The 57671-nt window shown below is 38.2% G+C and carries 44 protein-coding genes, 2 tRNA genes, 2 pseudogenes and 1 CRISPR repeat array (2 of these 49 running past the window's edge); of the genes and pseudogenes, 20 read left to right on the top strand and 28 right to left on the bottom strand.

The genetic code is table 11. The annotated features are described in order from the left end of the window. Positions 1-944, bottom strand: the 5' portion of a protein-coding gene (gene ftsA / locus HMPREF9331_RS02875) for a cell division protein FtsA (protein WP_016419656.1). The gene continues 460 nt to the left of window position 1, outside the view; the window shows 944 of its 1404 coding nt (coding positions 1-944); its start codon is at positions 942-944; its stop codon lies off the left edge, out of view. A gap of 83 nt (positions 945-1027) precedes the next feature. Continuing rightward, a complete protein-coding gene (locus HMPREF9331_RS02870; RefSeq protein WP_040356891.1) occupies positions 1028-1786 on the bottom strand; it encodes a cell division protein FtsQ/DivIB in 759 nt (252 codons plus the stop codon). A gap of 173 nt (positions 1787-1959) precedes the next feature. Between HMPREF9331_RS02870 and HMPREF9331_RS02865 the strand changes: the two genes are divergently transcribed. Both HMPREF9331_RS02865 and HMPREF9331_RS02860 read left to right on the top strand, forming a co-directional pair. Next, a complete protein-coding gene (locus HMPREF9331_RS02865; RefSeq protein WP_016419654.1) occupies positions 1960-2877 on the top strand; it encodes a UDP-3-O-(3-hydroxymyristoyl)glucosamine N-acyltransferase in 918 nt (305 codons plus the stop codon). Positions 2878-2895: 18 nt separating this feature from the next. After that, positions 2896-4194 (top strand): glycosyltransferase, encoded by a 1299-nt coding sequence (locus HMPREF9331_RS02860; RefSeq protein WP_016419653.1) that lies wholly within the window; start codon positions 2896-2898, stop codon positions 4192-4194. On the opposite strand, the gene HMPREF9331_RS02855 is transcribed toward HMPREF9331_RS02860, so the two are convergent. The 3 genes and pseudogenes from HMPREF9331_RS02855 to cas9 all read right to left on the bottom strand — a co-directional run bounded on the left by HMPREF9331_RS02855 (position 4171) and on the right by cas9 (position 11491). After that, positions 4171-4806, bottom strand: coding sequence for a hypothetical protein (locus tag HMPREF9331_RS02855; protein ID WP_016419652.1), 636 nt, complete (start codon positions 4804-4806; stop codon positions 4171-4173). The genes HMPREF9331_RS02860 and HMPREF9331_RS02855 overlap by 24 nt on opposite strands. Positions 4807-5080: 274 nt before the next feature. Then, a CRISPR array of direct repeats spans positions 5081-6622; the repeat unit is 45 nt; unit sequence GTTGTGAGTTGCTTTCAAATTTGTAACTTTGTGACCTCAAACAAC. A 271-nt stretch (positions 6623-6893) separates the two neighbouring features. Beyond that, positions 6894-7139, bottom strand: a pseudogene (locus HMPREF9331_RS12690) (CRISPR-associated endonuclease Cas1); the annotation flags it as partial. A 40-nt stretch (positions 7140-7179) separates the two neighbouring features. Continuing rightward, a pseudogene (cas9, locus tag HMPREF9331_RS02845) lies at positions 7180-11491 on the bottom strand (type II CRISPR RNA-guided endonuclease Cas9). 220 nt (positions 11492-11711) lie between these two features. On the opposite strand from cas9, the gene HMPREF9331_RS02835 reads away from it, so the two are divergent. After that, positions 11712-12320 (top strand): IMPACT family protein, encoded by a 609-nt coding sequence (locus HMPREF9331_RS02835; RefSeq protein ID WP_016419647.1) that lies wholly within the window; start codon positions 11712-11714, stop codon positions 12318-12320. Between the two features lie 4 nt (positions 12321-12324). After that, a complete protein-coding gene (gene aroC, locus HMPREF9331_RS02830) occupies positions 12325-13398 on the top strand; it encodes a chorismate synthase (RefSeq protein WP_016419646.1) in 1074 nt (357 codons plus the stop codon). Here the strand turns inward: aroC and uvrB are convergent. From uvrB to HMPREF9331_RS02755, 15 genes are all read right to left on the bottom strand, one after another. Then, complete coding sequence (gene uvrB, locus HMPREF9331_RS02825) at positions 13380-15383, bottom strand: excinuclease ABC subunit UvrB (protein WP_016419645.1); 2004 nt, start codon at positions 15381-15383, stop codon at positions 13380-13382. The genes aroC and uvrB overlap by 19 nt on opposite strands. Before the next feature lie 107 nt (positions 15384-15490). Further along, positions 15491-16651 carry a metallophosphoesterase gene (locus HMPREF9331_RS02820; RefSeq protein WP_016419644.1) on the bottom strand — a complete coding sequence of 387 codons (1161 nt, stop codon included), beginning with the start codon at positions 16649-16651 and terminating at the stop codon, positions 15491-15493. Positions 16652-16664: 13 nt separating this feature from the next. Further along, positions 16665-17219, bottom strand: a complete 555-nt coding sequence (locus HMPREF9331_RS02815; RefSeq protein ID WP_016419643.1) for a hypothetical protein — start codon at positions 17217-17219, stop codon at positions 16665-16667. A 47-nt stretch (positions 17220-17266) separates the two neighbouring features. Further along, a complete protein-coding gene (locus HMPREF9331_RS02810) occupies positions 17267-18385 on the bottom strand; it encodes a glycosyltransferase (RefSeq protein ID WP_016419642.1) in 1119 nt (372 codons plus the stop codon). Next, entirely contained in the window at positions 18382-19116 is a 735-nt protein-coding gene (locus HMPREF9331_RS02805; protein ID WP_016419641.1) for a glycosyltransferase, read from the bottom strand. Before HMPREF9331_RS02805 ends, HMPREF9331_RS02810 begins: the two co-directional genes overlap by 4 nt. Before the next feature lie 2 nt (positions 19117-19118). Next, positions 19119-20258 carry a glycosyltransferase family protein gene (locus HMPREF9331_RS02800; RefSeq protein WP_016419640.1) on the bottom strand — a complete coding sequence of 380 codons (1140 nt, stop codon included), beginning with the start codon at positions 20256-20258 and terminating at the stop codon, positions 19119-19121. A 4-nt stretch (positions 20259-20262) separates the two neighbouring features. Beyond that, positions 20263-21456, bottom strand: coding sequence for an oligosaccharide repeat unit polymerase (gene wzy / locus HMPREF9331_RS02795; RefSeq protein WP_016419639.1), 1194 nt, complete (start codon positions 21454-21456; stop codon positions 20263-20265). 20 nt (positions 21457-21476) lie between these two features. Further along, entirely contained in the window at positions 21477-22364 is an 888-nt protein-coding gene (locus tag HMPREF9331_RS02790; RefSeq protein ID WP_009641085.1) for a glycosyltransferase family 2 protein, read from the bottom strand. A 3-nt stretch (positions 22365-22367) separates the two neighbouring features. Next, positions 22368-23204: a DUF4422 domain-containing protein gene (locus tag HMPREF9331_RS02785; RefSeq protein ID WP_016419638.1), complete on the bottom strand. Its 837-nt coding sequence runs from the start codon at positions 23202-23204 to the stop codon at positions 22368-22370. Beyond that, the gene (locus tag HMPREF9331_RS02780) at positions 23201-24427 is read right to left on the bottom strand and encodes an oligosaccharide flippase family protein (RefSeq protein WP_016419637.1); all 1227 of its coding nucleotides are present in this window, start codon (positions 24425-24427) and stop codon (positions 23201-23203) included. Before HMPREF9331_RS02780 ends, HMPREF9331_RS02785 begins: the two co-directional genes overlap by 4 nt. 4 nt (positions 24428-24431) lie before the next feature. Further along, positions 24432-25535 carry a UDP-galactopyranose mutase gene (gene glf, locus HMPREF9331_RS02775; protein ID WP_016419636.1) on the bottom strand — a complete coding sequence of 368 codons (1104 nt, stop codon included), beginning with the start codon at positions 25533-25535 and terminating at the stop codon, positions 24432-24434. Further along, entirely contained in the window at positions 25535-26395 is an 861-nt protein-coding gene (locus HMPREF9331_RS02770) for an NAD-dependent epimerase/dehydratase family protein (RefSeq protein ID WP_016419635.1), read from the bottom strand. Before HMPREF9331_RS02770 ends, glf begins: the two co-directional genes overlap by 1 nt. A gap of 11 nt (positions 26396-26406) precedes the next feature. Beyond that, positions 26407-27726, bottom strand: coding sequence for a UDP-glucose dehydrogenase family protein (locus HMPREF9331_RS02765; RefSeq protein ID WP_016419634.1), 1320 nt, complete (start codon positions 27724-27726; stop codon positions 26407-26409). An 87-nt stretch (positions 27727-27813) separates the two neighbouring features. Further along, positions 27814-28800, bottom strand: coding sequence for a 6-phosphofructokinase (gene pfkA, locus HMPREF9331_RS02760; RefSeq protein WP_009641071.1), 987 nt, complete (start codon positions 28798-28800; stop codon positions 27814-27816). A gap of 120 nt (positions 28801-28920) precedes the next feature. Continuing rightward, the gene (locus HMPREF9331_RS02755; RefSeq protein ID WP_172539816.1) at positions 28921-30678 is read right to left on the bottom strand and encodes an ABC transporter ATP-binding protein; all 1758 of its coding nucleotides are present in this window, start codon (positions 30676-30678) and stop codon (positions 28921-28923) included. A 202-nt stretch (positions 30679-30880) separates the two neighbouring features. Here HMPREF9331_RS02755 and HMPREF9331_RS02750 point away from each other — a divergent pair, with 202 nt between their 5' ends. Beyond that, entirely contained in the window at positions 30881-31330 is a 450-nt protein-coding gene (locus HMPREF9331_RS02750; protein ID WP_016419632.1) for a GatB/YqeY domain-containing protein, read from the top strand. Between the two features lie 20 nt (positions 31331-31350). Beyond that, positions 31351-31424: transfer RNA gene (locus tag HMPREF9331_RS02745), tRNA-Arg, on the top strand. Between the two features lie 969 nt (positions 31425-32393). On the opposite strand, the gene HMPREF9331_RS02740 is transcribed toward HMPREF9331_RS02745, so the two are convergent. The 6 genes from HMPREF9331_RS02740 to HMPREF9331_RS02715 are packed head-to-tail and all read right to left on the bottom strand — an operon-like array spanning position 32394 to position 37683. Next, the gene (locus HMPREF9331_RS02740; RefSeq protein ID WP_016419630.1) at positions 32394-32822 is read right to left on the bottom strand and encodes a bifunctional (p)ppGpp synthetase/guanosine-3',5'-bis(diphosphate) 3'-pyrophosphohydrolase; all 429 of its coding nucleotides are present in this window, start codon (positions 32820-32822) and stop codon (positions 32394-32396) included. Beyond that, positions 32816-33148, bottom strand: a complete 333-nt coding sequence (locus HMPREF9331_RS13170) for a hypothetical protein (RefSeq protein ID WP_016419629.1) — start codon at positions 33146-33148, stop codon at positions 32816-32818. Before HMPREF9331_RS13170 ends, HMPREF9331_RS02740 begins: the two co-directional genes overlap by 7 nt. A gap of 25 nt (positions 33149-33173) precedes the next feature. Then, the gene (locus tag HMPREF9331_RS02730) at positions 33174-34421 is read right to left on the bottom strand and encodes an aromatic amino acid transporter (RefSeq protein ID WP_016419628.1); all 1248 of its coding nucleotides are present in this window, start codon (positions 34419-34421) and stop codon (positions 33174-33176) included. 39 nt (positions 34422-34460) lie between these two features. After that, a complete protein-coding gene (locus HMPREF9331_RS02725; protein WP_016419627.1) occupies positions 34461-35684 on the bottom strand; it encodes an aromatic amino acid transporter in 1224 nt (407 codons plus the stop codon). A 35-nt stretch (positions 35685-35719) separates the two neighbouring features. Beyond that, positions 35720-36961, bottom strand: coding sequence for a tryptophan permease (gene mtr / locus HMPREF9331_RS02720; RefSeq protein WP_016419626.1), 1242 nt, complete (start codon positions 36959-36961; stop codon positions 35720-35722). 11 nt (positions 36962-36972) lie between these two features. Beyond that, positions 36973-37683, bottom strand: coding sequence for a hypothetical protein (locus tag HMPREF9331_RS02715; protein WP_016419625.1), 711 nt, complete (start codon positions 37681-37683; stop codon positions 36973-36975). 82 nt (positions 37684-37765) lie between these two features. On the opposite strand from HMPREF9331_RS02715, the gene lptE reads away from it, so the two are divergent. From lptE to ppk1, 14 genes are all read left to right on the top strand, one after another. Beyond that, positions 37766-38260 (top strand): LPS assembly lipoprotein LptE, encoded by a 495-nt coding sequence (gene lptE / locus HMPREF9331_RS02710; protein ID WP_172539817.1) that lies wholly within the window; start codon positions 37766-37768, stop codon positions 38258-38260. Then, positions 38260-39123, top strand: a complete 864-nt coding sequence (locus tag HMPREF9331_RS02705) for a hypothetical protein (RefSeq protein ID WP_016419623.1) — start codon at positions 38260-38262, stop codon at positions 39121-39123. The genes lptE and HMPREF9331_RS02705 overlap by 1 nt, the downstream gene beginning before the upstream one ends. A gap of 8 nt (positions 39124-39131) precedes the next feature. Beyond that, the gene (gene secG, locus HMPREF9331_RS02700) at positions 39132-39497 is read left to right on the top strand and encodes a preprotein translocase subunit SecG (RefSeq protein ID WP_016419622.1); all 366 of its coding nucleotides are present in this window, start codon (positions 39132-39134) and stop codon (positions 39495-39497) included. A 191-nt stretch (positions 39498-39688) separates the two neighbouring features. Further along, on the top strand, positions 39689-40558 hold the full coding sequence (locus tag HMPREF9331_RS02695) for a hypothetical protein (protein ID WP_016419621.1): 870 nt from the start codon (positions 39689-39691) through the stop codon (positions 40556-40558). A gap of 90 nt (positions 40559-40648) precedes the next feature. After that, positions 40649-41431, top strand: a complete 783-nt coding sequence (gene mazG / locus HMPREF9331_RS02690) for a nucleoside triphosphate pyrophosphohydrolase (protein WP_016419620.1) — start codon at positions 40649-40651, stop codon at positions 41429-41431. A 164-nt stretch (positions 41432-41595) separates the two neighbouring features. After that, positions 41596-43251 carry a ribonucleoside-diphosphate reductase subunit alpha gene (locus tag HMPREF9331_RS02685; RefSeq protein WP_016419619.1) on the top strand — a complete coding sequence of 552 codons (1656 nt, stop codon included), beginning with the start codon at positions 41596-41598 and terminating at the stop codon, positions 43249-43251. 119 nt (positions 43252-43370) lie between these two features. Continuing rightward, the gene (xerD, locus tag HMPREF9331_RS02680) at positions 43371-44264 is read left to right on the top strand and encodes a site-specific tyrosine recombinase XerD (protein ID WP_040356884.1); all 894 of its coding nucleotides are present in this window, start codon (positions 43371-43373) and stop codon (positions 44262-44264) included. A gap of 42 nt (positions 44265-44306) precedes the next feature. Further along, on the top strand, positions 44307-46772 hold the full coding sequence (locus HMPREF9331_RS02675) for a M1 family aminopeptidase (RefSeq protein ID WP_234945845.1): 2466 nt from the start codon (positions 44307-44309) through the stop codon (positions 46770-46772). A gap of 131 nt (positions 46773-46903) precedes the next feature. Then, the gene (locus tag HMPREF9331_RS02670) at positions 46904-47710 is read left to right on the top strand and encodes a M48 family metallopeptidase (protein ID WP_016419616.1); all 807 of its coding nucleotides are present in this window, start codon (positions 46904-46906) and stop codon (positions 47708-47710) included. A 121-nt stretch (positions 47711-47831) separates the two neighbouring features. Then, positions 47832-49955, top strand: a complete 2124-nt coding sequence (locus tag HMPREF9331_RS02665; protein WP_009641039.1) for a Tex family protein — start codon at positions 47832-47834, stop codon at positions 49953-49955. A gap of 32 nt (positions 49956-49987) precedes the next feature. Continuing rightward, complete coding sequence (locus tag HMPREF9331_RS02660) at positions 49988-52036, top strand: S9 family peptidase (protein ID WP_016419614.1); 2049 nt, start codon at positions 49988-49990, stop codon at positions 52034-52036. A gap of 184 nt (positions 52037-52220) precedes the next feature. Beyond that, on the top strand, positions 52221-53231 hold the full coding sequence (locus HMPREF9331_RS02655) for a tetratricopeptide repeat protein (protein WP_016419613.1): 1011 nt from the start codon (positions 52221-52223) through the stop codon (positions 53229-53231). A gap of 42 nt (positions 53232-53273) precedes the next feature. After that, a complete protein-coding gene (locus HMPREF9331_RS02650; protein WP_016419612.1) occupies positions 53274-55094 on the top strand; it encodes a BatD family protein in 1821 nt (606 codons plus the stop codon). 11 nt (positions 55095-55105) lie between these two features. Continuing rightward, positions 55106-57160, top strand: a complete 2055-nt coding sequence (gene ppk1, locus HMPREF9331_RS02645) for a polyphosphate kinase 1 (RefSeq protein WP_016419611.1) — start codon at positions 55106-55108, stop codon at positions 57158-57160. 136 nt (positions 57161-57296) lie between these two features. On the opposite strand, the gene rpsT is transcribed toward ppk1, so the two are convergent. Next, entirely contained in the window at positions 57297-57554 is a 258-nt protein-coding gene (rpsT, locus tag HMPREF9331_RS02640) for a 30S ribosomal protein S20 (protein ID WP_016419610.1), read from the bottom strand. 48 nt (positions 57555-57602) lie between these two features. Beyond that, positions 57603-57671, bottom strand: a tRNA-Glu gene (locus HMPREF9331_RS02635) (it continues 3 nt past the right edge of the window).

Below are 57671 nucleotides of genomic sequence, written 5' to 3'. Positions count from 1 at the left end.
TAGTTTTTGATTTCATTGAAGATAGCTTCAATGATCTCTTCCATACGGCAGCGTATGATACGCGCTAAGTTAGTAACTTGAATCTCTTGAGGCTCACGTCCTTTGAACATTTGGATATTGATTACCTCATTTTCTTTGGTATATTCAGGCCATGCAGAGCCAAAACGGATCTTGAGCTGCTCGGCTTGTTTGTCAAAAACATTACAACCTTCCCTGATGTCCTTATCTATAATATTGCCACCAAAAGGCACCACTGCTGTATAGCGGATATAACCTTCCTTGAAGATAGCCAAGTCGGTAGTACCCCCCCCTATATCCACCAAAGCTACCCCTGCTTCCTTCTCTTCCTCACTTAGTACAGAAGCCGAAGAGGCAATAGGTTCCAAGGTAAGTCCTTTTAGGGCAATTCCCGCTTTGGTTACACAGCGTTGTATGTTCTTGATAGGGGCTACTTGTCCTGTTACAATATGGAAAGTACCCTCCAAACGCGATCCTACCATTCCGATAGGGTCATGTATATCTTCCTGATTATCAACTTTGTATTCTTGTGGAAGTATATGAATCACTTCTTCACCAGGGTATCGGTTCTTGCTGCTCATCACACATTGGCAAAGCGCTTCCAAGTCCTTAACGGTGATAATCTCCTCAGCATTCTCGCGTGTGATATAGTCAGAGGCCTCATTGCTCTTGATATGTTGCCCTGCAATACCCACATAAGCCTCCGAGATGATCACTCCAGCTTTGGCTTGTGCCTGTGCTACCGCCTGTTCTATAGAATCAATCGTTTTTCCTATATTTCCTACCATTCCACGGAAAATACCTTGGCTCTTAGCTTTTCCATAACCTAAGATCTCCAACTTACCATATTGGTTCTCGCAACCAATGATTGCCACAATCTTAGTAGTTCCTATGTCAATTCCCGCAAAGTATTTTCTCTGATTCATTTTATTTTCTGTTTTCATTTCTAATAATATCTAATCTGTTATTTTGTGTGTTTTTTAATTCTTTTATGAATATTTTTAAATCCTTACTCATTTGCTTGTTCTATAGCTGTCTGAGCTCTGTGGCAGACCACTTGATTGTTATATTGCAGATCTATTCTTGTGTATTTATCTAAGAAATGATCCTTAGCAGCTTTTTTATAAAAGGCTTTTAAGTTGTTGAATTTCAAAGGTATATTATCAGCCTTTCCCAAGCAAACAGAGAAATCAGCTCCTCGGAGTCTTGCATAGAAAGCACCCTTGTTGGCGGTCAGTTCTATAATGTTTTCTTTTAGAAAATGATCTGTATAGATGTGTTTTAGAATCAGATGTGCGTCCTCCCACTGTTTTTCACCTACCCCACGTACAATAGGCACACGGGCAGAGGTGGCTTTGGAAAGCGGCATCTGCTTGCCCTGCATATCCATATAATAGAACTGATTATTGGAGATAATCCTCGCTATCGGTTCACGCTGCTTGACATCCACTTTGAGTATCCCGTCAATAGTGAGATAAATATCTGCACTTTCTACCATGGGATCAGCATCCAGTTTTTTTTCTAACAAATTTATTTTCAGCTCCTTAAGGGAGTATTCTTCGGCATTCTTAGTAGAAAACAATAGGCTCTCAATCGCATCGTTAGTAATATATTGTACTTTGTCAAGTGGTGCTTGGCGGTTGATGATTATTTTCTGTACTTTGCGAATATTATTTCGGTGGTTAGCAAAAGATTGGAATAGTATTGGTAAGAGAACAATACAGCTGATTTTGAGGATAATAAATAATTGCGTTTTTTTATTATTCATCAATGAAATAACATATAATCTATAGGGCAAAGATACTAATAAATGCACGCAAATAGTCATGGGAAAAGGGATTTTTTATTAACAAATAGGGGGCGGATTTTTTTTAGAAAAAATTCACTATTAGGGTATTCATATTTTTTTTATCTTTGCAACCATAATTATTTTATGACCCTATGAAGTTTCCACAACCTTATACATTAGAACAAATAGCCACTATTATCAATTGTCCCTTTGTGGGAGATAAAGCCTTTCCTGTACTGGGTATGAATGAGATACATGTGGTAGAGCAGGGCGATATTGTCTTTGTGGATCACCCAAAGTACTATGACAAAGCGTTGCAGTCTAAGGCAACTATAGTGTTGATTAACAAGGAAGTACCTTGTCCAGAGGGCAAAGCGCTGCTTATTTCCGATGATCCTTTTAGGGATTTCAATAAGCTCACTCAGTTTTTCAAACCTTTTGAAAAGGCCGATACACTGGTTGCTCCTACGGCTAAGATAGGCCAGCATACGATTATACAGCCTGGGTCTTTTGTAGGCAATCATGTGGAGATAGGAGATCACTGCCTGATTCATGCCAATGTAACCATATATGATGGTTGCAAGATAGGAGACCATGTAACTATACATGCAGGTACTATCCTCGGTGCCGATGCGTTCTATTATAAGAAACGGCCTGAAGGTTTTGACAAACTCATCTCAGGGGGGCGCGTGGTCATAGAGGATCATGTGGACTTAGGGGCGCTCTGTACCATAGACCGAGGTGTTACAGGCGATACCACTATCAAGCGAGGTACCAAGATAGATAACCATGTACATATAGGCCACGATACAGTAGTGGGGCAGGAGTGCCTAATCGCCTCCCAAGTGGGTATTGCAGGTTGTGTGGTAATAGAAGATAGGGTTACCCTATGGGGACAGGTAGGTATCACCAGTGGGGTTACTATAGGTGAAAAAGCAGTAATTCTCGCTCAAAGCGGCGTTACCAAATCACTCGAAGGAGGGCAAACCTATTTTGGTTCTCCTGCCGAGGAAGCCCGTAAGAAATACAAGGAATTGGCCTCTGTAAGAATCCTTGCCGAAAAGCGTTAGTACTAATCAGCATCAGGAATGAAGAAAGTACTTATCATCACCTACTATTGGCCGCCAGCAGGGGGACCAGGGGTACAACGCTGGGTCAAATTTGTCAAGTACCTACGCGATTTTGGTATAGAACCAGTGATCTATACCCCCCAGAATCCTACTTACCCTATACTTGACCCCCATATGGCAGATGATATCCCTGAAGACCTAACCGTCCTAAAAACTAAGATTTTTGAGCCCTACGCTTTGGCCTCTCTCTTCTCTAAGGAGAAGACCCAAAAGATAAGTGCAGGTATTATCCCTACTAAAAAGCCCTCCCCGCTTGACAAACTCCTGCTCTGGATACGGGGCAACCTCTTTATTCCCGATGCAAGGGTGCTATGGGTACGCCCTTCTGTAAAATATCTGTCAAAATACCTATCTGAGAATCATATAGATACCATTATTACTACAGCTCCTCCACATAGCCTACACCTTATAGGACTACGCCTCAAGGAGCAGTTTCCCGCCTTGCGCTGGATAGCCGATTTCAGAGACCCATGGACAACCATAGGTTACCATTCGCAGCTAAGACTCACTAAGCACTCCGCACAGAAACATTTGGCCATGGAGCAAGCTGTTTTGCAAACTGCCGATACCCTGATTGTAACCAGTCCCAGTACCCAAAGAGAGTTTCAAGCCAAGACCTCTCGCCCAATAGAGGTGATTACCAACGGCTATGACGATGAACTCCCTACAGAGACCCCCTCGGTTTCCCCTCTTTTTCTGCTCTCTCATATAGGCTCCTTACTCTCCGAGCGCAATCCCGAACCTCTTTGGCAGGTCTTGAGCGAGATGATAAGGGAACAAGCCGACTTCAGGCAAGACCTACGTATATGCTTGGCAGGAAAAGTAAGCGATGAGGTACTCGCCAGTCTTCAGAAGTGGCAGCTTACCGACTATTTAGACTTAAAGGGCTATATCTCTCACGCTGAGGCCATAGTTCTACAACGCCATTCACAACTTTTGCTCCTTTTGGAGATTAACCAACCCAAGACAGAGGGTATTATCCCAGGGAAACTCTTTGAATATATGGCCTCACAGCGACCTATACTCGCCTTGGGGTATAAGCAATGGGATGTCAAGGATATTATTGCACAAACCCAAACAGGCATCACCCTTTCCCTAACCGACACACAAGGTATTAAGCAAGCCCTCACTCATTACTATGCGCTCTATAAGACTCAGCAGCTTCATATGCACCCAACCTCCCTTGAGGCTTATCATAGAAAAAACCTTACTAAAAGGCTTAGTGAACTAATTTTAAGGTGGGAGCGCCTTAGCTAGTGTTAGGTTAGAGACGCAATTTAGAGAAGCGCTCCTTATAGGCGACTCAATCAAGGTGATTTCCTTGTACAAGCCTTCCTTAATAACTAAGCGCTGGAGGCAAACCTTACGGGGTTTGCTCGTATGTTTAGGACTTTTATCATCCTTGACATAGGGGCGCTGATGACAAACCTTACGGGGTTTGCTCGTATGATAGGAGGCTTTGGCAGTAGGATGGTTAGGCTCTTGCTGAGAAGTCCTAAACTTTTCTTCCCTAGGAGAGGAGGCTGCTAAACAGGTGCTGGCTGGAGTGTCTATATTGGTTTGGGCGAATTGCTCACCAGCTTCATTGTCATGGGCTTTGCCCTTATAGGCAGGCATTGGCAAATCAGACGTTAGACATTGAGCCGCTGGCAAATCACATGATGTGAGAGTTGGTGTTGCGTAAGCAGGCGCAGCTTGTTTTTCACTCTTCACTTTTTGTTTTTCATCTCTTTGCAGCCATCCTTCTAAACGCATAATAAGGCGAATAGCTGCGATGCTTTGGCTAATGGTGGCCACTATAGTCTTCCCATTGCTCTCTATCGGCTCACGACGAGCGTATGTCCAAAGTATATCTAAAGCCTCTTCCATAATGATTAATGATTAATGCCACTAATGGTTAATGGCTGACCACTGACTACTGAAAAACGAGGCAAAGTTACAACAATTCAGGTGTCGAAGTCAAGGGGAAGGCTTATGAGAAGTAAGAATTTATACAATAAAAAAATATGTTAAGTACTTAACAGAAGTTAGTGGTCAGAGGTCAGTCTATAGTGACTAACCTCTTATTCGTTATGCTGTTACATCTAAATATGTTAATTGTATATTAAAATCAACTTGTAAAACATGAATTAGTATAAGTATTGTTGTGAGTTATTTTTAAATTCGCAACTTTGTGGCCTCAAACAACTTTTGCACTGTCAAAATTAAACAAGAATATGTTGTGAGTTGCTTTCAAATTCGTAACTTTGTGACCTCAAACAACAAGGTTACTTTTCAAGATGAGTTTGGAAATGTTGTGAGTTGCTTTCAAATTCGTAACTTTGTGACCTTAAACAACCTATCTGAGATGAAGGATAAGTACTTAGCCGTTGTGAGTTGCTTTCAAATTCGTAACTTTGTGACCTCAAACAACAGATAGGGAGGAGGATATAAAAAAGTTATGTTGTGAGTTGCTTTCAAATTCGTAACTTTGTGACCTCAAACAACGAGATGAAAACAGCCATCATTACCAATCCTGTTGTGAGTTGCTTTCAAATTCGTAACTTTGTGACCTCAAACAACTTCATCGGAAAGAGGGTACAGCGGAGCGCGTTGTGAGTTGCTTTCAAATTCGTAACTTTGTGACCTCAAACAACCAACGTAAATATGAACTAAGAGCCTTTGCCGTTGTGAGTTGCTTTCAAATTCGTAACTTTGTGACCTCAAACAACCGATAGTCAAGGACATGAACGGGCAGATAAGTTGTGAGTTGCTTTCAAATTCGTAACTTTGTGACCTCAAACAACCAAGTTTCTGAGTAAATCGACGACCTGAGCGTTGTGAGTTGCTTTCAAATTTGTAACTTTGTGACCTCAAACAACCCAAGAAGCAAACAACACAACGTGGCGGCCGTTGTGAGTTGCTTTCAAATTCGTAACTTTGTGACCTCAAACAACCATGCTGATTTATCATTGACCAAGAACAACGTTGTGAGTTGCTTTCAAATTCGTAACTTTGTGACCTCAAACAACAGTGGATGGGGAGCGCCTGATCCTACACAGCGTTGTGAGTTGCTTTCAAATTCGTAACTTTGTGACCTCAAACAACTTTTCCTCATCCGAACCTTCCCAAACTGCGTTGTGAGTTGCTTTCAAATTTGTAACTTTGTGACCTCAAACAACGGAAAAGGAACTGAAGGAGAAAGAGGAGGGGTTGTGAGTTGCTTTCAAATTTGTAACTTTGTGACCTCAAACAACTGTATAAAAAACTCGCTTTCGAGAATCACCGTTGTGAGTTGCTTTCAAATTTGTAACTTTGTGACCTCAAACAACTCCACAGCCTGCCCTTTGTCGTTGAGTAGGGTTGTGAGTTGCTTTCAAATTTGTAACTTTGTGACCTCAAACAACCCAATTATGGCACTAACATCAATACATTTTGTTGTGAGTTGCTTTCAAATTTGTAACTTTGTGACCTCAAACACCCCCCCCACTTTCGGTGGCTATCTTGACAATGTTGTGAGTTGCTTTCAAATTTGTAACTTTGTGACCTCAAACAACGCCCGCTTGGTTGGCTTCGTTCTTAGCAAAGTTGTGAGTTGCTTTCAAATTTGTAACTTTGTGACCTCAAACAACTGATATAGATATTTATGTAGCACAAAACAGTTGTGAGTTGCTTTCAAATTTGTAACTTTGTGACCTCAAACAACCTCAATCTTTTTAAAGAGATTGATTGTCTGTAGGTTATTCAAAAGTTCAAAAAGAGAAAACCTTCTTTTCTATTCTATCTTAGGAATAAAAAGGAAGGTTTTTCGTTTTCTAAAATTTAAAAAAGAGTGAGCTGAATACAATCTTTAGGAGGATCTTTCTTTGATTGACAATAGAAGATCTCTATTCCTTCAAATTGCTTGTCGGTGATAGTAAATATGGCTACTTTTCCAAACTCAGGGAGCCATTGCTTGACACGGTTGATATGTACCTCGGCATTCTCCTTGCCAAGGGTAAGTGCCATTCATCACAGCTGATAAGGATCACATTGTTTTTCATCAGTTCCTGTATCAGCTGGTGAGAGAGGGTGATTTGGTAATGGTCAAGCATCAGTAGTCCTATATCTTCTATAGGGACACTGCCTTTTTCTTCTTTGGTTTCTGGGTCGGTAACCTTTAATTGTTTGTCTTTCAGCTTCAAATAAGCAGGGTTACCTATATAAATAGAACGGTATAACATAGCTTATATGATTCAATTGTTTTTGCTTAATGTTTAATATTTAGTATTCTCCAATACTTACTATATTTCCTAAATGATTAATACGAACTTTTATAATACCTTTTAAAAGAGATAATCCTCCTCGCTTCCAAGTGATATCTTTCAAAATATTATTAGTCTCCACATTAGTTTCCAAATGATGTCTGAAGAAATAATCCTTAATAGATATTTTTTGTACTCTAAACAAGTTTGGACTTATTAATTTCTTATTTTTTGGATCTAATAGGTCTATTTCAGAAGGGTTAAATCCAGTTATTTCGTTAGGGAATACAAACATCTCATTCTGTTTCATGGTGAATAAGAATTGCCAACCTTCTTCTTGTTTGTAAGTTTTATCTATGATAGGAAGTCCTTGCTGAGCACGCACAACAGCTTCAAAGAAGGAGACGATTTGTTCTTGCAAATTTCCTTTTTGATCACGATAAATGGCAACATGGTGGTTATTACCTGTACTTACAAAATCTACAGGGATCTCTTGCCCTTCTTTGTCTAAGATAGGTTTTCCTAGGTGATCTTTCTTACTATGTAAGGCTTGAGTATTCTTTACACCACTGATAGTAACTCGCTTGATTGAAATTCCTTTCTCTTTGTTGAGCCAAATAGGATTCTTATCTAAATCAGCAAAGGCTTTTTTAGGGTCATTGTTATAAGTTTCAAGTCTTTCTTTAAGGATACGCTTTATACCTTCATCTACTATTTTTTCAATAGATATTGAGTTAGGAACAAATTCTTTGGAGGTAGGATTTTCAGAGACTATTTTTTTTCTTATAGAAAAATCTTCCTCTAAATAAATAAGATTTACTTTCTCTGGTAAAATTTTAGTTTTAGCATCATCCAAATAGATAGGATTCTTAGAAAGGGCATTCTTTCCTGTAAATGCTTTTTTGGGATTATTTTCATTTGCTTCTAATCTTTTTTGTAACGCATATCGATAAATAGGATTAGATACTTTTGAAATAGTTTCTTTATCAAATTTTGTGCCTATCTTTTCTTCTTTATTACTATAATAATGATATTTGCCATATATAGTTTCTTTATGTAGTTGCCCTCGTGGTGTAAGTGTTTCTTGTTTTTTATTTGTACCAGCTATCTTATTTATACTTTTGGTAACTACTTTATTTTTTGTTTTATGAGAAATGAGTATTTCTTCTAAATATTTTTTAGCTATTTGTCTAAAACCTGGTATTGGTTCTATAAAAACCCTTTTTTCATTACCATTTTCATCGTGTATTTTAGTAGTTTCTTTTCTTTCTATACCTAAAATATCAGCATATAGTTTATTGTTTTCATCTTTTCGGGCATTCAGATGATTGAGATATTGTATATAAGAGGGTTTGGTAAAGGCAACAGTAAGCGCATCCATAGCATGATGACGATGGTCATTACGCTTTGTCCAGTCTTTTATCACTTCTACTTTTCTACCATCTCTACGCTCTATTATTTCAGTAAGTCCTAAATCCCTGTATTTAGGCATGTTTAGTTCTTTCATGATATCTATTAGTCCCCAATCTTCACGTAACCTATCGGTAATACTTCCTGATGTGCTAACAACACTTCTAGTTATTTGGAAAAGTAGATCCTTCGCCTTTTTGGCTATATATTGAGTTTCTCTCAAGTCTCTGTTGATAAAACCGTCGTTAATTTCGGTTGCTTTTTTTAGTAAATTTCTATACTTGGTAGCTGAAATGTTTTTAGTTTTAAAGGCATTTTCTACTCTTGCAATATATTGGTTAAGTTCTTCTTCACCTAAAGAAGAATCTATAAAATCAAAAGCTGTATTTTCTCCTTTTTTGAGATTGAAATCTCTGTAGGCTAATGTCTTATTTGAGAAACTATCATCAAACACTCTTGCTTTAGGAACGATATGTTCAATATCAATATTCTTACTAAACAATAGTTCTTTAGGAATATCGGTATTTGTATATAGATCCTTATAGTCATTATGAGCTAACTCTTGATATAATCGATAACGAGTGATATCATTTTTAGTAGGATTTTTGATTCCAAAATCTGAGATAAGTATACTCTTAATCTTTTCTTGTTCTATGGTAGCATTCTTTATATTTAGGGTCATTTCAGCTCGTTCTTGTGCATTTTTCTTTAGTTCACGGGCTAATTCTATACGAATTTCATCAAAATGGAAGTACTTAATGATGTTTCCTTCAGCATCCTTCTCACTATTTTTTTCTATTAATGCATTTACGACATTAATCATTTGGTTGAGACCTTTTTCTACAACAGGATTTCTTAAACTATTCTTCTTTAGTGGAGAAATTAGGTCTTTTAGTGGCCTATTATTCAGTTCTTCTTTTGTTAAAGAAAGTTTGGAGTGCCTATATCCTGCTAATTCACAAGCAGTACTATATTGGTTCTCCTTTATATAAGGATATATTTTACGAATGGCTTTCGCCGAGAGACTACCATAATCATCTTGAAATGATATGTTTGAAAGAAACACAGCATGTTCTCTTTTGAAACCGAATTTATCTTGTAATAATTTGTAAAGTGTTTCATTACCAGAAGGAGAATTATCACTTTCATAAGAATAAAGTAAATGCCAAAGTTGATAAGAAGCCTGTTTTTCAAAGTCTTTAATAGGTAGAGTAGCATCAAAATATAGTATTGCTGTACTGATACCTAATGTTTCAAAAATATGTTGTATATTTTCTCTTATTTCCTTTGCAGAAAGAGGAGATTCTTCTAAATCCCAATCCTCTTTATCTGATTTTATTCTCAAAAAGGTCTTTATATCATACCCCTCTATCTCAATAATCTTCAAATAAGCCTCATAAAGTGATTTTTGAGTTCTATTTCCTTCTAATTGGTTGTAATTGATTTCCCATTCTTGAGGAATATAACCTAATAAACGGATTACTTTATCTGCTTTTAGGTTACCTTTTAGGTTAAGTTCCTCAAAAAGAAGTTGCTTACACTCCATATCTAAGCTAAAGAATGTTTCAGAGGGTGTGCCGAATAATTCAAAAAGCAAAGGAGCAGGTGTAACAGCTTTCTTTTTTCGAGTTCCTTTCTTTTTACAAATAACATTATTGAGGATTTGCCAAATTTTGAATTCTTGAAATAGGGGAGATGATTTGGGAATGACACGAACTCCAATCTGCTTAGTGACAGTTTTTCCTTCTTTTTCAATAGTAATCTCTTTATTTTCAAATTCACAAAGAGAGATTAATCCCTTTTGTGATTTAAGTCTGCGTTGATAGAAAATTATGGTATCTCGGATCTGTTTTTTTAAATCTTCTGTAAGTTCTTTGTGAAAAATAGCTTGTGTCTCCCAAATACGCTCAAATTCGTCTAAATAATCTTGCCGGTAAAATACTTTATTTTTAAGACTATAGTGTCTATCCTCTTTCAGTTTTGTATATAAAAATTGTCCTATCGTTTGCTTATTGAAATAGAGTTCCTTACTTCTATCTGAAATATTTCCTAGATAGTTACTACTATTGTTTAGATTACTATTTATTTCGACCAAAACATAAGCAACTTCTTCTTTTGAGAGTTTTTTTGGAAAGAGCATCTACTCTCCAACGATATGCTTGCAATCGCATTTGTTCTTTAGTACCTCTGTTTTCAGCAGTATTGAAATGATAATAATTATAGAAAATACTTGAGGAATCAGTTTTGTTTTTTCCTTGCAAAGCCTTGTAAAGGTCATTTGTTAAGATTTCAGGATAAAATTCCTTTTGAAAATTCCAAATAAGGTCAAATTCCTTTTGCAAGTCTGAATGATAAAAATCAGGAAGTTGCTTTTTCTTTTCTTTTAATAGTTGCAATACTAATTGACCAGGAGTTAAATTCTCATCATATAGACGTTTGGCAATAGCCATTCCATCTATTATCTGTCCATCATCTTTATTTTTAACTTTTCTACTACTTTTATAACCTCGTTTTTTATTAATAGCAAGGAAAACTCTTACTAATTCATCTTTTTCGATCCGTTCAACAGCAGCTTTAGCTCTCAATTGCCAAGTAGAGTGGGTCGTGTTTTTCCCATCTTCAGCTAAGATTGTAGAAGAGGTAATAAGACCTGCTTGAATTGATAATTCGATGAGTTGTTTTCGTCTTAATTGATAGCGATCAAGGTTTGTTCTTGCCCCATGTTTAAGAGTTCTATCTGCATTAGTACTAATAGTTTTTCCTCTTTCAAAATTAGATAATTCATCTACACTTAGAGGAATAATACGAACTCCAATTTCTTCAATAGTTGATTTTTCTCGGTCTTCATCCTCTATAATATGCGAAAAACCGATAGAGGTGGTACCCAAATCTAATCCTAAAATATGTTTTCTCTTCTTCATATATTTAATAAGTTTAATTCGCTACAAATTTAATAAAAAAATCATATTTAAGTTTGTTATTTAGAAAAAAAGTTGTACTTTTGTCCCATATTTGAAAGCAACTCACAATAAGGATTATTCCGTTGTGAAAACATCTAAAGGAGCCCCTATAGTAATATAGGGGTTGTTTTTATATCTTTGTACTTTATTTTTTACCTTTCACTATTCATTCTTCACTCCTATGACAGATACCTATAAGACTATCAGCCAGCCTGTTACCGATATTATCTATAAGGATAAGAGCAGTAAGTTTATAGGTTATTTGTATCCTATTACCACGGAGGAGGAGGTGAAAAAGCACTTGGAGGCGATTAAGAAAGAACACTTTTCAGCACGGCACTGGTGCTATGCCTATCAGTTGGGCAAAGAGCACTTTACTTATAGAGCGAATGATGATGGCGAACCTAGTGGCACAGCAGGGCTACCTATCTACAGGCAGATACAGTCCTTTGAGCTGACCAATGTACTACTGATCGTAGTGCGCTATTTTGGTGGTATCAAGCTGGGGGTGAGTGGCCTTATTACCGCTTATAAAACTACCGCTCAGCTCACCCTACAAGAAGCCGAGATAGAGGAACGCACCATTGACCTTACCTACAAAATTGTCTTTGATTATAAGGATATGAATAAGGTGATGAAAATTATTAAGGACAGGAATCTCACCATTGTTTCGCAGACTATGGAGATGAACTGCACCCTTCTTATAGAGGTGCGCAAGGCAGAAGCCAGCTATGTAGAACAGCTTTTTGAGCAACTTTATGAGGTTACTATTGAAAAATTAGAAGATTAGGACTATGGCAGGAAATACATTTGGACATTTGTTTAGGCTCACTACCTTTGGCGAATCACATGGGGCAGCTATAGGAGGTGTGATTGATGGTTGCCCTGCGGGAATCGCATTGGACTTCGAAGAAATACAAAGAGAGCTTGACAGACGTCGGCCAGGGCAGTCGGCTATCGTAACCCAACGTAAGGAAGCTGATAAGGTGCAGTTTCTTTCGGGTATCTTTGAGGGAAAGACCACAGGGGTACCTATTGGCTTTATCATAGCCAATACCCAACAACATTCTCAGGACTATGACCATTTGAAGGATTTATATCGCCCCTCCCATGCAGACTATGTCTATGAGCAGAAATATGGCTTACGTGACCATCGTGGGGGCGGACGTAGTTCTGCTCGAGAAACAGCCGTTCGTGTAGTGGCGGGAGCTATTGCCAAGCAGTTCCTAAAAGGGATAAAAATTACTGCCTATGTATCAGCCGTGGGGGAGTTGGCATTGCCTGAAAAGGATTATCAATTGCTTGATTTTTCCCAAATAGAAAAAAATCCCGTACGCTGTCCAGATCCCGTACTGGCAGAACAAATGGAAGCCTATATCAGGGAGGTACGCAAGGACGGAGATACCGTAGGAGGGATCGTTTCTTGTGTAATACAAGGCGTGCCTGTAGGATTGGGTGAACCCGTTTTCGACCGCTTACATGCTGAACTAGGTAAGGCCATGCTTTCTATCAATGCCGTAAAAGGTTTTGAGTATGGAGGGGGATTCGCTTCTACTAGAAAAAGAGGAAGCCAGAACAACGATATATTCCTACCTGATGGCACGACTCATACCAACTACTCAGGAGGCATACAAGGGGGCATTTCCAATGGAATGGATATCTATTTCCGTGTAGCCTTCAAGCCGGTGGCAACGCTTATGCAGGAGCAAGAGACGATCAATAGGGCAGGGGAGGTGGTGCAGTTCCAAGGAAAAGGCAGACATGACCCCTGTGTAGTACCTCGTGCGGTACCCATCGTAGAGGCGATGTCTGCCTTAGTGCTTGCTGATTATCTTTTGATACACAATGCCTATAAGGAGCTTGTTTGAAGCTTTTCCTGAAGTTCCTTGAGTAGGTCGCGGTAGTGTGCCGCCTGAATGAAGTCCAATTCTTTGGAAGCGGCTTCCATCAGCTTGCGAGTTTGTTGTATCTCTTTCTCAAGTTCTCCTCTGCTCATCGGCTTGGTAGGGGAGTGTTCTTTCTTTTTCGGAGCATTTTCATAATGAAATTCCGTAATAGGGCTTTTGCTAAGAGGATTCTCGATTTTCTTATGCAATGGTTGTGGGATAATGCCGTGGGTGAGGTTGTAGTTCATCTGTTTTTCCCTTCGGTAGGCGGTTTCCTCAATGGTAATGCGCATACTATCAGTCATTTTGTCGGCATACATAATAGCGCGGCCATCTATATTACGAGCGGCACGTCCTACAGTTTGGGTCATGGAACGAGCGGAACGCAAAAAGCCTTCTTTATCAGCGTCCAAGATAGCAACCAAGGATACTTCAGGCAAGTCCAATCCCTCCCTGAGCAGATTGACCCCTATAAGTACATCAAAAAGTCCTTTTCTAAGGTCTTGCATAATCTCGATACGCTCCAGTGTATCCACATCACTATGTACATAGCGGCAACGTACCTCCATCTTTGTTAGGTACTTAGTCAGCTCCTCTGCCATACGTTTGGTAAGAGTGGTTACCAGTACACGTTGGTCTTCCTCTACACACTTCTGTATCTCTTCCAAGAGATCATCTATCTGATTTTTGCTGGGGCGTACTTCTATCTTAGGGTCGAGCAAACCAGTAGGGCGAATGACTTGTTCTACATATACGCCTCCGCACTTCTGCAATTCGTAGTCCGCTGGGGTAGCACTGACATAGATTACCTGATTTTGTAGCGCTTCGAACTCTTCAAACTTAAGTGGACGGTTGTCCATCGCTGCCGGAAGGCGGAATCCGTATTCTACGAGGTTCTCTTTCCTGCTCCTATCGCCCCCATACATAGCGCGTACTTGGGGAACAGTAGCGTGGCTCTCGTCTATCACCATAAGGAAGTCCTTAGGGAAATAGTCTATCAGGCAGAAGGGGCGACTCCCTGGAGGGCGTCTGTCCAAGTAGCGGGAATAGTTCTCGATTCCAGAGCAATAGCCCAACTCACGTATCATCTCTAGGTCAAAATTGGTACGCTCCTCCAAGCGTTTTGCTTCCAAGTTTTTCCCTACCGATTGAAAGAACGCTATTTGCTTGACCAAATCGTCCTGAATTTCCCTGATAGCTGCTTGTAGTATTTCAGGAGAGGTAACAAACATATTGGCGGGATATATATTGAGCTTTTCCAACCGTTCTATGGTCTTATTCGTCTCGCGGTCAAAGGTTTCTATCAGTTCGATTTCATTGCCGAAGAAATGTACTCGAATAGGCGTTTCGCTATAGCTAGGAAAGACATCAATGACATCGCCCTTTACCCTGAAATTCCCATGTAGAAAGTCGGCTGTGGTACGTGCGTAGAGACTCTGTACAAGTTGGTGCATAAACTTGGTACGTGTGAGTGTTTGTTCTTCCTCTATAGAAATGACGTTCTTCTGGAACTCCAAAGGGTTTCCGATACCATATAAGCATGAGACAGACGCTACCACGAGCACATCACGGCGGCCAGAGAGTAGAGAAGAGGTAGTACTGAGGCGCATTCGCTCAATATCCTCATTGATAGACAAATCCTTCTCTATATACACCCCAGTTGTAGGGATATAAGCCTCAGGCTGGTAGTAGTCATAATAAGATACAAAGTACTCCACTGCATTATTCGGAAAGAAGGCCTTGAACTCACTATAGAGCTGAGCGGCAAGGGTCTTATTATGCGCTAAGACCAAAGTAGGCACCTGTACCTGTTCCACTACATTGGCTATAGTAAAGGTCTTTCCAGAGCCTGTAACACCCAAGAGCGTTTGGTATTTCTCTTGGTCATTGATACCATTGACCAAAGAGGCAATAGCAGCAGGCTGGTCGCCCATAGGCTTGAAATCGGATACTAATTGGAATTTCATTTGAGGTAATGTTCATAAAGGGGAAAAATCAACTCAGAATAAACAAAGAGTATTCCAAATTGATTTTTCATGTTCATGAGTAAATAAAAACAATTTAAATATAATAATTAATCATCAACTTCTTTGGCTTGATCCTTGAGAGCTGACTTTTGTCCCTGAATATCTACCATATATTCTTGTCCATTTTCTATCAGTAATCCCTGAGTAATTCCTTTGGCATGGAGCACATCAAGGTCAATGACTTGCTTATCCATAAGATAAGTTACTGATTCGTGCAGGGTATGCCCAATGACAAATTTCTTAGTATCCATATTTTTGGCAATGGCTGCAAATTCTGCTTTATCAATGGTCTGTTTTCCATAACCACGATACCACATCGGACTTTTACCAAACATATAGATGGTTTTTCCTATAGGATCAGTTCCTAATGTTGCTTCTCTATTATGGAAATAGTAGCCTCGTGCATACTTATTGATCCCCTCAACCCCCATATTCAGATCACTTACCTCTTTGGAAATGCCTGCATGAACAAAGATATAGTCTCCTATTTTCTCCAGAATATTTTTAGTAGCTAACCAACGCCCCAATTCTGTATTAGGTTTGTAGAAATCATAATATTCTTGTCCCATGAGTTTGGCATTTTCGAGATATTTCTTACGAACATAGCGAAAATCATTGTTCATATTCATAAGATCATGGTTGCCAAGGATAAAGTGAACCTTGCCTCCAGCTTTCTCTGCTTGTTCTTCCAAGGAATAAATAAGCCAAAGTGTTTGGGTGACTAACAAACCTCGATCAAAGAAATCACCTACAGTAACCAGATGCCCTTTACCAAAAGTCCATTTGTAGTGCTTATCCATCACCTTATTGGCAATGAGAAAGTTCTTGAACTCCTCAAAACGTCCCTCTATATCTGAAATAGCAATGAGCTTTTCAGGCATGGTATACACAGAAGGCTGGTTTTGTAGTAATTCCTGTACCTTGAAAGAGAAATGCTCTTTGTCATTTACATAACATTTAAGCTTCTTACCAGCAATGGGATATGCCAGTTCTTCACTTACACTTGTAGGTTGCCCTTTTTTCTCAATAATCTGCTTTATGATGGCTTTTTCTTTATTATAAAAGATATAAGGCCCATCATAACCTGCTATTGAAGTGTCTGTTTGCAACCTTTTATCGGAAAAATGCCCTTTTGTCTGTGCATTTGTAGCTAAGCTACCGCAAAAAAAGAGCCAACTTAAACAAAAGACCTGGGCAAATGTTCTCATGTGTAATAAAGTGTTATATTTCATTTTCTGGATTTGTATATTTCTCCTGAATTTCCTCTGAACTGATAGGCTCTAAGGTGTTCAGATCTGTCTTATAGAAAGCATTGAGTTTAGAAAAATAGGCATCAATAGTAACATTAAGCTGTTCGGTAACATTTTTCCAACGAGCTATAAACCAGTTGGTGAAGATAGCTAGTTTTTCCTGTCGGTATTCAATAAGCAAATCCTCAATTTCGTTCTCCTCTAGCTCTGTTTCATACAATAAGTCCTCCAAGTCCTCTTCTTCTACAACAAACTTATCTGAGGGGAAGTGTTTTTCGTCCCTTTCGGTAGGAAGTTCGAGTATTTCAGAGATAATTTCATTATTTTCTCCCAATGCCCAAAAAGAAATGGTAAGATCCTCATAGTCATACTCAAAACAAAAGGCCACCACATGCGCTACCTCCTTACCATTGAGATAAGGGATAGAGACATTCATAAGCAATTTCTTCAGGTCTCGCTCCATAAAAGGGGAGTATTTTTCTAAATCACTTATAAAGATTTGTTTGAGCTTTTGTGTGAGTTGCATAAGTATAGATTTTGAGGCAAAGGTACGAAAATAATATGAATTATAGATTAAGATTCTAATATTTCTAAATAGAGACTTTTAAAACTATCTACCATTTTATCTTTTGTAAATACTTCTTCATATCTTTTTTTAGCACCTATTGATAACAGTTGATATTTCTTTTCATCAGTAAGTAATTCCATAATAGCTTCTGTCAATCTGTTAGTATCTTTAGGAGGCACTATAATACCTGATACATTATTGAGGTTTACCCAATCAACCCCTGAACCTTTGATACTTGTAGAAATAACAGGTTTTCCAAAAGCCATAGCTTCGATTTGTACTACTCCAAAAGCTTCTGATCGTTCGGTAGAAGGGAGACAAAATATATCACAAAGCTGGTAATAAGCTCCTAACTCTTCAAAAGGTATTTTTCCTAAGAGTTTTACTCTATCTTGTAAATTATGTTTAGAAATGTGTTCTTGTAATTTTTCTTTTAATTCGCCAATACCTGCTATTAGAATGATAATATCATTGGGTAAAGATTTTACTGTTTCTATTAAATATTCAAAACCTTTATAATAAACAAGTCTTCCTAAGCTAAAAATTATTTTATATCCTTTATATTTGTTTTTTAGGCTATTTAAAGTATTTTGGTCTATGAATAATTCGTTGTTATCAATACCAATAGGAATACATACTATTTTATTTTTATATTTTTTTAAAGTATTGGAACCTTCTAAGTAAGTAGGAGTAGTAGTAACTATTTTATCAGCTCTCTTTAATAACCAAGTTTGTAAAGGACTATATAGTTTTAATAATTTTTTTTGTTTTATGATATCACTATGCCAATGCAAAATAATTTTACTCTTGGGACGTGTAAGAAAGATAGCTAAGTTAGCCATAGGATTAGGTAAATGGACATGGATAATATCATAATTGTCTTGAATCTTCTTTAGAGTTGTTATAAGACTATAACTTAATGGGGTAGAAGCTATAACTTTTAAAGTGTGAGTTCTATATATTTTATAGGGAATTTCTGAAAAAGAGTTTCCCTTGGTATAATTAGAACACAATACATCCGTTTGAATACCTTTTGTATTCAAACCCTCTACAATATCATAATTAACCTTTTCAATCCCCCCAAAATAAGGAGGATAGAATTTTCCTATATGTAAGATTTTCATATAAATAGTTTTTTGATTAAATTTTTCAAAATAAAAAATCTATATTTTAATTTAAAATAAATAGAATTGTTGCTTTTTGATGACGATGAAGACAAATTATTTTCATGTCTTCTATATTGGATTAATTTTTCATTACAAAAGAAAACATTCTCTTTAAGTTCAGCAATCAATCCTATCCAAATATCATGTGGAATAGGAGATGTAGGGAAAGGAATAGATTTTTTTAAAATACTTTTCCTAAAAGCCATACAGCATCCTAAATAGGAATTTTTTATAAGGTTATTGACAACACCTGTTCTTGATTTATTTAATTTAAAATATGATTCATGTAATACCTTTTTGGAATCATTTATTATAGTACAATCATGTAGTATTAAACTATATTTTTCAAAGAAAGGTATTATTTTTTCAACCTTGTTTTTTATCCAAATATCATCTTGATCTGCTAAAAAAATAAAATCCCCTTGTGCTTTAGAAAGAGCATTTTCTATATTTCGAGTAGTTAAATCAAATTTATATTTTGTTTTCCTATTGGGAGAATGATTAAAAATTTTAATTCTAGTATCTTTAAAGTTTTCTATTATTTGGATAGTTTTATCATTTGATCCATCATCAGATATAATGATTTCATCATCTTCATCTAATTGATGTATAATAGATTCTAATTGCTCTTTTATGTATTTTTCACCATTGTAGGTAGCTATACAAACAGAAATCTTTGGAGTTGACATAATCACATTCTTTCTATAATATTTAAAAAATTTTTTGTAAAAGAATCTATAGATAGTTGGTTGATATAATTATCAAAATTAAAAATAGTTTTCTTTTCTTTTTTTATATTGTTGATTACCTCTGCCATTTCGTCTATATTTTTACAAAGATATCCAATTGTCCCATATTTTTTGAAAAGGTATCTGAAATAATCATTCTCTAATGCTATAATGGGTTTTCTAGCGTTGATAGCATCAAAAATAGCTCCACTTGCAGTTAGTTTATATTTGTTGGATGAATAGAAATATAGAGCATAATCTATTTTTGAAATTAGGTTTTCAAAATCTTTTCGATCTAAATAATTATCCTTTCCCCTTAAAATAATATTTTTCTTTTTGAGTTCTTCTACATGATCACTTGTGTTACCTATTATAGAAAAAGATTTATCTTTCATATTGACTTTTTCTAAAAGATTTATATAAGAATATAGTCCTTTAAAAATATTTAATTCACCAATTGTAGCAAAAGACACTACATTATTTTTATTATTAATGTTTTCATCAATATTTTTATTAAAAAAATAGGGATGATCAATACTGTAAAAATATTTAATATTTTCTCCTATTATATTTTTTAGATTTTCTATCACACAATCACCTAAGACACAGAATGAAATATAAATATTTCTTTTTCTTAGAAAAAAATTTCTAAGATTCCATTTTAGAAGTTTTGCAAGCCCTCCTCCTTCATTGTTAATTAATAATTCCATCTCTCCATGGCAGAAGATAAGTATTTTTCTCTTTAAGAGAGAATTTAGTTTATTCAAAAAATACAAGGATAGAGAATTGTTGAAATTATATATAAGGATATCATTTTTATTAGAAGATAACAATATATATATATTATATAAAGTGCCTAAAATATATTTAAAAAAATTAGTCCATCTAGAATTTCCTTCTAATATAAATAGGTTAGTACTTTTTATATTATTGAAATTCAGTTTAAATCCGTTTTCTTTAGATAGAAATATCATATTATTTTTAGATCTTTTACCAGAGTATAATTTGATATTAAAATTATTTAATGCAATTAGTACAGCAGTATTAAATAATTCGTGATGTTTTTTATTGGCATAAGAATTTATATATATAACTTGTTTCATAAAATTAGTTTAATTGTAATTTTTTAAAAGCTCTAAAAAAAAGTAAAGTTATAAACAATATGATAGCGTTTAATAAACAGGCGAAATATTCTAGACCAACACCACTTAGAATAGGACCCAATAATATAAAAAAAGCATATTCGTTATTCATAGAAAAATTAATGGTCTTTAATATTTTGAATACTAGAATACATATAATAATGATAGAAAATAAATTAATAAAGAAAGAAGTTGTAGATTTATAAAGTGAAAAAATTAAAATCCCAGAGGTTCCTAACATAAAGGAAGCATTCTCAGGTCCATTTTCAATAAGTACTTTTTCTGGCACATCCTTTTTACTGAAGACACTCCCATTAATCATTATAAGCATATTTTTTTGATAAAAAAAAGTATCAAAATCTTGTGCAATTATATAATAATAAATACCTTTATCTATAAGTATAGCAGTATTAGAAAAACTAGATAATCTTCCGACTAACTTTCCAGCCAAAAGAGTGTTTTTATCATATTTTATATTTCCATCTCCTGCTTTTCTAAGAATATCTCTCTGATTATACGCAAATTCTACAAAAAAAGGGAATGTGGGAATTATTATACATATTATAAAAAAATATTTTTTCAAAAAATGTAAAAGTTCTTTATTGTATTTTATAATAGTTATCCAAAAGGTAAAAAAGAGAAATCCCATTGACGCCCTCGTTATTCCTAAAATGCTCAATAGTAGAATTGTCCATAAGAGAGTTGTATAATCTCTTTTAGAGCATATAAATATCAAGAAAACGCCCCACATAGTAGAATCAAAGCGCAGTAATATTTGTATAAAAAATTTAATAAAAGAAGGGGCTTGGTATACAGAAAAACCAGCCTTTCCAACGCCAAAAACTAATGTGACAAAAATATGAGATATTAATAATATAAAGACAAACATTTTCACAAATCCTATACTTATATAAACTTTTTTGTAAGGAATGTGTTTTTTTTTATATTTTTTATATAATAACCATAGTCCTAAGAAAGGAATTATAGAGATTATCCATACAAAAGATAAAAAAAAGGGATTCAAATTAACAGGAATATCTAAGAAATCTCCGTTATATTCTCTTCTTATTAGGGCATATAAATATGATATAGTAATATAAAAAATATTTATGAAAAGGATTAATTTACACCCTTTATAAGCATCTATTTCTTCTTTCATCTTACTATCTATGTATATCTTTAAAAGATATTTTTAAAATTACTTTTCACAAAATCTAAATTCTCTTCAAAAGAATATTTGAATTGTAAGAATCTAAGAGGAGTCATCAATAGTTCAAATATTCCATATATCCAAAAGAGATTAGAGTGATTTAATTTGAAATAAAGAGTCTGACTATTTTGTATTATTTTTCGTTTCCAATTGGAATAGCTCATACTTCCTCCCTCCAAATGAATAATTTTTGTGGTATTTATGATATAGTGAGTATATCCTAACTTTGTAAGCTTATATTCCATATCTGTTTCTTCATAATAAAGGAAAAAACGCTCATCAAAGCCTCCTACTTTATTAAATATTTCTTTGGATAGAAGAATATCAGCTCCTGTTACCATATCTATTTTAGTTATAGGATTATTATAAGAATATTTTTTGAATGTACTCTTATTTGTTTTAAATATTTTATTTATAACACGAAAAGGATGATCAAAGATATATCTACTGATTGTGGGGAAATCACCTCCAGAATGTATGAGATTTAAATCTTTATCTACTAAAGTGCATCCCAAGACCCCAATATGAAGTTTTTCTTGATTCTCTGTATAAAAGTCATATAGTTTTTTAATACTATTTTCTATAAGTAAGGTATCACTATTGAGTAAAAATAAGTATTCACCTTGAGCATATTTAGCTCCAAGATTATTAGCTCTACCAAAACCCAAATTTTCTTTAGGCTCTATTACATTTACTATAGGGAAAGATTCTCTAATAGCCTCAACAGAATTATCTGAAGAGGCATTATCTACTACAATCACCTCAAAATCAATATCTTTTGTATATTTATATATAGATCTGATACAATCCAAAGTGAGCTGTTTGGTGTTGTAATTTACTATAATAATAGAGATCATTTTTTAAATTTTATGGAATAAAGCAGTTAAATTATTGACTTGAGTCCTAGCAATTCGTTTTATAAGATTTGTATTGTTTATTTCATCACTAATTTTAAGTATAGGTAATTCTTTTACCTTTAGTTGATTAGCATAGATATAAATATTAAAAAGTCTCTCTGCCATATATCCAAAAATACGTTTTTGAACAGAATTGTAATTGGTTATGTTAATCTCTTTCTCTGCAATCACTAAAACAGAAAAAAGCCATTGACAATATTTATCAAACTCTTTCCATGACATCAAAAACATATTATAATGGCTTAGTTTGTTATTATGATGAATAACTTTACTAAAAGCTTCTTTATATTTATCTTCACAATGGGTGTTAATTATTTCTTCTAATTTACGAATATCTTCACTTAAGTGATGAATACTATAATCAATGTATAGTGGATATTTGTAAGTTATTTTCTTAGGAATAAATATGTAGCCTTTCTCCAATTCTTTTAAAACATTCTTAGGTACTGACAAATTTAATTTCTCAAAATCTTTAGAAGGAATAATCGTGCTGTGTGCTATCATATTTCCCTGCTTATGAAAATCAAAATATCTCCTATAATGACAAAGTCCAATATAATCTATATCTTTCAAATTTTTCCAAGCCCAATAGATACCTGTAAGTTCACAATAGCTTTGGTTTTTTTCACTTATATTATCTCCAGTATTATCAGCTTGTATTCCTAAATCTGTAGTAGATATAGACTTACCTACTTGTATAGGTAAATAAGGGGATTGGGTAGCCATCACATCCCTCTTGTGGCAACAAACTAATATCTTAATAATTTTATCTTCACTCATAAATCTATTATTTTTTTTTGTCTAACATAAATATATGCTATTATAGAAACTAACGATTCCACAACTACATTGGTGGCTGTAAGAGTATATAACGATATAGAATTTAGTCCATAAAGTATCAAAACAATGAATAAATAAAAGAAAGCTGATAAAAAGACAATTCTTGTAAAAGATTTATTATACCCAAAGGGTAGTAAAGTTAATATCATTAATACATTGCTTATTCCTATAATAGGTACTGTTAAAAATAGAATTCTTAAAACAGTTTCGTTTCCTCCAAAATAGGTTACTATCTGATGAGAAAACAGAAAAACTATCAAGTACAAAACAACATTCATAAGAATTGTTCCTTTGAGAACTTTCTTTAAAAGGGCTTTATTTTTTTCTAAGGCTATCTTAGGGTATAAGACCTGATTAATCATGCCTTGAGGAACTTTTCCCATATTAGTTATTTTCTCTGCTAAGTCGTAATAAGTAACCTCTCGCATGCCTAAAAAATGACCAATAATAATCTTATTGGCATTTACATATATCTGAATAGATACATTAGATATAAATAAATGATATGATGATTTTATATATTCAATTAGTGTTTTTAAAGGAACTCTTATTAATTGTAATTTGTATTTTTTATATAATAAAGAAAAACTAACAACTCCTGCCAAAAAAGACCCTATACCATTCAGTAAAGGGAAAAATAAATAGTCATTGGGAGATTTTATAAATATAAAAATCATTCCTATAAACAAAACACGTATCCCTAAATTAATGAAAGTAATATATTTCATCTCTTCTATTCCTTGAAAAAACCAAGTAGGGAATAGAATCTCATTGAGACATATCCAAAAGGATAAATAGTATAAGATATAATCCATTTTGGGAGTATAAAACATATAACATGATATTAATAATAATGAAATTATTAAAAATAATGTCTTGATAATAGTTACCGCACTAACAATTTCAGTTAATTTCTTAGGGTTATCTCTATGCAAGCTAACATCTCTTGCTGCTGTGAAATTAAAACCAAAAACAACTAGGATATTAAAATAGGCTACTACGGCCTGAGCGAATACAACTGTCCCATACATTATCTCTCCTAAAGTTCTTACTAAATAAGGATAAGTAATTAAAGGAGTAATTAATGAGAGTATTTGCAAAACAGACAAATAAGAGAAATTTTCAATAATCTTTTTATGTTGCTTTAGTTTGTCAAATATCATCTTATCAGCTATTTATAGTTTTAACTTTTTGTAAGGCTGAAGCTATTACTTGGTGCATATCATAATATCTATATTCAGCCAAGCGCCCTCCAAAGATGACATTGGTTAGAGTAGAAGCCTTTTCTTTATACTTATTATACAACTCTTGATTAGTAGTATTATTTATAGGGTAATAAGCTTCTTTCTCTCTGTTCCAAGTTTGAGAATATTCTTTGGTGATAACAGTATGTTTCTGTTTTCCAAACTCAAAGTGCTTATGTTCTACTACGCGAGTATAAGGTATCTTGGCATCTGTATAATTCATTCCCGCACATCCTTGGAAGTTTTCTATTTCTAAAGATTCTGTTTCAAATCGTAAAGAACGATATTCTAATTCTCCAAAACAATATCCAAAATACTCATCTATCTTACCTGTATATACTACAGTATGAGCCAAACTATCATAATGGCTCTTATTTTCAAGATAATCAACTCCTGTCCTTGTTTCAATACCCCTGAGCATATTTTCTATAATAATATTATAACCTCCTATAGGAATTCCTTGGTAACGATCATTAAAGTAATTATTGTCAAAAATATATCTGACAGGAAGCCGTTTGATAATAAAAGCTGGTAGCTCTGTCGCAGGACGTCCCCATTGTTTTTCTGTATATCCCTTGATAAGTGTTTCATACACATCACGTCCCACCAATGACAGTGCTTGCTCCTCTAAGTTTTGAGCGGAGGTTATACCACTTTCTTTAATCTGTTTTTCTATGATTTGTTGTGCTTCATTGGGCGTAGTAACCCCCCATAATTGATAAAAGGTATTCATATTGAATGGTAGGTTATACAATTTACCTTTATAGTTTGCTACAGGGCTATATATAAAATGATTAAACTCTGCAAACTGATTTACATAATTCCAAATATCTTTATCATTAGTATGGAAAATATGAGGGCCATATTGGTGAACTTGTATTCCTTCTATCTCTCTGCAATATATATTTCCTCCTAAATGCTCCCTTTTATCTATAACTAAGCACTTTTTTCCTTTCTTAGTCATTTCACAAGCAAATATGGAACCAAAAAGCCCAGCTCCTACAACTAAATAATCATATTCTTTCATTACCAGTTATTATTATTTCTCAATTCTTCTATAAACTCTTTAATATGTCTTTTGGCTTTCCAACCCAGTGCTTCTGTCTTTTGAGTAACCACCTCAGCTGTCATGCGATTTCCCTTACGCTCAGGAAGCATTCGGATCTCTCCCCCAAATAATTTAGCTATCTCTAAGACAGTATAAGTTTCGGGGCTTCCTATACCAAAACCATCACCATTACCTTTTTCTCCTACGATAAGTAATCCAGATACTATATCCTCAATATGAGTAAAGTTGCGTTGTTGTGTGCCAGGGCTTACTACAGTGAGAGGTTCTCTTTTTTTCATTTTCTCAGTAAAGAGCGCTATAAGAGTAGCATACTTACCAGTACGGATCTCACGCTTACCATAAACATTGTAAAAATAAACAATAGCATACTCTAAACCATACCAACTACCATAGTTTTTTACTAATTCTGTGTTGGACGATTTACTCCAAGCATAAGGACTTTGATCTTTACCTATACCTCCATCACCAAACTTAGTACTACTGCCCGCATATACCAATTTGCAGCGGTGTTTACGGCAAAACTCTAACACTTTTAGAGTACCTATCTTATTGAATAAAAGTACTTTATCTATATCTTCAAAACTCTGTTCTACTCGTGAGTATTCACCTAAGTGATATACAAGGTCAGGGACAAAGTCAATGAGTTCAAAAATATGTTCTGTACTTCCCTCTATATAGGTAACTCCTTCTACATGATTTTCTCGACTTCCTGTGAAATAGTTATCTAATGAGTAAACATGATTTTTAGGGTCTTTGGCTAAGGCTTCACAAAGGTTGGAACCCACAAAGCCTGCTCCTCCAGTTACTAATATTTTCATTTCTCTCTATCTTAAACTCCTATTTGTATGTATTCAAAACCTTTATTGGGTAAATCAAAAGCATTGTATTGATTACGTCCATCAAAGATTACTTTTTCTTTTAATTGTTTGCTAATTTCTTCAAAGTCAGGTACACGGAATTCTTTCCATTCAGTAAGCAGCAGGAGAGCATCAGCCCCTTTTAGTGCATCATATTTACTTTCTACATAGGTTACATCAATTCCTTTCAAGTAGCATACTTTAGCCTCATGCACAGCTTTGGGATCATAGGCTTGTATTTTAGCACCTCGTTTAACTAATTCTTTAATAATATAGATGGCTGGAGCCTCTCGCATATCATCTGTTTCAGGTTTGAAAGAGAGACCCCATACAGCAAAGGTTTTTCCTGTAAGATCTTCTCCATATTTTTTTATTACCTTTTGAGCAATGACATATTTTTGACGGTTATTGACATTATCTACAGATTCTATAAGTTCTGCTTTGTAATTGACTTCTTCTGCCAATTTCTTTAGAGCTAAGACATCTTTAGGAAAGCAGGAACCTCCATACCCACAACCTGGGTAGATGAAACTATAACCAATGCGACTGTCAGAGCCAATACCTATACGCACTTTATTTACATCAGCTCCTACACGCTCACAGATATTGGCTATTTCATTCATGAAAGATATCTTAGTAGCCAACATGGAATTAGCAGCATATTTAGTCATTTCAGCAGAACGAATATCCATAGAAATAAAGCCATCATGCTGCATAAAGAAAGGGGCATAGAGTGCCTTCATCTGGCTTAATGCATAGTCATTATCAGCTCCCACTACTACTCGGTCAGGTTTCATAAAGTCTTGAATGGCTTTTCCTTCTTTGAGAAACTCAGGGTTCGATACTACATAAAATTCATAGGAAACACCTCGCTTATCCAAGGCTTTTTGCACAGTAGTGTGTACCTTATCTGCAGTACCTACAGGAACAGTGGATTTGTCCACAATGATGAGCTTCCCCTGCATAGTTTCTCCAATGGATTGTGCTACGGAGAGTACATATTGCAAGTCCGCAGAACCATCATCTCCCATAGGAGTACCTACTGCAATAAAGGCTATCTCAGCATCTTTGATGGCTTCACTTATTTCTGTAGTAAAGAACAAATTCTTATTAGCTACATTACTAAGTACCATGGTCTCTAAACCAGGCTCATATATAGGAATAATCCCCTTTTTAAGGTTTTCAATTTTTTCTTTATTCACGTCTACACAAGTAACCTTATTTCCCATTTCGGCAAAACAAGTACCTGATACTAAACCAACATAACCGGTTCCAATAACTGCTATTTTCATTGTCTAAAAAAATGATTTTTATTTTGGCGTCGCAAAGTTATGAAAAATAATTTAATAAAAAAACTTTTTATTAGAAAGTTTTTAGGGTTACACACTCATAATCTTTGCAATACGGATAAGGTCTGGATCGAGCTTGCTTTCACCGCCTTTGATGGCTTTCTCCAGTGGGGTGAGGTCTATTTTGTCGTTGTTAATTCCTACCATATAGTTGGACTTGCCTTCGAGAAGGGACTCTACAGCTTTCACACCCATACGGCTGGCCAATACACGGTCAAAGCAGGTAGGCGCACCGCCTCGCTGTATGTGTCCCAATACAGTTACACGAATATCATAGTCAGGATTTTGTGCCTCTACGTATTTTTTGAGTTCATATACATTTTGTCCTGTCGTATATCCTTCGGCTACCACTATTATGTTGGACATTTTCCCTTTGTTGTGATTGATGGCAATCTCATTTACCAAGTCCTCTAAGGTACTATGTTGTTCAGGGATAAGGATTTTTTCAGCGCCCCCTCCTATACCTGAGTTGAGAGCGAGAAAACCAGCATCACGCCCCATCACTTCTATAAAAAACATACGGTTGTGGGAGCTAGCAGTATCACGTATTTTGTCAATGGCTTCTACTACTGTATTGAGAGCTGTATCATACCCTAGGGTATAGGTAGTACCATATATATCATTGTCTATAGTACCTGGGATACCCATTACAGGGAATCCAAATTCTTGGTTGAAAAGCAAAGCACCTGTGAAAGAACCGTCTCCTCCGATAACTACCAATGCATCTGCTTCGGCAGCTACAAGGTTATCATAGGCTTTCTTACGTCCTTCAGGCGTACGAAATTCCTTAGAACGAGCAGACTTGAGGAAGGTACCTCCACGATTGACAAGGTTACGGACACTACGGGCATCCAAAGGGGCAAAGTCATTTTCTATCATGCCTTGGTAGCCTCGGTATACACCTAATACAGCTACATCATGGTAAGCGCAAGTACGTACTACAGAGCGTATGGCGGCATTCATTCCTGGAGCATCACCTCCTGAGGTGAGAACGGCTATTTTCTTAATGTTTGTCATAATTGTTATTAATTGGTGATTGTTAGTTGGGGGCAAATTTACGTAAAAAAATGATAGTACCCCAGAAAATAAATATTTTTTCTACAAATTATTTTTAGTCTTTATTTTGAGATCTTTCCTCTAAGAGGCAAACTGCATGTCATATAGATTCTTATAATAGCCCTTATCAATCTTTAGGAGCTCATCATGGGTGCCTTCTTCTACTATATTTCCTTTGTTCATTACGATGATCTTATCTGCCTTGCGTATAGTGGAGAGCCTATGAGCGATGACAATGGAGGTGCGCCCTTGGGTGATTTTTTCGGTAGCTTGCTGTAAGAGCTTCTCTGAATGGGAGTCTACTGAAGCGGTAGCCTCATCAAGGATGAGAATTTTGGGCTTGTGTACATAGGCACGAAGGAAAGAGATCAGTTGGCGTTGGCCTGCTGAAAGGACAGCCCCTCGCTCCTTTACATCAAAGAAATAACCATTGGGGAGTTGCTCTATAAAGTCATGGATACCTATTTCCTTAGCGGCTTCTTTAACTTGTTCTAGAGTAATGCGTTCATCTCCCAAGGTGATATTGTAATAGATACTGTTGGCAAAAAGGAATACGTCTTGAAGTACAACGCCTATTTGCTGGCGATAGCTCTCTAAGTTATAATCATAACAGCTGACTCCATCAATGAGTATTTCTCCAGAGGTGATGTGGTAAAAGCGTGTAAGTAGTTGTATTACAGTTGATTTGCCTGCTCCTGTGGCGCCAACAAAGGCTATTGTTTGTCCTTTTTTAGCTTCAAAACTGATGCCATGAAGGATTTCTTCGTCCTTTTTGTAACCGAAAGTAACATTTTGAAAGCGAATGTCTCCTTGGATTTCTTGGTGACGTCCCAGTTGGAAGTCTTCTTGGTTTTCTTTCTCTTCTTCCATGATGTCAAAGACACGGCCAGAGGCGACCATACCCATTTGTAATACGGTGAATTTGTCGGCAATATGGCGAAGTGGACGATAGAGTTCTTGTACCAATTGAACAAACATGAAGATGACCCCTAAACTGGCCATTTCATGCTGGGTAACTTGCAGACCTCCATACCAAATGACCAAGGCAATAGCCAAGGAACTAAGCACCTCTGCTATAGGAAAGTAGATAGAGTTTTGCAGGATATTTCTTAGCCATGCTTTCTTGTGTTTTTCGTTAATCTCTTGGAAGGCTTTGTACTCTTCTTTCTCTCGATTGAATAGCTGTACGACCTTAATTCCACTGATACGCTCTTGGACGAAGGAGTTTAGGTTCGCGACCTCCCTACGAATATCGGTAAAGGCGGCTTTACTGGCTCTTTGAAAGAGGTGAGTTGCATAGATAATAATAGGTAGGGTAAGAAAGGTGAGCAGCGACAGCTTCCAGTCAGTCAGGAGCATCAGGGACATGATAATGGTCATCTTCAGTATATCTGAGATGATTTCAAATAGGCCAGCACTGAATATTTCCCCAATACGTTCTAGGTCATTTACCGCACGGGTGATGAGCACTCCTACTGATGATTGGTTGTGGTACTTCATATTGAAGCGTAGCATAAGCGAGAATAGCTTCTTACGAATATCATAAATGACAGCTTGTCCTATCCAACCAGAATAATAAGCGAATGAAATTTGAGAGATAATTTCCAGCAGTAATATAGCCACTAGTAGCAAACTAGCATATAATAAGCCCTGATAGTCCTTGGGTACTATGTAGTTATTGATGATTTCTTTAGAGATATAAGCTCTTAAGGAGCTGGCTCCTGAGATGAATATTGCCAAAAAGGCTACCAATGTGAAAGTCCATTTGTAGGGTTTGGCATAGGCAAAGAGTTTCTGCAGAATAGAAATATCAGTATTTTCAGTTTTCTTTTGGGTCATTTTAAGTACATCAAAATAAGGCAACCTTCCAGCACTTTATGCTTGATGTTGCGCGGCAAAGATACAAAAAATATTAGAACTGAAAAACTATTACCTATTTGTTTTTATGGGAAACAAAAATAAAAAATATTTTCTTAGTTAGAAAAAAAGATGTAACTTTGCACCTGCAATAACACCAAGTTATTGGTTAAGATTTTTTACCATGAGTTTAGAAGCAAAAATAATGGAAGCCCTCAAAGAGGCCATGAAAGCTAAAGATACTATTGCTTTGGAATCCTTGCGTGCTATAAAGTCAGCTATATTATTGGCTAAAACAGAGGCCAAGGCAGGAGAAACCCTTTTAGAGGAAGAAGAAATAAAGCTCTTACAACGCCTTGTAAAACAGCGTAAAGAGAGTGCTGATCTCTATCAGAAACAAGGCAGAGAGGACTTGGCTACTCCAGAGTTACAACAAGCTGAGATTATAGCTAAGTTCCTTCCCGAACAACTTTCCGAGGAGAAAGTAGAGGCTATTATCAGGGAAATTGTAGCCCATGTAGGAGCAACTAGCATGAAGGATATGGGAAAAGTCATGGGCGAGGCTAACAAAGAGCTTGCAGGCAAGGCCGATGGCAAACTCATAGCTGCTGTAGTAAAGAAAGTATTATCATAGATATTTATTGTTTAACCAAAGGCCGCGTAGTTCAACTGGATAGAATATCAGATTTCGGCTCTGAGGGTTAGGGGTTCGAAGCCTCTCGCGGTCACTAAGTGTAACACTCTTCCAATCAATGTGTTACAACTGTTTTAAGGCTAAAATTTCGTTTGTAATTTCACCAAAACGGCAAGGTAAACGGCATGTATGCCTTTAATGTTAATTTTTTGTTTTTTATAGGTATTTAGAAAACATTTTGTACCTTTGCATTGCAATTCTGCGGATTTGCAATACCTTGGGGGCAGTCATTTTATGATGATTGCCCCTTAGTGTTTTAAAATATTTCCAGAAATAACTTGTCAATAAAAAAAAATAGTTATACCTTTGTAGTGTCGATTCTGCGGATTCGGCGATACCAACGCCTATGATAGATTTATCTTTTCATAGGCGTTCGGGTTTAGAACGCTATCTTGGCTGATTCTCTTCCTCTTTCAATATCTATATTTTTTTGTTTTTCTCTCTTTAATACAAACTTAATGAGCTTTTTAAGAGGTTTTGTTCTGTCATTTCTTTTCTCTTTTGATGATTTCCTCATTTTATTTTTTTAAAATATCTGTGGCTAGAAAATTATTTTGTACTTTTGCAGTGCGTAACAAGTTTGTTGTTGCGCCGGGTAGCGAGAAGTTAAGACTGTCAATACCCACCTCTTGTAAAGGCTTTATATCTCTTGTAGGGATGAAGCCTTTACTTGTTAATTAGGGTAAGAGACAAAATTAATACTAAAGACTGAAGCTCCTATTTATCTAATAAGTTGATTTTTCCATTTAAAGTCTCTTAATGGGAGCTTTTGTTAAAATCTTTGCTGTTTAGAAATAAAGTTGTACTTTTGTTGTATAGATAATAGTTTTAAAGTTTTTGGGGTATCCCACCAGAGAGCGGGAATGCAATACTATATGCATGTGATAGTTGTTAAGCCGAGCTTTCACCTTTAAAAGTGTTATTTTTATAGGGCATTGCCCACCAGAGCGTAATAGCGGTATAGTATCCCGAAGCTCACTAACTACCTTGAAAGTTAAAATATTCAAGGTAGTTTTTTATTGTCCAAAAGATAATGATAAACCTTTAGATATTTATTCAATCGTTGTGTGTCTTCTTCGGTGATAAAGGTCAGCCTTGTAATATCCATATTATCTTTTAAGTCATTGATTTTGACTTTAGTAGCTAAGGGGTTTTTCTTGATACGTGCTATAAAATGTTGGTATGGCTCATCGGGTTGTTTGGTTACACACACTAAAGCTCTGATCACTTCTTCTGAAAACCCCTCTCTTCTAAGGTCTTCAAAAGTCCAAGGCGTATCTTCTACTAAATCGTGTAAGATACCGCAAATTTTTTCATCTTCAGTTTGGCCTGCATTCATTACACGGGTAAGGTGCAATAGATAGGGTGCTCCTGCTTTATCGGTTTGCCCTTTATGTGCTTCAAGGGCTATTTGTATGGCTTTTTCTAACATGGTTTAAAATTTTTAAAACTAACTTCCTGATAATCAAAAAAAATAGCAATAAGCACTAAGATGTGCTGTAAAGGGAAAATATTTATATAAACGAATCCTTGTATAAAATACTCTAATCGAGCACTATAGTCCCATGGATTTTCAATCCATACCTCCCAATAGAAATCGTCCCAAGCAATACGAGAGAATGTAACACATAAAACCCAGTTAAGCACAGCAAAGCAAATGAATCGGTATTTCCTAATGAATAGATGGGTTAGGAAAAGGCTTGCAAAAAAGGTAAAGACCAAGCCCGAATAGCCATATATAGAATAATCTTCTTCCATGATGCTCAGTAATAAAGGTTGCTCATTATTCTCCTTTAAAGGTAGGAATCCGGCCCATTTGTCCTGCTACATAACAGAAGATATTGAGCAGTCCAAAGGCTATAACCAAGTAAATCAGTGTGTTTCCTCCAAAGACTTTATAACTACTCTTGGAGTATTTCTTCCTGCTGGCATGGGCTAAAAGGGCAGGAATGATAACCATCCAAATACTTACCGCAAGTCCCGCATAGCCGATAGCGGTTACAAACCCATAAGGATAAAGCAAGCTCATCAGTAGTGGGGGAACGAAGGTTATCAAGGCTGTTTTTACTCTTCCCCATAGGTCGTTGCCCAACTTGAACAAATCGGCTATGTAGTCAAAGAGTCCTAAGGTTACTCCTAAGAAAGAGCTGGCAATAGCCATATAAGCAAAGAAATCAAGTAGTACTCCTATAGATTGAATAGGAATATAGCGGTTTAGTGCTCCCAAAAGGGTAGCTACATCACCGCCTTTGGCTATGATAGGGGCAAATTCTGCTCTTGGTAGGTTCCCTTGTACGGCCATTTGCCAAGAAATATAGATTAGCAGTGCCAAAAGTGAACCTATAAGCACGGCATACATGACTTTTTTACCATTTTTGTTATAGTAATTCACCAAAGTAGGCACACAGATATGATAGCCAAAAGAAACCAAACAGGTAGGAATGGCTGAAAGCAGGTAGGGGAGGTATGAGTTTTCTCCTTGTGATACCTCATTGAGTAAGATATCGCTCTTGGCGGAGGTAAGCAGTCCTGTAGTGGAGAGGAAAAAGGCAATGACCATTCCTCCAATGAGAATGGTACTTATCCGATCCACAGCCTTGGTAGAGATACTGACAAAGAGCGCTAAGGCTAAGCAGAAAAGCAAGGCAGCAGAGGTGTGGTTGATAGGTATTTCAGGGGCAAACCGTTGGAACAGACTCTCGGTAATACTCCCTCCCGAAGTGATATAGGCATAGGTGAGTATGTATAGGGTGAAAGCCACTGAGATACCATTGAGGATATTCCAACCTCTCCCCAATAGTTGGGTAGTGATGGTATCAAAATTGGCGCCTTTCTCAAAGTGTAGATTAGCCTCTAAGAGCATCAAGGCCGATAGGGTAGTTACTCCCCAAATAAAGAGAAATAGGAGTACTGAACCCGTAAACCATATCCCAGACATAGCGGTAGGATTGGCGAGCATTCCTGCTCCTATGGCAGTACCCGCTATAATCATAGAACCTCCCAAGAGGGAAGGTGATTTTTGTTTGTTCATTTTTTAGAAATCTTAAATTCAGTTGTCAGTAACTAACCACTAATCACTAACCACTAATTGTACCACTATGTTCACTATGCCTATAATGATCATAAAGTAGATCAGAGCATTGCCGCCAAAGGTGCGGTACGTGGTAGCCTCAGGGAATTTCTTTCTACTGGAGCGTACCATAAGAGCGGAAATCATAATAGAAGAGAAGCTTACCGCTACCCCTGCATAGGCAATTGCCTTTACAAAACCATAAGGATAAAGTAGGCTCATCACCAGCGGAGGGACAAAGGTGATCAGAGTGGTTTTGGCTCTTCCCCATAAGCTGTTATCAAAGTGGAACAAATCGGCTATATAATCAAAAAGGCCTAAGGTAACCCCTAAGAAGGAACTAGCAATAGCCATATAGGCAAAAAAGTCAAGCACTACACTGATGGTCTGGGTTGGGATATAGGCGCTTAGTGCACTCAAGAGGGCGGCTACATCGCCTCCCTTAGCAATTACTGGGGCAAAGGCTTCACGAGGCAGATTGCCTTGTACGGCCATTTGCCATAGAACATAGATCAAAAAGGCAATACCTGTCCCTATGAGTATGGATTTGATAACGAGCCTACTATCCTTGTGATAATAGCTGACCAAACTGGGCAAGCATACATGGTAACCGAAAGAAACCAAGCACATAGGCAGTGCTGAAAGTAGGTAAAGCATAAAGGAAGGATCTTGCTGTGCTGTGGTGTCTAGCAGTACTGAGGCTTTGACAGAACTCAATAGTCCCATGGTAGAGAGGAAAAAGGCAATGATCATGCCTCCTATCAGTATGGTACTCAATCGGCTGACAGCCTTAGTGGAAATACTGACAAAGAGAGCTAAAGCAAAGCAAAAGAGTATAGAACCTTCGCTATGTCCTAGCCCTAACTGAGGGGTAAGGCGCTGTAAAAGGTTTTCAGTAATCCCCCCACCTGAAGTGATATAGGCATAGGTGAGTATGTATAGGGTGAAGGTTACCGCAAGCCCATTGGCTATATTCCAGCCTTTACCTAAGAGCTGGGTAACCATGGTGTTGAAGTTGGCTCCTTCAGGAAAGTGGAGGTTAGCCTCCAAGAGCATAAGTCCTGCCACCACAGTATAGAACCAGGTAAAGAGTAACATGACCACCGAACCTACAAACCAGATATTTGACATAGAGGTTGGGTTGGCCAGCATCCCCGCTCCAATAGCGGTACCTGCGATAATCATAGCCCCTCCCAAAAGGGAAGGAAGTTTTTGTTTATTCATTTTTAATTAAGGGTTAAAAGGCTAACAACTAATCACTAACCATTGAAACTTGGAATCCATCCTAATTGCATTCCTAGTTGGGTGAAAATATTAAGCAGACCAAAAAGTATAATAAAATAAATCATTCCCTTACCTCCGTACACTTTATAAGTAGCATGAGGAAATTTCTTTCGGCTGGCACGTACAAGTAGGGCGGGGACAATGGCCGCCCAAAGAGTGGCGGCTAGGCCTGCATAGCCAATAGCAGTTACAAAACCATAGGGAAAGGGAATACTTAGCAATAGGGGAGGGGAAAAGGTCAGCAAAGCGGTCTTCGCGCGTCCCCAAGGAGTATCCGAAAGTTTGAAAAGATCGGCAATATAATCAAAAAGTCCTAGGGTTACACCCAAGAAAGAGCTGGCAATAGCCATATAGGCAAAAAAGCTTAACGCACTTTCTATATATTGGGTACTAATGTACTTACTTAGGGCTTCTAAGAGAGCGGCTACATCACCTCCTTTAGCGATAACTGGAGCAAACTCTCGGCGGGGGAGGTTGCCCTGTACGGCCATTTGCCATAGGATATAGATAAAAAGGGCTAAAAAAGTGCCTATAAAGATGGATTGCATTACTCGTCGTCCATCGCGATTATAGTATTTGACCAAGCTGGGGACATTACCATGAAAGCCAAAAGAGACTAGGCACACAGGAAGTGCTGTAAGCAAGTAGGGGAGGTGTGCAGGAGCATTGGTATCTTGACTATCCAATAGGGTCGCACTGCTAACGGAGGTGAGTAGTCCTGTAGTGGAGAGAAAAAAAGCGATAATCATACCTCCTATAAGGATTGTACTAAGGCGATCCACAGCCTTGGTAGAGAACCATACAAAAAAGGCAAGAGCCAAGCAGAAGAGCAAGGAACCTGTTCCTCTGGAGATGCTTATCCATCCTAAACTATTGATAGCATTCTCTGTGATACTTCCCCCAGAGGTGATATAGGCATAGGTTAGTATATAGAGTACAAAGGCGACCGAAAGCCCATTGACTATGTTCCAGCGCTTGCCGAGCAGGTCGGTGACGATGGTATCAAAACTAGCACCTGTGGGGTAGTGCAGATTGGCCTCCAAGAGCATAAGCCCAGAGGTAGTCATACAAAACCAGGTATAGAGAAGTACTCCTACCGAACCTACAAACCATATACCTGCCGTAGAGGTAGGGTTGGCTAGCATCCCCGCTCCAATAGCAGTACCTGCAATAATCATAGCCCCTCCCAGTAGGGAGGGGAGTTTCTTGTCTGTCATGTTAGTTGTTTTTAGCGTAACCAATAGAGTAAAACCCCTTGTAAAAGGCCATTTATAAGTAGTGCCCAAATAAGCCAATAACCGTTGCGCTCTTCCTTTACACTATTCTCTAAATAGAGTTTTACTTTTTCATAGAGGGCATCGCTTTGCTTCTCATGAGAATTGAGATTGTCGGTAGCATATATATCGGCGACAAAACCTACCATAGGGGTAAAAGAGAGAACAAAAAGTAATGGTTTTTGGAAAGCCTTCGGGATTTTGGGGATAAAACGATGGAAAACTTCATTGAGCTGCTTCTTGCTAACTACTTTTTCAGCTGTATCTGTCGTTTTTTTGAAAATAGCTTCAAAAATCTTATGGATATAGGACTTAAACTGATTGAAGAGATAAAATGAGTATTCTAACTTGAGTAAGTCAAATACTTTTTTGATAGCAATAAAGACAAAAAGTATACCTACTGCTATGATAAGTAGTAGGAAAAATAGTTTTTTATAAGCGAAGCTATCACTGAAAAGTAGGTAGATACCTCCCAAAAGGAAGACAAAATTTACAATGACAAGTAGCAATATATTCCTTACAGATTTCACCCCAGAGCTAACGCCCAAAAGGCTCATTTCTTTGACTATTTTCAAGGAATTGTTAGCCTTTTCTAATCGTTTAAGTTCAGGGGTAAGTTCCACTGTAGCATCCGGGGAAGAGACATTTTTTTCGATAGGAGACATAAGAGGTAAATTTTTTCGGCAAAGATATGAAAAAAATTTTTTTTATTTAAAATATAGTTGTACTTTTGCCAAAAATTTTTTGTTGAAAAGGATAGTCATATTTCTCTGTGTTTGCTGCTGCTTCTCCTCTTGTGGAATTTACAACTTTACAGGAGGAAGTACGGGAGATGCAAAGACCTTTCAGGTAAATTTTTTCCAAAACAGGGCACCCCTTATTGAGCCTGGTATGGATAGGGACTTTACATTCTATTTGCAGGATTTGATCAATAACCAGACGAATCTTTCCCTGACCACTACCAATGGAGACTTGGTATATGAGGGGGAAATTACCAGTTTTACTATTGCCCCTATGGCGGCTAATGCCCAGCAACAAGCTGCACAGAACCGTCTTTCGGTAACCATTAATGTACGCTTTACCAATACCAAGGACTCGGAAAAGGATTTTGAAAGGCAGTTCTCTCATTATTATGATTTTCCAGCCAATACACAGCTAAGCTCAGTTAAGAGTAGTGCCTTTGAAGCTATATTCGAACGCATAGGACAGGATATTTTCAACGCTTCCTTAGCTAATTGGTAATGACAGCGACTGATTTATCTCTTATTTTGAAACAACCTAATCATATCACGCTTTCGCAAGTATATGAATTAGAGAATATTATACACGAATATCCTTACTTTCAGGTAGTAAAGGCTATTTATCTGAAGATATTGTATGCCCAGGAGAGTTATCGTTATAACAAGGAATTGAAGATTACGGCCGCTCATATAGGTAACCGAACCTTGTTGTTTGACTTTATCACCTCTACTGCCTTTAAGGATAAGAAAAGTGTGCTTAAGAGGGAAGAAATGCCCAAGGCTTATGCTGATGAGGCAATTCCTTCAGAATTTACCACCTATGTTACAGGAGATGTCTTTGAGAAAAAGGAGTTCTATCCTGTAACACCAACCCCTGAGCAAGAACAAGCGCCCCCTTCCCCACAAGAGCCGAAGGAGGCACTGAATATGGGTAAGCCTATTGATTTTAAGCCTACGGACAAGCAGTCCTTTGCCACTTGGCTACAGGTTACACGTTACAAACCTATTGATAGGCGAACAACTCAGGCCGCACCTACCGTTGAGTTGCCTTTTGTGGATAAGAATATTTTTGAGGAAGGCGATGAGAGGGCTAAAAAGTTTGATCTTATTGATAAGTTCCTACAAGCCAATCCTAAGATTGAGGTGAATAAAGATGATGACACCCCAAGCAATATAGAGATTGTAGAGAAGAAGGATATAGGCAGACAGTTCATGACAGAGACCTTGGCCAAGGTGTATCTCGAACAAGGAAAATATGCAGAGGCCATTCAGGCTTACCAGATATTGATGCTCAAGAATCCAGCCAAAAGCGCTTATTTCGCTGAGCAAATCGCGATGATTAGAAAATTACAACAAAATAAATAAATTATATTATGTTAGCATTCAACATTGTTTTAGGAATTATCTTATTAGTATCCTTTTTATTGATCTTAGTGATCATGGTACAACAGCCCAAAAGTGGCGGACTTTCTTCTGCTTTCGGGGGAAATGCACAAGTGGTAGGAGGGGTGAAAAAAACTGGTGATTTCCTTAACACAAGTACTTGGACATTGGGAGTAGCACTTATTGTACTTTCCCTAATCAGTAACCTTATCCTTAGCAACAATCGTGGTCAAGCTCAAGGGGGGAGTATCTTTGATGGAGTAAAGACTCCAGCGCCTATACAACAGCCTGTAGGAACCAATCCCGTACAAGGACAACAACAGCAACAAGGACAACAAGATAACCCTCAGAAATAAACAGTTCCAAGACATATTTTTTATAAAGAAAAGCTATTAAGAATCGCTTATAACTAATTAAGTTATAATCACTTAAATATAAAAATGTAAAAAATATTGAGAGTGTTAATAACTTTTTTGAGATTTTTCTTTTAAAATAGAAAAAAATATGTATTTTTGCAACCATGTAAAAACTACAAATACTAAGCAAAATGAGAAAAAAAATTTTTCTATTACTATTGTTGGTAACTGGAGTGCAAGCATTTGCTCAGACAGGTAACAATATGCGTGAGAGCAAGAATAACCTGAAAGATATGAACCTTTTTGGAAAGGTAAAAACTTTTAAAATAACGCCTTATAAGTTGGTAGATTATTTTGGAAAGATTACCAAAGGGGATAAACAAGAGTTTTGGAGAGGCGATGTAGTCATCGTTTTCGACGAACATGGTTACAAGGCCGAGAATAATACTTACAACAAAGTAGGAAATCTCTCCCAAAAAGTAATCTACAAATATGATGACAAGGGTAAACGTCTTTCTCGTGACCTCTATAACGCTTATGGAAAGCTACAAATGAAGTTCCTCTATGTATATGATAACAAGGGAGCTAAGAAAGCTTACAATAGTTATAGTCCTACAGGAGAACTAAATGATTCCTACCTCTATAAGAATGATGACAAAGGTCGTATGATTGAGGAAGTTTGGATTAAGAAAGATAAATCTTTCGGTTCTAAATATACCTATGAGTATGATAAGATGGGGAAAGTGGCTAAAATGTGCCAATATACAGCTTCTGAAACACAAGTAGACAACTGTACCTCTTATAAGTATGATAAGAACGGAAGAATCTCTGAAATAGAAATCTACAATAGTAACAATTCCCTTTCAAGACGTAGCGTAATCACTTATGATGAGAAAGGTAATGAAAAAGAGATCAAATATTATGATGGTAAGGGTACTTTCTTAGAAGAGAGATCTTATACTTATAAGTTTGATAACAATGGGAATTGGATAGAACGTATAGAATCTATCAACCAGTTTCCTAAGAGTTTTTTAGAAAGAGAAATTACTTATTATCCATAATAATTTACTTTAATTTGACATATGCTAAAAAAGGGTTATTCTTTCACTTGAAGGATAGCCTTTTTTTATGTCTATAAATTTGGAATACTAATGAAAGAAAAAAGACAAAAACAATTGGAGGCTTTTGGTCGTTTGTTGGACATTATGGATGACCTTAGGGAGAAGTGCCCTTGGGATAGAAAACAAACTATGCAAACTCTTCGCCCGCTCACTATAGAGGAACTATACGAACTCACCGATGCAATTCTTGAGCAAGATACTCAAGAGATAAAAAAGGAACTGGGGGATATACTCCTACACATAGTTTTCTATGCCAAAATAGCAAGTGAAACACAATCTTTTGATATAGAAGATGTCATCAATGCAATCTGTGAAAAACTTATAGAAAGGCATCCACATATCTACGGAAATATCTCTGTGGAGAACGAAGAGCAAGTTAAGCAAAACTGGGAAAAGATAAAATTACAAAAAGGAAGTAAGGGGGTACATGCAGGAGTTCCCAAAAGCCTACCCTCTCTTGTAAAGGCTTATCGCATACAGGAAAAGGCCGCAGGAGTGGGGTTTGATTGGAGCCATAAGGAAGAGGTCTGGCACAAGTTCGAGGAAGAAGTAGCGGAGCTTCAGCGTGAAGTGGCACGTAATAACCATGCTATGGCAGAAAAGGAAATGGGCGATGTCTTCTTTAGTTTGGTCAATTATGCGCGCTTTTTGGGAATAAACCCAGAGAATGCCTTGTCCCTGACCAATGAGAAGTTCTTACAACGTTTTAAGTTCTTAGAAACAAAGGCTCAAGAACAAGGAAAAGATATTACTGAGTTCTCTATTGGCCAGATGAATGAGCTATGGGAAGCCTCTAAAAAGTTCTTCCCTTAAACTATTGTTAATCTCTGTATAGCGCCTTTTTCTATAAATCAGATATACATGTGATTGCTCCAAGAGGATAAAAAGATAGTGTTAAATCTTTTTTGTGCTTTGGAGTTTATTTTATAACTTTGCGCCCGCTAATTTTATCAACTAAAAAGAAAGGATACAAGATAATGAACCAAGAAAATGAAATATGGTGGCTTAATGATGAATCAGAGCAAATTCTCAATCGTGGTTATTTGCTTAAAGGAGAAAGTGTAGAAGGTGCCATAGACCGCATCACAGGGGCTGCCGCTAAGCGATTATATAAGCCTGAATTGCAACCTGCTTTTAAAGAAATGATTACCAAAGGGTGGATCAGTTTCTCCTCTCCTATATGGGCAAATATGGGAACAGAAAGAGGCTTGCCAATTTCTTGCTTTAATGTACATATTCCCGATAGCATAGAGGGAATTACTCATAAGTTAGGCGAGGTGATTATGCAGACGAAAATAGGAGGAGGTACCTCTGGCTATTTCGGAGAATTGCGCCATAGGGGATCTGCTGTTACTGATAATGGAAAATCCAGCGGTGCGGTGAGCTTTATGAAGCTCTTTGACTCGGCTATGGATGTAGTCTCCCAAGGGGGGGTACGCCGTGGAGCTTTCGCTGCTTATTTAGATATTGATCACCCCGATGCAGAGGAGTTCCTACTGATCAAGGACACTGGCTATCATATTCAGAACTTGTTCTTTGGGGTATGTGTGCCCGATTATTGGATGCAGGAGATGATAGAGGGAGACCCTGATAAGCGTAAGCTATGGGCAAGGGTATTGGAATCCCGCCAGCAGAAGGGCTTGCCTTATATCTTCTTTACCGATAACGTGAACCGTAAGCGTCCACAGGTGTATAAGGATCATAATATGTTCATTCATTCCAGCAACCTCTGTAGTGAAATTATGCTTCCTTCCAGCGCAGAAGAATCTTTTATTTGTTGTCTCTCTTCCATGAATTTGGAGCTTTTTGACGAATGGAAGGATACTAAGGCTGTGAAATTGGCTGTTTTCTTCCTTGATGCGGTACTCTCTGAGTTTATAGAGAAGACCAAGGGCAACTATTACCTACAATCAGCACGTAATTTTGCAATACGTCATAGAGCAGTGGGCTTAGGAGTATTGGGCTATCATTCTTATTTGCAGAAGAATATGATACCTTTTGAGAGTTTTGAGGCTACTCAGTTTAATGCCAGAGCTTTCCAACACATTCAGAGTGAAGCCGAAAAAGCCACTCAGGAGTTGGCACACATCTATGGCGAGCCTGAATTACTCAAGGGCTACGGTAGGCGCAATGCAACCACTATGGCCATAGCTCCTACGACTTCAAGCTCGGCTATCTTAGGACAGGTGTCTCCTGGGATTGAGCCTTTCTCTAGCAATTATTACAAAGTGGGTCTCTCCAAAGGAAATTTTATGCGTAAGAACAAATACTTGGCGCAGCTGTTGGATGAAAAAGGAATCAATAACGAAGATATTTGGCGTAGCATTCGCCTCTCTGATGGTTCCGTACAGCACCTGCAGGAACTTACCCAAGAGGAGAAGAATGTATTCAAGACCTTCAAGGAGATTTCTCCCATGGAGATCATCTCTCAAGCGGCACAACGCCAGCAATATATTGACCAGTCCCAGAGCCTAAACCTCAATATTCCACCTACTATGCCCGTCAGAGATGTGAATAAGGTGCTTATAGAGGCATGGAAACTAGGAGTAAAGAGCCTTTATTACCAGCGTAGCCAGTCAGTAGCCAAGGAGATGATTATGAACTTTGTCAATTGCAGCTCTTGCGAATCTTAATTAAGTAAAGAGTGAAAAATGAAGTATGAAAAACGCTTTTTATTTTTCATTTTTTGTAGAAAAAAATATTACGAATTATTAGTCTTTTTGATTAATAATTCGTATTTTTGCTTTATGATATGTGGGAACAAGTTTTAAAAGATTTTGAGTATTATTTGAAGATAGAGCGCGGGATGTCCCCGAACTCTGTCGTTTCTTATATGCTTGATATTGAGAAGCTCATACGCTTTCTTTCGGCACATGAGTTGTCGGATGCGCCCGCGACTATCACCGCGGAGACACTTCGCAATTTCGTGTATCAAGAGAGCAAAGAGCTCAAGGCGCGTTCACAATCAAGACTCATATCCTCTCTGAAGAGTTTTTTTAAGTATCTTATGCTTGAAAACTATCGCGAGGATTATCCTATGGAGTATATAGATACGCCTAAGTTTGGTATGAAGCTACCCGATACGCTTTCAGTGGAGGAGATTGATGCGCTTATTGCGGGTATTGACCTCTCTACCGATGAGGGACATCGCAATAGGGCAATTATAGAGACGCTCTATGGTTGTGGATTACGGGTGTCAGAGCTGGTGAGTTTGCGCTTGTCGGATTTGTTCTTTGACGAAGGTTTTATTCGGGTCTTAGGCAAAGGCAATAAGCAGCGGTTGGTTCCTATAGGTAGCCATACCCAGAAGGAGATTAATAACTATTTACTTTATCAGCGCAAGAAGGTGCCTCAGGTGAAGGAGTTTTCTGATATAGTCTTCCTAAACCGTCGTGGCAAACAGCTCACCCGAGCGATGATATTTACTATTATAAGACAAGCCGCTGCTAACATTGGTCTTACCAAGCAGATTAGCCCGCATACCTTTAGGCACTCTTTCGCTACTCATCTCTTGGAGAATGGGGCGAATCTCAGAGCCATTCAGCTTATGCTGGGACATGAGAGTATTACCACCACCGAGATATATACACATGTGGAGCACGCTTATCTATCACAGGTGATAAACACTTACCACCCAAGAAGATAGCAGGGCAAAGTGAGAGAAATATATTTAATTTATTTTTGATATATGATACGAAAATATCTATTACTAGCTATGTTGGCTACCTCTGTGGGAGTGGCCACTGCACAGACCGAGACTTCGGGAAGAGAAAGACCCTATCATGCTGAAGCTACCAAGTACAACGCACTGGATCACACTAAGTTGCGTGTCTCCTTCAGCTTGGAAAAAAAAGAACTCTATGGGGAGGAATGGCTCACAGCCTCACCTTATTTCTATCCAACCGACTCTTTGGTCTTGGATGCCCAAACAATGCTTATCCATAGTGTGAACCTCTGCGATAAGAAAGGAAACATTGGCCGAGCCCTTCCTTACAAATACGCCAATGATAAGCTCACCATCCAGTTGGATAAGACTTACCAGCGAGGAGAAAAATATACCGTTTATATCAAATATACTTCCCAACCCGAAAAAGTAGGAAAAGACGGAGGCATAGCAATCAATGATGCCAAAGGACTCTTCTTTATCAACCCTACCAAGGAGGACAAAAACAGACCTATTGAAATCTGGACACAAGGGGAAACAAGGTCTAACTCTACTTGGTTTCCAACCATTGACGAAACCAACCAAAAATCCTCTCAGGAAATCTATATCACAGTACCAGAACGCTTTATCACTGTTTCCAATGGGGTACTTACTTCCTCAAAAAAAGACGGAAAAGGACAACGTACCGATTATTGGGTATTCACCCAAAAGCATGCACCTTACTTATTCTTCCTCGGTGCAGGCGAATATGCTCAGATCAAGGACAAACCTTGGAGAGGAAAAGTGCCTTTGACCTACTATGTAGAGCATGAATATGCCGATGTAGCCAAGAGAATCTTCGGAAAAACAGGTGAGATGATGGAGTTCTTCTCCAAACTCTTGAACTATGACTATCCTTGGCCTACCTACGACCAGATTACCGCTCAGGAATATGTAAGTGGAGCTATGGAAAATACTACTGCAACCCTTCACAGCTCTATGTCACAACAGACAGCCGAATCACTTAATGATGAAAACCGCTGGGAGTCTGTCGTAGCTCATGAGCTATTTCACCACTGGTTTGGGGACTTAGTGACTGCTGAGAGTTGGGCTAACCTTACCGTAAATGAATCTTTTGCCAACTATTCCGAATACCTTTGGTTTGAACACAAGTACGGAAAGGACTACGCTGATTATCACCTTGGCAGAGACATCGTTGGTTACAAAAATAGTGGCTCTTTCGACAAATATTTAGTGCGTTTCAACTACGAAAAAGCTGACGATATGTTTGATGCTGTATCCTATAACAAAGGGGGAGGGATTCTTCATATGTTACGTAATTACTTAGGAGACAAGGCTTTCTTTGAAGGAATGTCTAAGTACCTTAAGGATAACCAATTCGGAACAGGTGAAGCGCATCAGTTGCGTTTGGCTTTTGAGGCAGTAAGTGGCCGTGACCTCAACTGGTTCTTCAATCAGTGGTACTTCAACTATGGTAATGTGGTGATGACTCCTAAAGTTACCTACGACAGTGCCAAGGGTGAAGCCGTACTTGAAATTGCTCAAGATGAGAAATTGCCATTCCAATTTCCTTTGGAAGTGGATATATATGATGGCGGCAAGTACGAGCGCAAAGTGGTGTGGGTAAATGCACAGCCTAAGAATGAGTTCCGATTCAGGGTGTCAGCCAACTATAGCCTTATCAATGTGGATCCTCGTGGACTTATCGTAGGAGACGAGGCTGCTTATAAGACCCCTGCACAATATTTATTCCAATACAACAATGCTAAAGATTACAAAAGCCGTAACCAAGCTGTGGAATATGCCGTAACTACAAGCAATAACGAAATACTTATTAGTGCCCTTAAGGATCCTTTCTTCCGCTTGCGTATCAAAGCTATCCAAGGACTAAGACAAGGTAATTCAGACCAATGGGCACCTATAGTAGAAAACTTAGCTAAGAATGATCCTGAAAACTTGGTGAAAGCAGCTGCTATCAAACAACTTTCTTATCTAAGAGATAGCAGATACAAACCTTTGTTTGAAAACGCTGTAAAGATTCCTTCTCGTGCGATTAAAGTGGCAGCAGCCTCTGGTTTGGTAGCTTTAGATCCTTCTCTAGCAGGTCAGTATGTTGATACAATTGACCTAAAGAGTCTCAATTCTGAACAATTCATGGCTTTCTATCCTTATATCCTAAAGAGTAAAGATGAAAAGTACTTGCCTGTATTGCTTGACAAGGTAATCTACTACCCACTCTACCCAGAACAGTATCAAGCATCTATCAAAGAAGGATTCAATTGGCTTATGAGCACCGACAATACAGAACTGACTAAGAAGGTAGCCAAAACGCTTGGCAATGTATTTGGCTGGTTCAGCGAAGATGAAAAGAAACTCTTACGCAAAGTAGCAGAAGATGGTCTAAAGATCAAGGAGGATTTGCTCAAGAAAAATCCTGACTCTGAATCTATCAAGGCTCAAATCGATTTGCTCAAGAATATTAAGTGGTAAAGTACCCAAATATTAAGTGGTAAAACACCAATAGCCTATCTCTGCAAAGAGGTAGGCTATTTTTTATGTCTGTAAAGTAGCTAATGTGAAAAAAAAGCTGTATCTTTGCCCCATTATTAAAAAGATGAAAAATGAAAAAGATACTATGTATAGGGTTGTTATTAGCACTAGCTGCTTGTAAGACCAATCCCTTTACGGGAAAGAGTACACTGAACTTTATGTCCAATAGTTCGCTCTTTCCTACGTCATTTAGCGAGTATAATCAGTTTCTCTCTTCTAACAAAGTAATCAAGGGAACCCCTGAGGCTGAGATGATCAAGCGTGTAGGTGAACGTATTGCCAAGGCCTCCCAGCTTTGGTTGGAGAGAAACGGATATAAGGATTATCTGAAGGATTATCGTTGGGAATACAACTTGGTAGAGAGCAAGGAACTCAATGCTTGGTGTATGCCAGGGGGTAAGATTGTATTCTATACAGGCATACTTCCTATAGCTAAGAACGAACGTGGTATAGCGGTAATCATGGGGCATGAGGTAGCGCACGCCTTGGCCGACCATGGAGCACAGCGTATGAGTGCTTCAACTATTCAACAGATAGGAGCCTTAGCGGGGAATGTATTGCTCAGCAATAGCAAATATCTCAATGAGTTCAATATGGCTTATGGCTTAGGTACTCAAGTGGGGGTCATGCTCCCCTTCAGTAGAAGTCACGAGACAGAAGCTGATTCTATAGGACTTCAGATTATGGCCTTGGCAGGTTATGATCCTGAAGAGGGCTATAAGCTCTGGGAACGTATGAGTGCTGCCTCTGGCGGAGGAAACTCCAATTCGCTCCTTAGTACGCACCCTTCTAACGCTTCTCGTATCGCTAACCTTAAGCAACTCGCTCCCAAGGTAAAGGCAGAAGCCCAGAAGTACGGAATTACTCACTTCGAATAAAAGAACAAAATATACAAAAAAGGCTGTCCCCAAAAGACAGCCTTTTTTGGTGGAAATCTTTTTACTTTTCATTTTTCACTCTTCACTTTATTTCCTATCTTTGTGCCTTATTTTTCTAAGCATGACAAATATCCAATTCATTAAGAATCAAACACAACTAACTGAAAAAGCCATTGACAATACACTTTCTCTACTCTCAGAAGGCTGTACGATCCCCTTCATTGCACGCTATCGCAAGGATAGAACAGGCAATTTGGACGAGGTGGCTATTGAAAAAATTGCTAAGGCACAAACCGAATACGAAAATATCTGTAAGCGTAAGGAGTCTATTCTTACCAGTATAGAGGAACAAGGCAAGCTCACCGACGAATTGCGTAGTCGTATTGATAGTTCCTTTGAACTCAATGAGCTGGAGGACTTATACTTGCCTTATAAGAAGAAACGTAAAACCAAAGCCGATGTAGCCAAAGAAAATGGCTTAGAACCTTTGGCTAAGCAGCTCATGAGTCAGCGAGTGGCTGATTTGGAACAACTTGCCGCTCGTTATCTTTCTGACAAGGTGACTTCAGCTCAAGAGGCGCTACAAGGAGCATCGGATATTATAGCCGAATGGATCAATGAGAATATGTATGTACGCCGTACGCTGCGAAGGGTCTTCCAGCGAAAAGCACAACTCTGTGCAGAGGTAGCCAAAGGAAAAGAAAACGAAGAGGAGGCTCAGAAGTATGCCCAGTATTTTGATTGGAGCGAACCACTTGCCAAGGCGCCCTCCCATCGTGTTTTAGCCGTCCTTCGTGCTGAAAAAGAGGGCTTTATCAAAATGAAAGTGGAGGTAGAGCCAGAGGATACAATTCCTTTTATTGAGGAAACGGTGATCAAAGGTAGTGGAGAGGTAGCCGATTTTCTTAAGAAAACAGTCAAAGATAGTTACAAACGTCTTTTAGAGCCATCTATCTCTAACGAAACCTTACAGGAAGCCAAGGATAAGGCAGATACCAAGGCTATTTCGGTATTTTCTGAAAATCTTTCTCAACTTTTGTTGGCTTCGCCCTTAGGAGAAAAACGTATATTGGCCATTGACCCTGGGTTCCGTACGGGATGTAAGGTGGTTTGTTTGGATGAGAAAGGAGACTTACTCCACAACGAGACGATTTTTCCGCATGCCCCACAGCACGAAACGGCCTTGGCTTCCAAGAAAATCCGTACCATGGTCGAGCAATATCGTATAGAGGCCATTAGCATAGGCAACGGTACTGCTTCTCGTGAAACAGAGAGTTTTATCAAACAAATTGCTTTCCCGCACCCAGTACAGGTTTTTGTGGTCAGTGAGGCAGGAGCATCGGTATATTCGGCTTCCAAGGTGGCTCGCGATGAGTTCCCTGACTATGATGTAACAGTCCGTGGGGCAGTCTCTATAGGTCGCCGTTTGGCGGATCCCTTGGCAGAATTGGTCAAAATAGAACCCAAATCTATAGGAGTGGGGCAGTATCAGCACGATGTAAATCAGGCTTCTCTCAAGCAGGAGTTGGATGCTACTGTGATCCGCTGCGTAAATAAGGTAGGAGTGAATCTCAATACGGCCAGCAAGTCTTTGCTTAGTTATGTATCGGGCATAGGGGAGAAGATGGCTGAGAATATTGTGGCCTACCGTTCGGCCAATGGAGCTTTTGCGCGCCGTGAAGACCTCAAGAAAGTGCCACGTTTGGGCGATAAAGTCTACCAGCAGGCGGTAGCTTTCTTGCGGGTGCATAACAGCGAAAATCCGTTGGACAACTCGGCTGTACACCCTGAAGCCTACCCGATTATTAAGCAAATGGCCAAAGACCTAGGCACTTCTGTGGAAAAGCTCATTGGCAATAAGCAGGCAATAGCCTCTATTGATATTAAGAAGTATCAAACAGCAGAGGTAGGGGAGTTGTACCTCAAGGATGTGCTTAAGGAATTGGAAAAACCTGGATTAGATCCCCGCCAAGCGGCTAAGGTATTTGAGTTTGACCCCAATGTAAAAACTTTTGACGATGTACGTACTGGCATGATTCTCCCTGGAATTGTTAACAATATCACGGCCTTTGGTTGCTTTGTGGATATTGGAATCAAGGAAAGCGGCTTGGTGCATATTTCCCAACTCAAGGATGGCTATGTATCCGATGTCAATGAAGTGGTCAAGCTCCACCAGCAAGTACAGGTCAGGGTTGTAGAAGTAGATACCGCCCGCAGGCGTATCTCACTGAGTATGATACTCTAAACAAATGTTCCATGGTATAAAAGTGATAATATATGATGCCACCAAAAGCGCCTAAAAAGCAACGATTATTAGAAATACATGCCGATAAGCGGAAAGATAATTACTTTTGGCTCAACCAGCGAGATACGCCAGAGGTGTTGTCTTACTTAGAGGCTGAAAACGAATATTTTGCTTATAAAACCAAACATACCGATGCTTTCCAAAAATCGCTCTTTGAGGAGATGAAAAGCCGAATCAAGCAGGATGACGAATCGGTGCCTTATAAGTACAACGGGTATTGGTACTTTTCTCGTTTTCAAGAGGGGAAGGAATACCCTATTTATCTCAGACGTGCTGATCAGCCCAATGCACAGGAAGAAGTACTCTTTGAGGTGAATGAAATGGCCGCAGGGCATAAGTTTTACCAGTTTGCCGAATTCTCTGTAAGCCCCGATAACAAGTGGGCTTCCTTCTCAGTGGATACACGGGGGCGACGTATGTACTCTCTCTTTATCAAAAATTTAGAGACAGGCCAGGTGCTTCCTATAGAGATAAAAAATACCGACGGAGGTAGCTGTTGGGCTAGTGATAATCAAACTATTTTCTATACGAAGATAGATACACAGACACTTCGTTCACATAAAGTCTATCGCCACCAGTTGGGACAGTCTTCTAAGCAGGATGTATTGGTCTTTCATGAGAAGGATGAGACTTTTAATACGGGTATATTCAAGTCCAAATCAGAGCAATTTCTTATTATTCAGTCCGATAGTACCCTCTCTTCCGAGAGTTGGTTCTTGGATGCAGCTACCCCTATGGCCGATTTTAAGTGTTTCCAACCTCGTGAGCGGGGTTTGGAGTATGATATAGCCCACTATGGGGACTACTTTTATATACTGAACAATGCCGATGGAGCAACTAATTTCAAATTGGACAAAACCCCTATAGGACAGACCGAAAAAAGCTATTGGCAGCCTGTACTTGCCCATCAGGAGCAAATCCGATTGGAGGAAATAGATATATTCAAGGAGTATCTAGTGGTTACCCAGCGGTATAATGGTCTTTCTCAGATTCGTATTATACGTTGGGATGGTTCAGCAGAACATTATTTGCCCTTTGACAATGAGACTTATATGGCTTCCACAGGGCTAAACTTAGATTTTGATACCGAAATACTTCGCTATACCTACAATTCTATGACGACACCTTATTCGGTGATTGACTACAATATGCGTACAGGAGCAAAAGAGGTGAAGAAGCAGCAACAGGTGCTAGGAGGTAAGTTCAGTGAGGAGAATTATGAGTCTCGAAGGCTTTGGGCTACCGCTACTGACGGCACTCAAATTCCTATTTCTATAGTCTATCGCAAAGGGATAAAGTGTGATGGTTCCAATCCTTTACTCCTCTATGGCTATGGGGCTTATGGAATTACTATTGAACCCTCGTTTTCCACCACACGACTCAGTTTGCTCGATAGGGGCTTTATCTTTGCTATTGCGCATATACGTGGGGGAGAGTATTTAGGACGTCCTTGGTATGAGGCAGGCAAATTATTGCATAAGAAAAACACCTTTACCGACTTTGTGGATTGTGCTAAGTATTTGATAGCGAACCAGTATACCTCACCAGCACATCTCTATGCCATGGGCGGCTCAGCAGGGGGCTTGCTCATGGGAGCAGTGATTAATCAAGCACCGGAGTTGTTCCGTGGAGTAGTGGCCAATGTGCCTTTTGTGGATGTGGTAACTACTATGTTGGACGATTCTATTCCGCTTACCACTGGGGAATATGATGAGTGGGGCAATCCACATGACAAGCAGTATTACGATTATATGAAGAGCTATTCGCCTTATGACAATGTATGTGCCCAAGCCTATCCCAATCTGTTGGTACTCACGGGCTATCATGATTCTCAGGTACAATATTGGGAACCAGCCAAGTGGGTAGCTAAGCTGCGAGAACTCAAGACCGATGATAATTTATTACTCTTCTATACCGATATGAGTTCAGGACATAGTGGGGCATCAGGTCGGTATGAGTCTCTCAAGGAGATTGCACGCGAATATGTCTTCCTTTTGGACTTGGAAAACATACATCAATAACTTTTAAAAAATCCTCTTCTCATAGGGGATTTTTTTTATTTTCACATAAGAGAATAGAAAAGAAAAAGTAAATTAGCAATTTGTATAGAATATATCTATTGGAAGTATTAAAATAAAGACAAAAAAGAATTTTTATGGGAATAATATCGTATTTTTGTGCGATAAAATCAATAACTTTAGAATTATGAAAAGACTATATATATGGCTACTTGTCTTCTTTCCTACATTCATTTTTGCTCAAAAAGAAAACGAATCTGCTGCTAAGGAACAAGCAAAAAGAGAAAAATTAGACAAACAATCGCAAGTATTTGCCTATGAGGGATATAAAGCAGGCAAAGCAAATAAACTCCCAGAATCTGAAATGGATTACCGCAAAGCAATTTCCAAGAATCCCGACAACACAGCCGCTCAATACAATATGGGCGATGTGCTCTATTCCCAAAAGGCTTACGGGGAGGCGGCTAATCACTTCAGAGAGACCACTATGAATAAGAAGGCAACCAAAGAAGAAAAACATAGGGCTTTCCATAACTTGGGCAACATAGCTATGGAGAAAGAAGAATATGATCAGGCGGTACAATTCTATAAGGAGGCACTGCGTAACAATCCTGCTGATGATGAGACACGCTATAACCTTGCGGTAGCTAAAGATAAACTGTCAAAACAAAAACCTAAAGATAACAAGAACCAACAAAACAAGGATAACAAAGATCAACAAAACAAAGATAATAAAGACCAACAAAACAAAGATAACAAAGACCAACAAAACAAGGATAACAAAGACCAACAAAACAAAGATAACAAAGACCAACAAAATAAGGATAACAAAGACAACAAAGATCAACAAAACAAAAATAATAAGGATAATAAAGACCAAAATAACAATAATCAAAACAATAACAATAACCAAAATAAAGATAACAAAGACAAAAAGAACAACCAAGATAATAAAAATAACAATAACGGACAAGGACAGCCTGAAAGACAGCCTTCACAACCACAAGATAGAGAGAACCAACAGAATAATGAAAATAACGGAGGCAATCCAGAAGGGAGACAACAGGGAGAACTCTCTCCTGAACAAATCAATCGTATTCTCAATGCGATAAGCAACGAAGAAAAGAAAACACAAGAGAAAATAAATGCTAAAAAAATAAAGGGCAAAGCCTCTCGTACCGATAGAAAAGATTGGTAATGAGCCAAACGATAACTTATTTGTTTGATAAAAGCAAAGTCTATGCGTAATTTTTTATTTTATATATTACTTTTTCTAACCACTATATCTTTAGCACAGGAGGTTTCCTTCAAGGCACAACCTTCTCGCACTTCCTTGGGCGAAAACGAATATCTTAGGGTAGATTTTACCATGAATAAGGAAGGAGACAACTTCGTGCCACCTTCTTTTGAGAACTTTGAGGTTACAGGGCCTACCCAATCCATTTCTCACTCTTGGATCAATGGAAACCGTAGCTTTTCAAAGACTTACACCTATATGCTCCAGCCCAAGCGCAAGGGCAAACTTACCATAGGGGCAGCAGCTATTATTATTGATGGAAAGGAGTACAAGACCAAACCTATAACGATAGAGGTAACAGATCCTGTTTCTCATCCACGTAATGCACAGACTACCCCACCACCTTCTAATCCTTTTGGGGGCTTCCCCTTTGGCTTTGATCCTTTTGGTAGTGAGGATGAACAACCTACTCAGGTGATAGAACCTACTAAGGACGAACTCTTTATGGTTGCAGAAATCTCTGAAAAACAGGTGTATGTCAATCAGCCCATAGCCATTACCTATAAGCTTTATATTGATGCACGCTTCGGTATAGCGGGATTGGAGAATATACAAGAGCCTCGCTATGCTAACTTCTGGAGCCAACAGCTCTTAGATAAGATTCAAGTAACCGAAGTGGTACGCAATGGGCGTCCTTTCCGTTGTGTAACCCTCAAGCAGGTGCTATTGTATCCCCAACAGGCAGGTGAGCAGGTGATCAGCCCCTTCTCTTCTACCTTTGTTCTACAATTGCCCTCCAACCAAGTGGATTTCTTCGGAAATCGCTCTTATATAACTCGTACCCGTAGCTTGCAGACAGCTACCACTAAGATCAATGTGCTCCCCTTACCCGAAGAGGGCAAGCCAGCCAACTTCTCTGGGGCAGTGGGTAACTTCTCCTTGTCTATGAATTTCCCCACACGTACACTCAATGCGGGTGAGACTACCGAAGGTGAGGTAGTGATTTCAGGAAAGGGAAATTTTAAGCTGTTTGATATTCCTAAATTATCCTTCCCTCCTGCCTTGGAGGTGTACGCACCTAAGGAAAAAGAAAACTTAACCAATAGTACCACGGGTGTGAGTGGGGACATTACTCATAGCTATACCATCGTGCCTCAATACAAAGGAAAATTTCCTATCCCGCCTCTGAGCTTCACTTTCTTCAATCCTGAAACTCAAAAGTATGAAACTCTCACCTCAGAGAATATTACTATAGAGGTACTCAACGGACAGGAATACAAGCCTACCCAAGAGCAAGAACAAGGAGCAACTACCCTAGAGCAGGGTCAATTCCAGCCCCTTAAGGAGGCTTCTGAGTTGCTTTCGGTGAACAGACCTATGTTCTTCTCATCCACAACTTTCTATCTCTTATGGTTGTTGCCTTTGTTGCTGATTCCTTTGGTACTTGTTTTCTGGTATATCTACCAAAAGCGAAACGATGATACGCAAGAAAACAGAAGCCGTAGAACTAGCCGTTTGGCTAAGAAATATCTCTCTGCCGCCAAAAAGAACCTTACCAATAAGGAGGCTTTCTATGAGGCTTTAGAGCGTGGCTTACATACCTATCTCAAGGCCAAACTTTATATTGAAACAAGTGAACTGAGCAAGGATAAGATTCAGCAACTCCTCACCGATAAGGGTGTGGCAGCTCAGCCTCTTAGAGACTTTATCCAATTGCTCTCCAACTGTGAAATGGCGCGCTATGCTCCTTATACACAGACCGATATTAATAATGATTACCAACAGGCAGCTACCATCATTGCCTTACTTGACAAACAATTGTAATACTATGAAAAATGAAAACACAACCCAAAGTTCCTATCCGAAACAGAGACCTCAGTTGGCTCTCTTTTAACGAACGTGTCCTACAGGAGGCCAGTGACCCAAGAAATCCCTTGGTAGAGCGTATGCGTTTTGTAGGTATTTTCTCTAATAACTTGGACGAGTTCTTTCGTGTGCGCTATGCCATTGCAAGGCGTGATTTTAGACTCCTTAAGGACGAAGCCATGATTGCTCAGGCACATTCGCTATTGGAGCAGATCAACAGCCAAGTGGTACTCCTCCAGCAAAAGAGTCTTGCTATTTTGGAACAGATTAAGCAGGAGCTGAAAAAGGAGGATATCTATATTATCAATGAAACCGAGATTCTTCCAGAGCATGTGGAGTATGTAAGAGATTATTTTATCAATACCATAAGTCCAGCTCTTTTTACCATTATCCTCAATGAGGTGGAGGCACTCCCTAACCTCAAGGACGATGTGGCTTATTTGGCTGTGCGTATGCTGCTCTCTTCCAAAAGTGGAAAAAAGCACAAGCTCCAGTACGCTCTTATAGAACTCCCCAAGACCTTGGAACGCTTTATCGTATTGCCTAAGGTGGGTAATGCTGATTATATCATTCTCTTGGACGATGTGATTCGCTTCTGTCTTAGCTCTCATTTCTATATTTTTCCTTGTGAGGAGCTCTCTGCTTATATGATTAAGATCACACGCAATGCAGAATTGGACTTGGATACCGACCTTAATAAGAGTTTTATAGAGAAGATTTCCACTAGTGTGGAAGGGCGTAAGCGTGCTGAGCCTGTACGGTTTATCTATGACAAACTCATTGATGAGGAGATGTTACGTTTTCTAAAGGAGAAAATGGGCATACAATCCACTGATAGTGTCATCGCAGGAGGACGTTATCACAATAGGCGTGATTATATGAATTTTCCTCACTGTGAGCGCAAAGAATTGATGTATAAGCCGTTCCATCCTTGCCCTATCAAAGCTCTCAAGGTGGAAGAGAGTTTGTTTGCCCAGATCGCCCAGCGGGATTTCTTGCAATATACACCTTATCATAGCTTTTCTTATCTGATACGTTTCTTAAGAGAAGCCGCCCTTGACCCTAAGGTCAAGAGTATAAAGATTACAATTTACCGTTTGGCCAAACAGTCACAGGTGATTAATTCTCTGATCAATGCAGTGAAAAACGGCAAGAAAGTTACTGTACAAATTGAGCTACAAGCGCGCTTTGATGAAACGGCTAATATCCACTATGCAGAGCAACTACAAAGGGAGGGAGTCAATACCATCTTTGGGGTACGAGGACTTAAAGTGCATAGCAAAATAGGGGTTATAGAGCGTGAAGAGGGGGAAGAGATACGTCGTTATGGTTTTATCAGTACGGGCAATTTCAATGAGTCATCTGCAAAGATATATACCGATTATACGCTGTTTACGGCACATCAAGGGATATTGGACGAGATCGATCGGGTCTTTAAGTTCTTTGATACGCCTTTTCAACAATTCCAATATGAGCATCTTTTAGTTTCACCTTATACGACCAAAAGTACCTTCCTATCGCTCATTGATAGAGAAATAGCCTTGGCCAAAGCAGGCAAAGAGGCTTTCTTAAAACTCAAAATGAATGGACTAACCAATGAGCAGATGATAGAGAAGCTATATGAGGCTAGCCAAGCAGGGGTTAAAATTCAGATGATTGTACGTGGGGTATGTGGTTTATTACCTCAAGTCAAGGGGCTTAGCGAGCATATAGAGGTAATTAGTATACTAGATCGCTTTTTGGAGCATTCTCGTTTGTATATCTTTGGCAACGATGGTCAGCCAATTTATTATATTTCCTCAGCCGACTGGATGTCTCGCAACCTCAACAATAGGGTAGAGGTATCTTGCCCAGTATACCAAGAGGATATAAAGCAACAACTTTGGGATACTTTCCATTTGGCTTGGAATGACCATATAAAAGCACGTATTATTGACGAAAACCAACAGAATGTTTATCGCTCCCAGCAGCAAGGTATCTCTTCTCAGGAAGCCATTTATAACTATTATAACGACAAGAAATAAAGACCAAAGACCAGTGACAAAAATGATCTGTCATTGGTCTTTTATTATTAGCTATAAAAAAATAAAGACTATTCGCTAAAAAGAATAGTCTTTATTAATAGTAATTTTAAATATTTCACTATGAGCAAATGATTTTCTAAGCTACTAATGAATTTACATGCTTCATTAAGCTACTCTTAAGATTACCCGCTTTGTTCTTGTGGATAATGTTTCTTTTTGCTAACTTATCAATCATGGAAACTACATTTGGTAATAGTTCCTTAGCTACAGCTACATCAGTAGTAGTACGCAATTTCTTGATAGCGTTACGAGTAGTTTTATGTTGATAGCGATTTCTAAGGCGAGCAGCCTCATTTCTTCTGATTCTTTTGATTGCTGACTTATGGTTTGCCATATTCTTATCTCAATTAAAGTGGTATTGTATAAAATTACTAAAATTATGTAGTCCGTAGGGGAATCGAACCCCTGTTACAAGGATGAAAACCTTGCGTCCTAACCCCTAGACGAACGG

Origin of the sequence: Capnocytophaga granulosa ATCC 51502, from assembly GCF_000411115.1 — a bacterium.
GTDB classification, from domain to species: Bacteria; Bacteroidota; Bacteroidia; order Flavobacteriales; family Flavobacteriaceae; genus Capnocytophaga; species Capnocytophaga granulosa.
This window is presented reverse-complemented; position numbering and strand designations above follow the sequence as displayed.

What these genes read in the sequence shown, in the direction of transcription:
- HMPREF9331_RS02715 (WP_016419625.1), bottom strand. Translation starts at nt 37,683, where the DNA reads ATGTCTCCTATCGAAAAAAATGTCTCTTCCCCGGATGCTACAGTGGAA.
- aroC (WP_016419646.1), top strand. Translation starts at nt 12,325, where the DNA reads ATGGCAGGAAATACATTTGGACATTTGTTTAGGCTCACTACCTTTGGC.
- HMPREF9331_RS02675 (WP_234945845.1), top strand. Translation starts at nt 44,307, where the DNA reads ATGATACGAAAATATCTATTACTAGCTATGTTGGCTACCTCTGTGGGA.
- HMPREF9331_RS02685 (WP_016419619.1), top strand. Translation starts at nt 41,596, where the DNA reads ATGAACCAAGAAAATGAAATATGGTGGCTTAATGATGAATCAGAGCAA.
- HMPREF9331_RS02695 (WP_016419621.1), top strand. Translation starts at nt 39,689, where the DNA reads ATGAGAAAAAAAATTTTTCTATTACTATTGTTGGTAACTGGAGTGCAA.
- HMPREF9331_RS02855 (WP_016419652.1), bottom strand. Translation starts at nt 4,806, where the DNA reads ATGGAAGAGGCTTTAGATATACTTTGGACATACGCTCGTCGTGAGCCG.
- HMPREF9331_RS02810 (WP_016419642.1), bottom strand. Translation starts at nt 18,385, where the DNA reads ATGAAAATCTTACATATAGGAAAATTCTATCCTCCTTATTTTGGGGGG.
- HMPREF9331_RS02730 (WP_016419628.1), bottom strand. Translation starts at nt 34,421, where the DNA reads ATGAACAAACAAAAATCACCTTCCCTCTTGGGAGGTTCTATGATTATA.
- HMPREF9331_RS02670 (WP_016419616.1), top strand. Translation starts at nt 46,904, where the DNA reads ATGAAAAAGATACTATGTATAGGGTTGTTATTAGCACTAGCTGCTTGT.
- HMPREF9331_RS02790 (WP_009641085.1), bottom strand. Translation starts at nt 22,364, where the DNA reads ATGATCTCTATTATTATAGTAAATTACAACACCAAACAGCTCACTTTG.
- mazG (WP_016419620.1), top strand. Translation starts at nt 40,649, where the DNA reads ATGAAAGAAAAAAGACAAAAACAATTGGAGGCTTTTGGTCGTTTGTTG.
- HMPREF9331_RS02655 (WP_016419613.1), top strand. Translation starts at nt 52,221, where the DNA reads ATGAAAAGACTATATATATGGCTACTTGTCTTCTTTCCTACATTCATT.
- HMPREF9331_RS02770 (WP_016419635.1), bottom strand. Translation starts at nt 26,395, where the DNA reads ATGAAAATATTAGTAACTGGAGGAGCAGGCTTTGTGGGTTCCAACCTT.
- secG (WP_016419622.1), top strand. Translation starts at nt 39,132, where the DNA reads ATGTTAGCATTCAACATTGTTTTAGGAATTATCTTATTAGTATCCTTT.
- ppk1 (WP_016419611.1), top strand. Translation starts at nt 55,106, where the DNA reads ATGAAAACACAACCCAAAGTTCCTATCCGAAACAGAGACCTCAGTTGG.
- glf (WP_016419636.1), bottom strand. Translation starts at nt 25,535, where the DNA reads ATGAAAGAATATGATTATTTAGTTGTAGGAGCTGGGCTTTTTGGTTCC.
- HMPREF9331_RS02740 (WP_016419630.1), bottom strand. Translation starts at nt 32,822, where the DNA reads ATGTTAGAAAAAGCCATACAAATAGCCCTTGAAGCACATAAAGGGCAA.
- HMPREF9331_RS02865 (WP_016419654.1), top strand. Translation starts at nt 1,960, where the DNA reads ATGAAGTTTCCACAACCTTATACATTAGAACAAATAGCCACTATTATC.
- HMPREF9331_RS02870 (WP_040356891.1), bottom strand. Translation starts at nt 1,786, where the DNA reads ATGAATAATAAAAAAACGCAATTATTTATTATCCTCAAAATCAGCTGT.
- mtr (WP_016419626.1), bottom strand. Translation starts at nt 36,961, where the DNA reads ATGACAGACAAGAAACTCCCCTCCCTACTGGGAGGGGCTATGATTATT.
- wzy (WP_016419639.1), bottom strand. Translation starts at nt 21,456, where the DNA reads ATGAAAGAAGAAATAGATGCTTATAAAGGGTGTAAATTAATCCTTTTC.
- HMPREF9331_RS02765 (WP_016419634.1), bottom strand. Translation starts at nt 27,726, where the DNA reads ATGAAAATAGCAGTTATTGGAACCGGTTATGTTGGTTTAGTATCAGGT.
- HMPREF9331_RS02750 (WP_016419632.1), top strand. Translation starts at nt 30,881, where the DNA reads ATGAGTTTAGAAGCAAAAATAATGGAAGCCCTCAAAGAGGCCATGAAA.
- pfkA (WP_009641071.1), bottom strand. Translation starts at nt 28,800, where the DNA reads ATGACAAACATTAAGAAAATAGCCGTTCTCACCTCAGGAGGTGATGCT.
- xerD (WP_040356884.1), top strand. Translation starts at nt 43,371, where the DNA reads ATGTGGGAACAAGTTTTAAAAGATTTTGAGTATTATTTGAAGATAGAG.
- HMPREF9331_RS02785 (WP_016419638.1), bottom strand. Translation starts at nt 23,204, where the DNA reads ATGAGTGAAGATAAAATTATTAAGATATTAGTTTGTTGCCACAAGAGG.
- HMPREF9331_RS02820 (WP_016419644.1), bottom strand. Translation starts at nt 16,651, where the DNA reads ATGAGAACATTTGCCCAGGTCTTTTGTTTAAGTTGGCTCTTTTTTTGC.
- HMPREF9331_RS02805 (WP_016419641.1), bottom strand. Translation starts at nt 19,116, where the DNA reads ATGTCAACTCCAAAGATTTCTGTTTGTATAGCTACCTACAATGGTGAA.
- HMPREF9331_RS02780 (WP_016419637.1), bottom strand. Translation starts at nt 24,427, where the DNA reads ATGATATTTGACAAACTAAAGCAACATAAAAAGATTATTGAAAATTTC.
- HMPREF9331_RS02815 (WP_016419643.1), bottom strand. Translation starts at nt 17,219, where the DNA reads ATGCAACTCACACAAAAGCTCAAACAAATCTTTATAAGTGATTTAGAA.
- HMPREF9331_RS02665 (WP_009641039.1), top strand. Translation starts at nt 47,832, where the DNA reads ATGACAAATATCCAATTCATTAAGAATCAAACACAACTAACTGAAAAA.
- HMPREF9331_RS02650 (WP_016419612.1), top strand. Translation starts at nt 53,274, where the DNA reads ATGCGTAATTTTTTATTTTATATATTACTTTTTCTAACCACTATATCT.
- HMPREF9331_RS02705 (WP_016419623.1), top strand. Translation starts at nt 38,260, where the DNA reads ATGACAGCGACTGATTTATCTCTTATTTTGAAACAACCTAATCATATC.
- HMPREF9331_RS02725 (WP_016419627.1), bottom strand. Translation starts at nt 35,684, where the DNA reads ATGAATAAACAAAAACTTCCTTCCCTTTTGGGAGGGGCTATGATTATC.
- HMPREF9331_RS02835 (WP_016419647.1), top strand. Translation starts at nt 11,712, where the DNA reads ATGACAGATACCTATAAGACTATCAGCCAGCCTGTTACCGATATTATC.
- HMPREF9331_RS02660 (WP_016419614.1), top strand. Translation starts at nt 49,988, where the DNA reads ATGATGCCACCAAAAGCGCCTAAAAAGCAACGATTATTAGAAATACAT.
- uvrB (WP_016419645.1), bottom strand. Translation starts at nt 15,383, where the DNA reads ATGAAATTCCAATTAGTATCCGATTTCAAGCCTATGGGCGACCAGCCT.
- HMPREF9331_RS02800 (WP_016419640.1), bottom strand. Translation starts at nt 20,258, where the DNA reads ATGAAACAAGTTATATATATAAATTCTTATGCCAATAAAAAACATCAC.
- HMPREF9331_RS13170 (WP_016419629.1), bottom strand. Translation starts at nt 33,148, where the DNA reads ATGGAAGAAGATTATTCTATATATGGCTATTCGGGCTTGGTCTTTACC.
- HMPREF9331_RS02755 (WP_172539816.1), bottom strand. Translation starts at nt 30,678, where the DNA reads ATGACCCAAAAGAAAACTGAAAATACTGATATTTCTATTCTGCAGAAA.
- rpsT (WP_016419610.1), bottom strand. Translation starts at nt 57,554, where the DNA reads ATGGCAAACCATAAGTCAGCAATCAAAAGAATCAGAAGAAATGAGGCT.
- HMPREF9331_RS02860 (WP_016419653.1), top strand. Translation starts at nt 2,896, where the DNA reads ATGAAGAAAGTACTTATCATCACCTACTATTGGCCGCCAGCAGGGGGA.